The organism is Streptomyces sp. NPDC037273, from assembly GCF_055603625.1.
Map to the genome: position 1 here is coordinate 56,084 of NZ_JBVJVO010000019.1, position 57,671 is coordinate 113,754.

General features: G+C 69.4%; 42 protein-coding genes and 2 pseudogenes (2 of these 44 running past the window's edge). 25 read left to right on the forward strand and 19 right to left on the reverse strand.

Features of this window, described 5'->3' with window-relative positions; all coding sequences use genetic code 11:
• Window positions 1-85, reverse strand: partial view of a helix-turn-helix domain-containing protein gene (locus tag ACZ7G1_RS34435; RefSeq protein WP_471204372.1) — the 5' portion only. 470 nt of this gene lie to the left of the window's left edge; 85 of the gene's 555 nt are visible here — the first part of the coding sequence; its start codon is at window positions 83-85; the stop codon falls past the left edge of the window.
• A 264-nt stretch (window positions 86-349) separates the two neighbouring features.
• On the opposite strand from ACZ7G1_RS34435, the gene ACZ7G1_RS34440 reads away from it, so the two are divergent.
• Both ACZ7G1_RS34440 and ACZ7G1_RS34445 read left to right on the forward strand, forming a co-directional pair.
• A complete protein-coding gene (locus ACZ7G1_RS34440; protein WP_470875034.1) occupies window positions 350-1,927 on the forward strand; it encodes an amino acid permease in 1,578 nt (525 codons plus the stop codon).
• Between the two features lie 166 nt (window positions 1,928-2,093).
• A complete protein-coding gene (locus ACZ7G1_RS34445) occupies window positions 2,094-2,522 on the forward strand; it encodes an ester cyclase (RefSeq protein WP_470875032.1) in 429 nt (142 codons plus the stop codon).
• A gap of 18 nt (window positions 2,523-2,540) precedes the next feature.
• Here ACZ7G1_RS34445 and ACZ7G1_RS34450 read toward each other — a convergent pair whose 3' ends face one another.
• Window positions 2,541-3,230, reverse strand: coding sequence for a TetR/AcrR family transcriptional regulator (locus ACZ7G1_RS34450; RefSeq protein WP_470875030.1), 690 nt, complete (start codon window positions 3,228-3,230; stop codon window positions 2,541-2,543).
• A gap of 184 nt (window positions 3,231-3,414) precedes the next feature.
• On the opposite strand from ACZ7G1_RS34450, the gene ACZ7G1_RS34455 reads away from it, so the two are divergent.
• From ACZ7G1_RS34455 to ACZ7G1_RS34485, 7 genes are all read left to right on the forward strand, one after another.
• A complete protein-coding gene (locus tag ACZ7G1_RS34455; protein ID WP_470875027.1) occupies window positions 3,415-4,254 on the forward strand; it encodes an urea amidolyase associated protein UAAP1 in 840 nt (279 codons plus the stop codon).
• Window positions 4,251-4,970 carry an urea amidolyase associated protein UAAP2 gene (locus ACZ7G1_RS34460; RefSeq protein ID WP_470875025.1) on the forward strand — a complete coding sequence of 240 codons (720 nt, stop codon included), beginning with the start codon at window positions 4,251-4,253 and terminating at the stop codon, window positions 4,968-4,970. The genes ACZ7G1_RS34455 and ACZ7G1_RS34460 overlap by 4 nt, the downstream gene beginning before the upstream one ends.
• On the forward strand, window positions 4,967-8,554 hold the full coding sequence (uca, locus tag ACZ7G1_RS34465; RefSeq protein WP_470875023.1) for an urea carboxylase: 3,588 nt from the start codon (window positions 4,967-4,969) through the stop codon (window positions 8,552-8,554). Before ACZ7G1_RS34460 ends, uca begins: the two co-directional genes overlap by 4 nt.
• Entirely contained in the window at window positions 8,551-10,245 is a 1,695-nt protein-coding gene (gene atzF / locus ACZ7G1_RS34470; RefSeq protein ID WP_470875020.1) for an allophanate hydrolase, read from the forward strand. The genes uca and atzF overlap by 4 nt, the downstream gene beginning before the upstream one ends.
• Window positions 10,246-11,217: 972 nt before the next feature.
• Window positions 11,218-11,826 carry a hypothetical protein gene (locus ACZ7G1_RS34475; RefSeq protein WP_470875018.1) on the forward strand — a complete coding sequence of 203 codons (609 nt, stop codon included), beginning with the start codon at window positions 11,218-11,220 and terminating at the stop codon, window positions 11,824-11,826.
• A 1,837-nt stretch (window positions 11,827-13,663) separates the two neighbouring features.
• Complete coding sequence (locus ACZ7G1_RS34480) at window positions 13,664-14,719, forward strand: helix-turn-helix domain-containing protein (RefSeq protein WP_470875016.1); 1,056 nt, start codon at window positions 13,664-13,666, stop codon at window positions 14,717-14,719.
• A gap of 30 nt (window positions 14,720-14,749) precedes the next feature.
• Complete coding sequence (locus ACZ7G1_RS34485) at window positions 14,750-15,190, forward strand: hypothetical protein (protein WP_470875014.1); 441 nt, start codon at window positions 14,750-14,752, stop codon at window positions 15,188-15,190.
• A gap of 367 nt (window positions 15,191-15,557) precedes the next feature.
• On the opposite strand, the gene ACZ7G1_RS34490 is transcribed toward ACZ7G1_RS34485, so the two are convergent.
• From ACZ7G1_RS34490 to ACZ7G1_RS34500, 3 genes are read right to left on the reverse strand one after another with little or no spacing between them, the layout of a single operon-like run.
• Window positions 15,558-15,878 carry a hypothetical protein gene (locus tag ACZ7G1_RS34490; RefSeq protein ID WP_470875013.1) on the reverse strand — a complete coding sequence of 107 codons (321 nt, stop codon included), beginning with the start codon at window positions 15,876-15,878 and terminating at the stop codon, window positions 15,558-15,560.
• Window positions 15,879-15,904: 26 nt separating this feature from the next.
• Window positions 15,905-16,765 carry a DUF3592 domain-containing protein gene (locus tag ACZ7G1_RS34495; RefSeq protein ID WP_470875405.1) on the reverse strand — a complete coding sequence of 287 codons (861 nt, stop codon included), beginning with the start codon at window positions 16,763-16,765 and terminating at the stop codon, window positions 15,905-15,907.
• Between the two features lie 9 nt (window positions 16,766-16,774).
• Entirely contained in the window at window positions 16,775-17,887 is a 1,113-nt protein-coding gene (locus tag ACZ7G1_RS34500) for a hypothetical protein (RefSeq protein WP_470875012.1), read from the reverse strand.
• Window positions 17,888-17,949: 62 nt separating this feature from the next.
• Here ACZ7G1_RS34500 and ACZ7G1_RS34505 point away from each other — a divergent pair, with 62 nt between their 5' ends.
• Window positions 17,950-18,261: a hypothetical protein gene (locus ACZ7G1_RS34505; protein WP_470875010.1), complete on the forward strand. Its 312-nt coding sequence runs from the start codon at window positions 17,950-17,952 to the stop codon at window positions 18,259-18,261.
• 105 nt (window positions 18,262-18,366) lie between these two features.
• Here ACZ7G1_RS34505 and ACZ7G1_RS34510 read toward each other — a convergent pair.
• Window positions 18,367-18,609 (reverse strand): annotated as a pseudogene (locus tag ACZ7G1_RS34510) (DUF6228 family protein); the annotation flags it as partial.
• Between the two features lie 639 nt (window positions 18,610-19,248).
• Window positions 19,249-20,100, reverse strand: coding sequence for a transposase family protein (locus ACZ7G1_RS34515; protein ID WP_470875009.1), 852 nt, complete (start codon window positions 20,098-20,100; stop codon window positions 19,249-19,251).
• A 208-nt stretch (window positions 20,101-20,308) separates the two neighbouring features.
• Between ACZ7G1_RS34515 and ACZ7G1_RS34520 the strand changes: the two genes are divergently transcribed.
• Together ACZ7G1_RS34520 and ACZ7G1_RS34525 are read left to right on the forward strand one after the other, a co-directional pair.
• A complete protein-coding gene (locus tag ACZ7G1_RS34520) occupies window positions 20,309-20,728 on the forward strand; it encodes an MmcQ/YjbR family DNA-binding protein (protein WP_470875008.1) in 420 nt (139 codons plus the stop codon).
• 216 nt (window positions 20,729-20,944) lie between these two features.
• A pseudogene (locus tag ACZ7G1_RS34525) lies at window positions 20,945-21,130 on the forward strand (aminoglycoside phosphotransferase family protein); the annotation flags it as partial.
• A 136-nt stretch (window positions 21,131-21,266) separates the two neighbouring features.
• On the opposite strand, the gene ACZ7G1_RS34530 reads toward ACZ7G1_RS34525, so the two are convergent.
• A complete protein-coding gene (locus ACZ7G1_RS34530; RefSeq protein ID WP_470875007.1) occupies window positions 21,267-22,628 on the reverse strand; it encodes a helix-turn-helix domain-containing protein in 1,362 nt (453 codons plus the stop codon).
• A 152-nt stretch (window positions 22,629-22,780) separates the two neighbouring features.
• Here ACZ7G1_RS34530 and ACZ7G1_RS34535 point away from each other — a divergent pair, with 152 nt between their 5' ends.
• Window positions 22,781-24,124, forward strand: coding sequence for a M64 family metallopeptidase (locus ACZ7G1_RS34535; RefSeq protein ID WP_470875006.1), 1,344 nt, complete (start codon window positions 22,781-22,783; stop codon window positions 24,122-24,124).
• Window positions 24,125-24,452: 328 nt separating this feature from the next.
• Here ACZ7G1_RS34535 and ACZ7G1_RS34540 read toward each other — a convergent pair whose 3' ends face one another.
• Window positions 24,453-25,187: a dienelactone hydrolase family protein gene (locus tag ACZ7G1_RS34540; protein WP_470875005.1), complete on the reverse strand. Its 735-nt coding sequence runs from the start codon at window positions 25,185-25,187 to the stop codon at window positions 24,453-24,455.
• Window positions 25,188-25,989: 802 nt separating this feature from the next.
• Here ACZ7G1_RS34540 and ACZ7G1_RS34545 point away from each other — a divergent pair.
• Window positions 25,990-27,189 (forward strand): NAD(P)/FAD-dependent oxidoreductase, encoded by a 1,200-nt coding sequence (locus ACZ7G1_RS34545; protein WP_470875004.1) that lies wholly within the window; start codon window positions 25,990-25,992, stop codon window positions 27,187-27,189.
• Between the two features lie 371 nt (window positions 27,190-27,560).
• On the forward strand, window positions 27,561-28,604 hold the full coding sequence (locus tag ACZ7G1_RS34550) for a hypothetical protein (RefSeq protein ID WP_470875003.1): 1,044 nt from the start codon (window positions 27,561-27,563) through the stop codon (window positions 28,602-28,604).
• Between the two features lie 39 nt (window positions 28,605-28,643).
• Here the strand turns inward: ACZ7G1_RS34550 and ACZ7G1_RS34555 are convergent, their stop codons facing one another.
• The gene (locus tag ACZ7G1_RS34555; protein ID WP_470875002.1) at window positions 28,644-29,120 is read right to left on the reverse strand and encodes a hypothetical protein; all 477 of its coding nucleotides are present in this window, start codon (window positions 29,118-29,120) and stop codon (window positions 28,644-28,646) included.
• A 101-nt stretch (window positions 29,121-29,221) separates the two neighbouring features.
• Here ACZ7G1_RS34555 and ACZ7G1_RS34560 point away from each other — a divergent pair, with 101 nt between their 5' ends.
• Both ACZ7G1_RS34560 and ACZ7G1_RS34565 read left to right on the forward strand, forming a co-directional pair.
• On the forward strand, window positions 29,222-30,175 hold the full coding sequence (locus ACZ7G1_RS34560; RefSeq protein WP_470875001.1) for a sigma-70 family RNA polymerase sigma factor: 954 nt from the start codon (window positions 29,222-29,224) through the stop codon (window positions 30,173-30,175).
• Window positions 30,176-30,275: 100 nt separating this feature from the next.
• Window positions 30,276-30,434, forward strand: a complete 159-nt coding sequence (locus ACZ7G1_RS34565; RefSeq protein WP_470875000.1) for a hypothetical protein — start codon at window positions 30,276-30,278, stop codon at window positions 30,432-30,434.
• 364 nt (window positions 30,435-30,798) lie between these two features.
• Here the strand turns inward: ACZ7G1_RS34565 and ACZ7G1_RS34570 are convergent, their stop codons facing one another.
• Together ACZ7G1_RS34570 and ACZ7G1_RS34575 are read right to left on the reverse strand one after the other, a co-directional pair.
• On the reverse strand, window positions 30,799-31,317 hold the full coding sequence (locus ACZ7G1_RS34570) for a S1 RNA-binding domain-containing protein (protein WP_470874999.1): 519 nt from the start codon (window positions 31,315-31,317) through the stop codon (window positions 30,799-30,801).
• The gene (locus ACZ7G1_RS34575) at window positions 31,284-37,721 is read right to left on the reverse strand and encodes an RHS repeat domain-containing protein (protein ID WP_471204374.1); all 6,438 of its coding nucleotides are present in this window, start codon (window positions 37,719-37,721) and stop codon (window positions 31,284-31,286) included. The genes ACZ7G1_RS34570 and ACZ7G1_RS34575 overlap by 34 nt, the downstream gene beginning before the upstream one ends.
• A gap of 488 nt (window positions 37,722-38,209) precedes the next feature.
• Here ACZ7G1_RS34575 and ACZ7G1_RS34580 point away from each other — a divergent pair, with 488 nt between their 5' ends.
• Window positions 38,210-39,274: a phage baseplate protein gene (locus ACZ7G1_RS34580; RefSeq protein ID WP_470874997.1), complete on the forward strand. Its 1,065-nt coding sequence runs from the start codon at window positions 38,210-38,212 to the stop codon at window positions 39,272-39,274.
• A gap of 180 nt (window positions 39,275-39,454) precedes the next feature.
• On the opposite strand, the gene ACZ7G1_RS34585 is transcribed toward ACZ7G1_RS34580, so the two are convergent.
• Genes ACZ7G1_RS34585 through ACZ7G1_RS34605 form a run of 5 tightly spaced genes read right to left on the reverse strand, consistent with a single transcriptional unit; the run spans window position 39,455 to window position 45,479 of the window.
• Entirely contained in the window at window positions 39,455-40,435 is a 981-nt protein-coding gene (locus tag ACZ7G1_RS34585; RefSeq protein WP_470874996.1) for a succinylglutamate desuccinylase/aspartoacylase family protein, read from the reverse strand.
• Window positions 40,432-41,232 (reverse strand): ATP-binding cassette domain-containing protein, encoded by an 801-nt coding sequence (locus tag ACZ7G1_RS34590; RefSeq protein WP_470874995.1) that lies wholly within the window; start codon window positions 41,230-41,232, stop codon window positions 40,432-40,434. The genes ACZ7G1_RS34585 and ACZ7G1_RS34590 overlap by 4 nt, the downstream gene beginning before the upstream one ends.
• On the reverse strand, window positions 41,229-42,254 hold the full coding sequence (locus ACZ7G1_RS34595; RefSeq protein ID WP_470874994.1) for an ABC transporter ATP-binding protein: 1,026 nt from the start codon (window positions 42,252-42,254) through the stop codon (window positions 41,229-41,231). Before ACZ7G1_RS34595 ends, ACZ7G1_RS34590 begins: the two co-directional genes overlap by 4 nt.
• Window positions 42,220-43,980: an ABC transporter permease subunit gene (locus ACZ7G1_RS34600; protein ID WP_470874993.1), complete on the reverse strand. Its 1,761-nt coding sequence runs from the start codon at window positions 43,978-43,980 to the stop codon at window positions 42,220-42,222. Before ACZ7G1_RS34600 ends, ACZ7G1_RS34595 begins: the two co-directional genes overlap by 35 nt.
• Before the next feature lie 11 nt (window positions 43,981-43,991).
• Window positions 43,992-45,479 carry an ABC transporter substrate-binding protein gene (locus ACZ7G1_RS34605; protein WP_470874992.1) on the reverse strand — a complete coding sequence of 496 codons (1,488 nt, stop codon included), beginning with the start codon at window positions 45,477-45,479 and terminating at the stop codon, window positions 43,992-43,994.
• A 610-nt stretch (window positions 45,480-46,089) separates the two neighbouring features.
• On the opposite strand from ACZ7G1_RS34605, the gene ACZ7G1_RS34610 reads away from it, so the two are divergent.
• The 3 genes from ACZ7G1_RS34610 (at window position 46,090) to ACZ7G1_RS34620 (ending at window position 49,435) form a co-directional block, all read left to right on the forward strand.
• Window positions 46,090-48,039 (forward strand): FG-GAP repeat domain-containing protein, encoded by a 1,950-nt coding sequence (locus ACZ7G1_RS34610; protein ID WP_470874991.1) that lies wholly within the window; start codon window positions 46,090-46,092, stop codon window positions 48,037-48,039.
• A gap of 686 nt (window positions 48,040-48,725) precedes the next feature.
• Window positions 48,726-49,178 (forward strand): hypothetical protein, encoded by a 453-nt coding sequence (locus ACZ7G1_RS34615; RefSeq protein ID WP_470874990.1) that lies wholly within the window; start codon window positions 48,726-48,728, stop codon window positions 49,176-49,178.
• 2 nt (window positions 49,179-49,180) lie between these two features.
• Window positions 49,181-49,435 (forward strand): hypothetical protein, encoded by a 255-nt coding sequence (locus ACZ7G1_RS34620; RefSeq protein WP_470874989.1) that lies wholly within the window; start codon window positions 49,181-49,183, stop codon window positions 49,433-49,435.
• Window positions 49,436-49,439: 4 nt separating this feature from the next.
• On the opposite strand, the gene ACZ7G1_RS34625 is transcribed toward ACZ7G1_RS34620, so the two are convergent.
• Window positions 49,440-50,248 (reverse strand): IS5 family transposase gene (locus ACZ7G1_RS34625; protein WP_470874988.1). Its coding sequence is split into 2 segments (ribosomal slippage): window positions 49,440-49,898 and window positions 49,901-50,248, totalling 807 coding nucleotides; the frame shifts between segments, so codons are not numbered across the junction.
• Window positions 50,249-50,371: 123 nt separating this feature from the next.
• On the opposite strand from ACZ7G1_RS34625, the gene ACZ7G1_RS34630 reads away from it, so the two are divergent.
• The 4 genes from ACZ7G1_RS34630 (at window position 50,372) to ACZ7G1_RS34645 (ending at window position 55,333) form a co-directional block, all read left to right on the forward strand.
• Complete coding sequence (locus ACZ7G1_RS34630; protein WP_470874987.1) at window positions 50,372-52,294, forward strand: DddA-like double-stranded DNA deaminase toxin; 1,923 nt, start codon at window positions 50,372-50,374, stop codon at window positions 52,292-52,294.
• Entirely contained in the window at window positions 52,295-52,726 is a 432-nt protein-coding gene (locus ACZ7G1_RS34635) for an Imm1 family immunity protein (protein ID WP_470874986.1), read from the forward strand.
• Window positions 52,727-52,943: 217 nt separating this feature from the next.
• Window positions 52,944-55,199: a helicase associated domain-containing protein gene (locus ACZ7G1_RS34640; RefSeq protein WP_471204376.1), complete on the forward strand. Its 2,256-nt coding sequence runs from the start codon at window positions 52,944-52,946 to the stop codon at window positions 55,197-55,199.
• Window positions 55,196-55,333: a hypothetical protein gene (locus ACZ7G1_RS34645; protein ID WP_470874982.1), complete on the forward strand. Its 138-nt coding sequence runs from the start codon at window positions 55,196-55,198 to the stop codon at window positions 55,331-55,333. The genes ACZ7G1_RS34640 and ACZ7G1_RS34645 overlap by 4 nt, the downstream gene beginning before the upstream one ends.
• Before the next feature lie 141 nt (window positions 55,334-55,474).
• Here the strand turns inward: ACZ7G1_RS34645 and ACZ7G1_RS34650 are convergent, their stop codons facing one another.
• Window positions 55,475-57,671, reverse strand: the 3' portion of a protein-coding gene (locus ACZ7G1_RS34650; protein WP_470874980.1) for a hypothetical protein. 950 nt of this gene lie beyond the right edge of the window; only the last 2,197 of its 3,147 coding nucleotides appear in the window; its start codon lies beyond the right edge, outside the window; its stop codon occupies window positions 55,475-55,477.

Genomic DNA, 57,671 nt, shown 5'->3' on the forward strand with positions numbered 1-57,671 from the left:
GAAGATCGCCGGGCCGGCGACCCGGCACCCGTGCGGCGGGCGCGGCTGCCTGGCCGGGGATCATCTTCTGATGCGCTGTTGTCATACCGGTGTGACAATCCGTGCGCACCGGTCGTGACGCGAAGCCGCAGCGGATCACCCGTACGCCGCAGCGGCACCGAGGGCGCGCATGAGGGACCGCGTACGGGAGGAGCCGTAACCGGACTGCGGGCGGCTGCACCCGGCGTCGCCGGGAGAGGACTCACTAACGGTCGGGACACGGCCGCGACATGAGGCGGAAACCGGCCCCCCTTAATTTCTGTCATTCGACAGGAATTAAGGGAACTCGCCTCCGCGACAGGGGACCTCCATGACCGTGACCGACCCAGCTCCCTCGGCGCCACCCCCGTCCAACACGCCCGCGTCCGACACAGCCCCGTTCGGCACAGCCCCGTCCGACACCGCCACGTCCGCCGCCGTCGACGCCTCGCTCGCGGGTTTCGGCTACCAGCAGGAGCTGCGGCGACGGATGGGGCGGTACGCGTCGTTCGCCGCCGGGTTCTCGTTCATCTCCGTGCTGACCACGGTGTTCCAGTTCTTCGCCCTCGGCTACTCCTTCGGCGGGCCGCGCTTCTTCTGGACCTGGCCCGTCGTGCTCGCCGGCCAGCTGCTGGTCGCGGCCTGTTTCGCCGAACTCGCGGCCCGGATGCCCATCGCGGGGGCGATCTATCAGTGGGCCAGCCGGCTCGGGACTCCCGCCTTCGGCTGGTACGCGGGCTGGATCATGGTGATCGGCCGGATCGTGGTCGTGGCAGCAGCCGCGCTCGCGCTCCAGGTCGTCCTGCCCGCAGTCTGGTCGGGCTTCCAGCTCGTCGGCGGCGATCCGTCGCCCACCTCGACAAGCGGCGCAGCCAACGCCGCCGTCCTCGGCCTGGTCCTCCTCGCGCTCACCACGCTGCTCAACGTCCTGGACAACCGCGTTCTTTCGGCCGTCAACACCATCGGGGTCACCGCCGAGATCGCCGGCGTCGCCCTCATCGTCATCCTCCTCGCCACCCACGCCGAGCGCGATCCCGGCATTACTTTGCACACCGGCGGGGAGGGCGGCCTCATTGCCGCCCTCCTGGTGGGCTCGTTCACCGCCGCGTACGTCCTCATCGGCTTCGAGAGCGCGAGCGAGATGAGCGAGGAGACCGTCAACCCACGGCGTACGGCCCCGCGCACGACGCTCACCGCCCTCACGACCTCGGGGATCTGCGGCGGAGTGCTGCTGCTCGGGGGGCTGATCGCCGCACCGAGCCTCACCGACGGGCGACTGGCCACGGAAGGCCTGAGCTACGTGCTCACCAGCACCCTCGGCGACGGCCTCGGCAAGGTCCTGCTCGCCGACGTGGCCCTGGCCATCTGCGCGGCGACCCTGGCCATCCAGACCTCGGCCACGCGCATGCTCTACTCCATGGCACGCGACGGGGTCCTGCCCCGCTCGCGGCAGCTGGCGCGGGTGCCGAAACGGACGGGGATGCCCGGGACTGCCGCGGTGGCGGTCGGCGTCTGCGCGGCCGTGCTCCTTCTGCTCAACCTCGCCTCACCCCAGGCCTTCCTGGCGATCGGCACGACCTGCATCGCGATGGTGTATCTGGCGTACGCGATGGTCACCGGACCGATGCTCGTGCGGCGGCTCCGGGGCGAGTGGCCGGCGACGGGTGACGACGAGCGGGACGAGCTCGGCAGGCCGCTGTTCTCCCTCGGCCGCTGGGGACTGCCCGTCAACGCGCTCGCCCTCGTCTACGGGCTGTTCATGACGGTCAACCTCGCCTGGCCCCGTGCCGCCGTGTACGACCCGGAGGGCGACCACTGGTACTTCCAGTGGTTCACCGTCCTGGTGCTTGCCGCCACGGTGGCCACGGGCGCGGTGTACCGCCTGCACCGGCAGCGGCACCAGGACTAGAACCGGCGCCGGGCCCGCGCCCACCGGGTCCGGTCCCGCGTCCGCCGGACTCCGGGGACGCCGGACTCCGGGGACGCCGGGCTCCGTGTCCGGCGGAATCCGGGGACGCCGGGGGAGGGACATCCCCGGATCCGCCCCCGCATGACGCGGATGCCAGACTTCGCCCATGATCGATGCCAAGGAAACCGTCCGCCAGTTCCTCCTGCAGGTCCGCTCGGGACAGCACCCGGACCGGGCCGGCCGCTTCATGGCCGACCGGGTCCGGGCGCACCAGGTCGTCTCCGAGGCGCCGATGGTCGTGGAGCGGACGCCGGGGCAGTACACCGAACACGTCCAGGAGATGCTCGACGCCTACGGTGCCTTCACTCTGACCGTGGACGAGCTCATCGCCGAAGGGGACAGGGTGTACGCCCGCTGGACCCAGAGCGGACGGCACGTCGGCGCTGTCGACGGTCACCCGCCGACCGGTGCGCGGGTCACGGCGATGACCAGCGCGGTCTACCGCGTCGAGGACGGACTCATCGCCGAGTACTGGATCCAGATCGACCGGCAGGGAGTCACCGCCCAGCTGCGGCAGCCCGCCGACGAGCGCTGACCCGGACCCCATCCACCATCAGTTGTCCGCCGCGAGGAGCGCCCGCCCCTCGCGGCGTAGCCGCGTCAGCGAGCGCTGCGGGACACCGGCCACCCGGAGGGCCGCGTCGGCCGTCGCCGTCGCCAGGGCGTCCGGCGCGTGGTCGGGGCCGGCGCGCCGGATGAGGATCACGCTCTCGGTGAGGCCGAAGACGAGGTCCGTACGCAGCTCCAGGTCCTCCGGGGAGAGGGCGGAGCCGGGCTCGGTGGCGGCGAGCAGAGCCCCGTAGCAGGACCGGAGTTCCGACCGTACCTGGTGGAAGACGGCGAACCGTTCCGCCTGGACCTCGGGCAGCAGGTAGAGCGCCCCGAGGTTGTGCGGGCCGCCGCAGAGGAGCACGGCGTCCGAGTGGCACAGCGCCCACAGCCGGGCTTCCGGAGGCGCCTCGGTGTGTGCCACGAGTCGGTGGGCCATGTCCAGCGAGGGGTGGACGGTGCTTTCGAGGAGCGCCGCGAGGATCGCTTCCTTGCCGTCGAAGTGGTGGTAGAGGGATGCCTGTCGCAGGCCGGCGCGTTCGGCGATCGTCCGGGTGGAGGTCGCGGTGTAGCCGTGGTGGGTGAACAGCTCCGCCGCCGCGGCGAGGACTTCCTCGCGCGGCGTGAGGCCGCCGTCCGAGGGACGCTCCTGGGCCCGTGGGCGGCCGACTTTTCTGCGGGTGGGCGTGGTCACTCCGCGATCCTCGCACAGGGGCGGCGGCTGCCCGCGGGGCGAGTCGTGCGCGTGAGTTTCCGGTAACCGGTCCGAAACGCCGGAGCAATGGCCGCGAAGTGCCCGGTCCCTAATTTCTGTCGAGCGACAGAAATTACTTCCGACCGGAGGTCGAGCCATGGCGATACCGTCAACGGCACCGTCAATGACACCGTCAACGACAGCGTCGGCGTACGGGGCGCGCGACCACGCCCGCGCCCAGGACGGCACACGGGTGGACGCCATGCCCCTGCTGCCCGCGAGCAGCTGGCCCACGCCTCCCGAGGGCGTCGCCGCCGCCGACGTCGTCTGGGCCGAGACCGTGGCGGGCGGCAACTACACCCACAAGGTCCTCGCCCGCGGCACCGAACTGAGGCTGACCGACCTCACCGGCGACGCCTGCGCGCACCTTCTGGTCCACAGCGCCACCCGCCCCTGGGAACGCCTGAACGTCGCCGACACCGTCAAAGTCCTCTGGAACGCCTACCTCGGCGAGGGACACCTGCTCCTGTCCGACCAGGGACGCGTGCTCGCCTCCCTCGTCGAGGACACCTCCGGACGCCACGACACCCTCACCGGCACCTCCACCCTCGCGCGCAACACCGCGCGATACGGGGATGGGACCCCGCAGTCCGCCTCCCCGGCAGGCCGCGAACTGTTCAAGCTCGCCGCGTCGAAGAACGGCCTCGCCCCGCGCGACCTCCCCCCGTCCGTCTCCTTCTTCCAGGGCGTACGGATCGCCGAGGACGGCAGCACCGAGTTCACCGGCTCCGCCGGACCCGGCCGGTCCGTCACCCTCCGCGCCGAGCAGGACGTCACCGTCCTCATCGCCAACACCGCGCACCCGCTGGACCCACGCGCCGCGTACACCTGCGGAAACCTTCAGGTCCTCGCGTACCGGGCCCGCCCGACCGCCCCCGGCGACCCGCTGTGGGAGAGCACCCCGGAAGGCCGCCGCGCCTTCCTCAACACCGCCGAGCACCTCACCGCCCAGGGGATCGCATGACCGCCACCTTCCCGGGACGCGTCGTCTCGGACGACACCGTTCCCGCACGAGCCGCCTGGTCCGCGATCGTCCGCGCCGGCCAGCTCCTCACCGTCACCGACCTGCACGGCAACCAGGCCGCGGACTTCCTCCTCTACGACGCGCACGACACCTCCGTGCGCTACAGCGCCCCCGACACCATCCAGGCCCAGGGCTCCCTCTTCCTCACCACCGGCTCCGTCCTGCTCTCCAACGAGCACACCCCGCTGATGACCGTCGTCGAGGACACCTGCGGCCGCCACGACACCATCGGCGGCGCCTGCTCCAAGGAGTCCAACACCCTCCGCTACGGCCACCACACCTGGTCGCAGCACGCCTGCGTGGAGAACTTCCTCGCCGAAGGCACCCGGCACGGCCTCGGCAAGCGCGACCTGGTCTCCAACATCAACTGGTTCATGAACGTGCCCGTCGAGAAGGACGGCACCCTCGGCATCGTCGACGGCATCTCCGCCCCCGGCCTGAGGGTCGTCCTGCGCGCCGAGACCGACGTCCTCGCCCTGCTCTCCAACTGCCCGCAGATCAACAACCCCTGCAACGGCTTCGACCCGACCGCCGTCCGGATGACGATCACCGACCCCGAGCCCGAGCCCGAGCCCGAGCCCGAGCCCGAGCCCGATCCCGACCCCGAGCCCGAATCCGAGCCCGAGCACGAGCCCGACGAGGACCGCACACGATGACCTTCGACACCCTGCTCGTCGCCAACCGCGGCGAGATCGCGGCCCGCGTCATCCGCACTGCCCGCCGCCTCGGCCTGCGTACCGTCGCCGTGTACTCCGACGCCGACCGCTGCGCCGCGCACGTCCGGCTCGCCGACGAGGCCGTCCGCCTCGGCCCCGCGCCGGCCAAGGAGTCCTACCTCGACGCCGAACTCGTCCTCAAGGCCGCCCAGGCGACCGGAGCCGGAGCCGTCCACCCCGGCTACGGATTCCTCTCCGAGGACGCCGACTTCGCCCGCCGCTGCGCCGCCGCCGGCATCGTCTTCGTCGGCCCCACGCCCGGCCAACTGGACCTGTTCGGCGCCAAGCACACCGCCCGCGCCGCCGCCGAAGCGGCCGGCGTACCGCTCGCCCCCGGCACCGGCCTCCTCCCCGACGTCACCGCGGCCCTCACCGCCGCCGAGGAGATCGGCTACCCGGTGATGCTCAAGGCCACCGGCGGCGGAGGTGGCATCGGCATGCGCGCCTGCCACGACCCCGCCGACCTCGCCGACGCCTGGGAACGGGTGCAGCGGGTGGCCGCCGCCTCCTTCTCCTCCGCCGGCGTCTTCCTGGAACGGCTGGTCGAGCGGGCCCGCCACGTCGAGGTCCAGGTCTTCGGCGACGGCGAGGGCCGGGTCGTCACCTTCGGCGACCGCGACTGCTCCCTCCAGCGCCGCAACCAGAAGGTCCTGGAGGAGGCCCCGGCCCCCGGTCTCCCGGACCGCGTCCGGCGCGGCCTCGCCGACGCCGCCCGGGACCTGTGCGCCTCGGTCGCCTACCGCTCGGCCGGGACCGTCGAGTTCGTGTACGACGCCGCCCGCGAGGAGGCGTACTTCCTGGAGGTCAACACACGCCTCCAGGTCGAGCACCCGGTCACCGAGGCGATCTACGGCGTCGACCTCGTCGAGTGGATGATCCGCCTCGCCCAGGGCGACACCGCCGTCGTCACCGAACCGCCCGCGCCCCGGGGACACGCCGTCGAAGCCCGGCTCTATGCCGAGGACCCTTCCCGCGACCACCGCCCCAGCGCCGGACTGCTGACCCGCGTCGCCTTCCCCGACGACGTCCGCGTCGACACCTGGGTGGAGACCGGCACCGAGGTCACCACCTCGTACGACCCCATGCTCGCCAAGCTCGTCGCCCACGGAGCCGACCGCGCCGAGGCGCTCGACCGGCTCGACGCGGCGCTCGCCGCGACCCGCGTCGACGGCATCGAGACCAACCTCGGCCTGGTACGGGCCGCGCTCCGGGCCCCCGATGTCCGCGCCGCCGGCCACTCGACGGCCACGCTCGCCGGAATCGCCGACCCCACACCCCGTATCGAGGTCGTCGTACCCGGCACCCTGACCACGGTCCAGGACTGGCCCGGGCGCACCGGCCACTGGCAGGTCGGCGTGCCCCCGAGCGGGCCGATGGACGACCTGTCGTTCCGCCTCGGCAACACCGCGCTGGGCAACGACGAGGGTGCCCCCGGCCTGGAATGCACCCTCCAGGGCCCGTCCCTCAGGTTCACCCACCCGACGACCGTCTGCGTGACCGGCGCCCCCGCGCACGTGACGGTCGACGGCACGACCGTGCCCCAGTGGGAGCCGGTCACCGTCGACGCCGGACAGACCCTCGCCGTCGGCGCGCCCGACGACCGGGGACTGCGCACCTACGTGCTGTTCGCGGGCGGCTTGGACGTGCCCGAGTTCCTGGGCAGCGCGGCCACCTTCACCTTGGGCCGGTTCGGCGGTCACGGCGGCCGCGCCCTGCGCGCCGGCGACGTCCTGCACGGCGGGGAACAGCGCATGGAGACCTCCGTGGTCCCCCTCGACGAGCGGCCAGTCTTCGGCACCACGTGGCAGATCGGCGCGGTCGAAGGACCGCACGCCGCTCCGGAGTTCTTCACCGAGGACGACATCCGTGACTTCTACGCGGCCGACTGGACCGTCCACTTCAACTCGGCGCGCACCGGTGTCCGCCTCGTCGGACCCAAGCCTCGCTGGGCACGCACGGACGGCGGCGAGGCGGGACTGCACCCCTCCAACATCCACGACACCCCGTACTCCGTCGGCGCCGTCGACTACACCGGCGACATGCCCGTCCTCCTCGGCCCCGACGGGCCCTCCCTCGGCGGCTTCGTCTGCCCGGCGACGGTCGTCACCGGGCAGCGGTGGAAACTCGGCCAGCTCCGGCCCGGCGACACCGTCCGCTTCGTCCCGGTCACCGCGCGGGCGGCCGCCGCACTGCGCCGCGACCCCGTCGCGCCCCCGCACGCCGACCGACCGGCCACGGTCGACGGCGGCGTCCTGGCCCGCCTGGCGGAGACCGGGACCCGCCCGGCGGTCACCTACCGGCGCAGCGGCGACGACAACCTCCTCATCGAGTACGGACCCATGCAGCTCGACCTCGCGCTGCGCATGCGCGTCCACGCACTCGCCGAGGCCCTGGCAGCGCTCGGGCACCCCGGCGTCACCGACCTCACCCCCGGCATCCGCTCGCTCCAGATCCAGACGAACCCCGACGTCCTGCCGCAGCACACGCTCCTCGACCTCGCCCTGCGCGTGGAAGAGGAACTGCCCGCCACCGACGACCTGGTCGTGCCCAGCAGGACCGTGCACCTGCCGCTCTCCTGGGACGACCCCGCCACCCGTGAAGCCATCGCCCGCTACGAGGCGGGCGTCCGCGACGACGCCCCCTGGTGCCCCTCCAACATCGAGTTCATCCGCCGCGTCAACGGCCTGGCCACGACCGACGACGTCCACCGCACCGTCTTCGACGCCGAGTACCTGGTCCTCGGCCTCGGCGACGTCTACCTTGGCGCGCCCGTCGCGACCCCCCTGGACCCACGGCACCGGCTGGTCACCACCAAGTACAACCCGGCCCGCACCTGGACCGCCGAGAACTCCGTCGGCATCGGCGGCGCCTACCTGTGCGTTTACGGCATGGAAGGCCCGGGCGGCTACCAGTTCGTCGGCCGCACCACACAGGTCTGGTCGGGCTGGCAGCAGCGTGGCGCCTTCGAGCCTGGCAAACCCTGGCTGATGCGCTTCTTCGACCGGATCAGGTGGTACCCGGTCGGTGCCGAGGAGCTCCTGGACCTGCGCGCCGACATCACCTCGGGCCGGTTCGTACCGAAGACCGAGGAAGGCACCTTCTCGCTCGCCGGGTACCAGGCCTTCCTCGACGAGAACGCCGACTCGATCGCCGCGTTCCGGTCCCGGCAGAGCGCCGCGTTCGCAGCCGAACGCCACGCCTGGGAGATCGCCGGAGAGTTCGCCCGCGCCGAGGCGGCCGCCGAGACCGCGCCTCAGGTCACCGACGTCGAAGTCCCCGAGGGCGGCCGCCTGGTCGAGGCAGAACTCACCGCGGGCGTCTGGCAGGTCAACGTCGAGATCGGCGACCGCGTGTCGGCGGGCCAACAGCTCATGGCCCTGGAAGCGATGAAAATGGAGTCCCCGGTGTGGGCCCCCGCCGACGGCGTCGTCACGGAGATCCTGGTCAAACCGGGCAGCCAGGTCGAGGCGGGCGCCGCGCTCGTCGTCCTCGGCCCCGTCGAGAACGCGGAGGTGACCGCGTGAGCAGCGCGGTAGAACGCGTACGGGCCGCATACGCCCGCATCGCCCAGGTCGACAGGCCCGAGGTGTGGATCGACCTGCGCCCGCAGGAGGACGCGGCGGCGGACGCCGCCGAGGTCGACGCGAAGACGACCTCCGGTACCCGCCTGCCCCTGGCCGGCACGGTGTTCGCGGTGAAGGGCAACATCGACGTCGCCGGCCTCCCGACGACCGCGGGCTGCCCCTCGTACGCCTACGAGCCCACCACCGACGCCCCCGTGGTGGCGCGCCTGAAGGCGGCGGGCGCCGTGGTCCTCGGCACCACGAACCTCGACCAGTTCGCGACCGGCCTCGTCGGCACCCGCAGCCCCTACGGCGCGGTCCGCAACGCCCTCGACCCGGCCTACATCTCCGGCGGCTCCTCCTCCGGCTCGGCCGTCGCGGTCGCCCTAGGCATCGCGGACTTCGCCCTCGGCACCGACACGGCCGGCTCGGGCAGAGTCCCCGCCGCCTTCAACGCCATCGTCGGCCTCAAGCCCACCTACGGCCTCGTCCCCACCGAGGGCGTCGTCCCCGCCTGCGCCTCGCTCGACTGCGTCACGGTCTTCGCCCGCACACTCCCCGAAGCCGAGCGGGCCCTGTCCCACATGACGGCGCCCCCGACCCGCGACCTCCCACCCCTAGCGCAACGCCCCCCGGGCCCCTGGCGGATCGCCGTACCCGAACCCGACACACTGGGCGACCTCGACGAAGGCTGGGCCGAGGCCTTCGGGACGACCACCGCCCGACTCGCCGCAGCAGGCGCCGAGCTCGTACGCATCGACCTGACGCCCTTCACCGAAGCCGCCTCCATGCTCTACGAGGGCGCCTTCGTCGCCGAGCGCTACACCGCCGTCGGCGCCTTCCTCGACGACCACACCGGCGCCCCCGACCTCGACCCCACGGTGACCGGCATCATCACCCAGGCCCGCGACATCCCCGCCCACCGGCTCTACGCGGACCGGAAGAAACTCTCCACCCTCCGCACCCAGGCCCTGACCTCCCTCGGCGACGCCGACGCACTGCTGCTCCCGACAACCCCCGGACACCCCACCATCGCCCAGGTAGCGGCCGACCCCCTCGGCACCAACGCCCGCCTCGGCCGGTACACCAACTCGACCAACCTCTTCGACCTGGCCGCCGTCGCCGTCCCAGCAGGCCTGGCCGCCGGCCGCCCCTTCGGCGTCCAGCTGATCGGCCCGGCCTTCACCGACGACCGCCTCGCCCGCATCGCCACCCTGCTGACCACCCCACCGGCGCTCCTCGCGGTGGTCGGCGCCCACCTGTCAGACCAGCCCCTGAACGGACAACTCCTCTCCCTGGGCGCCCACTACGTCCGTACGACCACGACGTCCTCCGCCTACCGCCTGTACGCCCTGAACACGCACCCACCCAAGCCCGGCCTGGTACGAGCAGACCAGGACGGCGCCCCCATCGAGACCGAGATCTGGCAACTTCCCGCAGAAGGCCTCGGTGCCCTCCTCGCGAACCTTCCCCGCCCCATGACCCTGGGCAGCGTCGAACTGGCCGACGGCACCTTCGTCCCCGGCTTCCTCTGCGAACCCCAGGCCCTCGACGACGCCCGCGAGATCACCACCTACGGCGGCTGGCGAGCGGCCCTCGCCGCACAGGAACGCGAGGCCCTGCAGCCCCGCCTCCCCCTACGGGACCGGTGACCGCCGGACTGATCCCTACCGGTGCGAAGCCCGCTCGGATGGAAGGACGCCCGGGCGGACGGAGGTGACGACGGCGGTCGGCGGGACGGCGGTCGACGGGACGGCGAGGAGCACACCGAGGAGCACGCCGAGGATGCCCGCCAGGGTAGCGCCGGCCGGTTGCGCCGGCCGGTTGCGCCGGCCGGTTGCGTCGGGGGCCCGGAGGGGCTGACGGAGGTGCAGCTGGCGCTCGCAGACGCGAGAGAGTCCGGTAGCAGGGTTGAGGTGCTGGGGGAATGTACAAGAAGGGGTCCGACCTCGTTATTTGTATGGACCAATACGGGATTCGATCATGCATCGTAGTTCGGCCAGGATCAGGGGGCGGGGCCGAAGAGTCCACTTTTCCTTTCCCGGCGCATAGCCGGCAGGCCCGCAGAAGCGTGAGGCAAGCATGGCGGCCATGGTCGAGGTCATGTGGCGATGGCGGCCGGGATGCCACCGGACCCGGTGGCATCCCGGACCGCGCCCGCCTTGGGGAACGGGAAGCGTTCTTTGCGTGCCCACCGCAGTCGGCGACACGAATGACCTGGTCAAGTGTGGTGCCAGTGGGGCCGTCGGCGACGAGTGAGCACCCAGAGGTCATTTCGCTACGGGGTGCGGGACGGCAGGCCACCGCCCTTCCGGCGACGCGGAGGATCCATGGCTTTGCGCATTGCCCCGCATGGTCTTGCGCTGCCTTCCCTGACCCGTCCGCCCCTCACTCAAGCCCGGCCCGCCGGGCTTTCCGGGCGTAGCGGATCGGGGCGACGCGCCGTATGTCAGCGTTGGCGAGATCGCGACCCCGGCGATCTTAATCTCCTTGCACCGTTGAGGCGCCCCTGACAAGATCCAGTCGCTCGGATCATGAGAGCTGCAATCCATCAGGACCCGGATTCGGATGGCGAAATTCCATTTCAGGATGCCCGCCAATTGAAAGAGTTTGAGGAGTAGTTGATGTCTTTACGTTCCACCCTCGGTGTCGCCCTGGCCGCCAGCGCTGTGGTCGCAGGCCTCGCCGTCAGCCCCGCACAGGCGGCCAGCGACGACATGCGTGACCAGGCCGGCATCGGCGCACCCGGGAGTCGTACCTACAACCCGAACGCGCCGCTGGGCAGCGTGAACAACCCGCTGATCATCGGCGGGCAGGACCAGGCGCTGCTCAGTTCGAAGCAGGTCAAGGGGCTGGTGGAGAGCAAGAGAAACCGTTCGGCGCAGGCGGCGAACGGCAGCACCGCCCAGCTTGCCTCCGGCTGCATCATCGGGGCGTACTGGTCGAGCTGTAACTCCGTCCCGAACTTCGGCACGATCAACCTCGCGACGTCCCTCGGGTCCGACCACCACGAGTACGCCACCCAGCAGGGATGGCTCTACGACTCGTCGCAGACCTACAAGACCTACATGGACCGCTCGTCGAACGGCGGGGCCTCGTGGCAAGGGCAGCTGGGTCTTGTCCTCAACAACAGGGGATGGGGGGACTCGATATACGACGGCCCTCCGTACGTCTCCCGCGGATGCCTGTACAGCTACACCACGAGCCTCGTCTGGTGCACCGCCTGGCACTGATGAAAGCACCGAATTCCCACGCCGCATGAATGGTTGACGTCGATCCATAAGCATCGTCGACCGGTCATGTGAATCGTCCGCCCCCGCCTCGTTCCGAGGGCACGGGCGGGGCGATCCGAGTCATGCCGAGCGGGAACGGCCGCGGCCGTTCCCGCCGGTACGGCGAATCGCCCGAGGCATCCGCGTCGGCGGCGCGACCCGATGCTGGCGTACGGGCGCGAGAGCCCTCCTCATCCGCCCCGCCGACTGGGCGACTCGGCGTCGCGGGCCGGCCGACACGGGCTTCCGGTGCCGTCGGCGGCACGGCCCAGGTGTCGGCACCACTTCCCCGTGCGTGAGGCACGGGTGCCGTCCGGAGACAGCGAAGGGCATTCGACGTTGCCCTTGAGTGGTTGCAGGTCGCGTCAGGCGAAGCCCCCGCGCATAAGTGAGTGGTTGGCACCGGAGGACATCGTCGTCGCCCTTGGTCCCTGAGGCGCCGCGGACCCCCAGAGTGCGCCGACTGCGACTGCGACTGCGACTGTGACCCCGACTGTGACCCCTACGGCGACCTGGTGGCCGTCCAGACGAGCGCGTCCAGGCCCCGGTGCGAGGTATCGACAGCGAAGCCGGCGCCCCGCCGGTGCTGGGCGCCCTAAGCGCGGCACGCCACGCGGGCGCGGCCGGGAGGGCCGCGTATACGGAGAGGACTCCGAAGGCGCGGTCGGACGCGCACGCGCCGGAATCGTCGAGGGCGTACTGGGCAGCTTCGGCGAGGAGCAGCGGAAAGCGCACTGTTCTGAAGGTGGAAGCCGAACCCGCGGCGGAGCGCCCGCTGCTGTTGTCCCGGTTCACGTCTTCTGGGTGCGGTGAACATGGGTCCGTTATTGCTGGGGTGCGGCGCCGGTGACTCGACCGCGCCTGATGACGGATGCTCACCCCCTGGTGGGGCGCGTGTTCCGGTGTGTGCGCTGTAGCGGAGGGGTGGCGAATGTTGGCGTGGGGCACGTTCGTGGTGGGGGATTCGGGGTTGCGCGGGCAGCTTTCAGGGAAGGTCATCACCCTTTGCCGCCCTGGCGTGTTCGTACCCCACTAACTTTGACTTCCTTTAGGCGTGGCGAGATCGAAGTTGATCGCATCTAGCGATGGGCGCCCGGATTGGCGTGTCAATAGCTATCTGGGGTGAGAGCGAGGATTTGTGTGCGCCGACCGGGCGCATGCGGCCATAACCCTGTGTGCGCGTGGCGCTGCGTAGCAGTCGGAGGTTAGGGTCCCGCTCACCGGTATACGCCGGTACGACAAGGACCCTGGCGGGCCGTCAAACCAGAGCCAGGGTCCTTGCTCAACCACTTCGATCACGGCCGTGCAGTGCCGAACTGCACCCAAGGAGGGGTAATTCATGCCTTGCGACCGCAATCGTCACCCGCGCCCGTTATGGGTGCCGGAGTCAGGTGCCGACGCTATCATGACCCCGCTTTATGCAGGGGAAACGCGTCGCTGGGATGACTTGACGGTCACGGCACGTGGGAGCGCTTTTCTCGCCCTTCCCGTTCTTCCGATCGTCTTGATCGTGGGCGGCCAGGACCCGGCGATCATCGGAGCTTTGGCCATAGCTATTTCTGTGGTGAGCGCGGGGACCAGGGTGGTCTACAAGCGCGTTCGCAGATCCTGAAGATCGCTCGGCGGACGAAAAATTCGCCACCCCCCACGTCGGGCGTTGCGCAACCGGCTCTGTGAGCCCGGCGCCTGACAGCCGAGCTGATCGAGGGCCCGCCGCCGGACTTTTCCGCGCGGCGGGCCATCCGCGACCGGCCCACCCGCCTTAATTCCCCGCACGCACCCCGAAAGAGACAGCTACATGTCGCCCGGATCCCCCCGGCAGCAGACGCGGCAGTGCTCCCGCTGTGGCAAAGACTTCCAGTACACCGTCAGACGAGGGCGCCCCAACACGTTCTGCTCCCAGGCATGCCGCACCGTCGCACGCAGCTCCTGTGCCGAACCGCCCGATCTCACCCGGTACGAAGAGGACCTCACGGCGACCGCCGAAGACGTCCAGCTCTCCGCGACGACCATGCTCGCCGCCGTACAGGGCAACGAGGACACCGGTGTCCTGATGCGACAGGTCACTGAGCAATACAGGTTCCTCATGGACTTCGAGGCCGCGATCGTCGCCAGGGGCCGCGCCCGCGGGGACTCGTGGATGATCATCGCGGAGGCGGCCGGAAGCGGAGCCGAGAGCTTCCGCAAGAAGTGGACCCAGGACAAGGTCACGCGCCGACTCGCCCTGGCCCGTGAAGCGCGGCAGAGCCGTCAGGCGGTGACCGGCTGGCCCGATGCGGCGGCTCGCACCGACGGGACTTCCCTCCCTCCCGCCCAGACTCCCGGCGAGCAGCTGGCCGCGGCGATGGCTTCGCTCCACCGGGCCACCGGTCACACCATCAAGGACACCGCGTCCAAGGTGGGCATCTCGCCGTCCTACGTCTCCCGCATCCTCGCCGGCGCACGCCGACCGACGTGGCCGATCGTCGAGCGATTCGCCGAGGCCTGCAACGGCAGCCCCCTCGAACTGCGAGCCCTGTGGGAAGCCGCCCAGCGCAACCCCGACCACGACCAGGAGCCTGTCCCCGACGATCCCGAGGTCGCCAAACTCAAGTTCCACACCTCCCTGCGCGCCCTCTACCTCGCCGCCGGCCGACCGACGCTCTGGGACATCCACCGCGCCATCAAGGCCGACACGAAGTCGACCTTCCCCGAGATCGCGCTCGCCCTCAACGGGACCCGCATACCCGACTGGGAGACCACCGCCAAGATCATCTTCTTCCTCAGGGGCAGCCCTGCCGATCTCCGCCCGCTCTGGCAGGCCGCGAAACAACCTCCGCCCACAACAGCCTTCCCCGCAGCGGCATTCGGCTGAACAGCACACAGCACACCCACGGGGCCAGAAATGATCTCTGCGTCGATCACGACCATCAACACCCTCCACGCGGCCACGCCGCTGTCCTTCGAAGCCTTCCGCACTCTGCACCACACCGACTACCTCACCTACGCCCGCGCATGCCTACCTCCACACCGAGCGGACGAAGCGGTCGAGAAGACGTTCACCACCCTGCTCGACCACTGGAGGGCCGTGCTGGGCTCCCCAAGCCCGACACACACCGCATGGGAACTCCTCAACGGTCACCTCCACGCGAACGACACCCCCTGCTGTCCCACCGGCGCTCTACGCGAAGAGCTGACCACACTCGCCACCCTCGGCTACAGCCCGGACCGCATCGCCGCCCTCACCGGCCACTCTCTCGGCAGAGTCCGCTCCGCCACCCGCAGACGAAGTCGGCCATCACGCTCGACCGGCGAAACCACCCGAACAGAGCCCACCGCGCATTGAGACCGCAACAAGCGCGTTGTCGGACCCTTGGCGTGCCTGCGGGTCGCTGACTGGCGGGAGGGCTCGGCAGCGGCGGCTGGCACGGAGACCTGTTCGCCGCTGTTACGCCAAGGCCGGCCTGTCTCTGCGTGCGGGCATGCGCAAGTTACGGCGTGGCCTACGAGACGATGCCGAGGGCACTGGTGTCGGCGCTGCCGGAACCGCGAAGGAAGGCGCAGCGCCGGCTCACTACGGCCCTGACCGCACCGCGGAAGCAGCGCCACACGACCAAGAGGATCTACGAACACCGCTGGACGAACGCAACGCCGCCGACATCTCGTACCAGATGGTCGCGGACCTGCCGCCCCCGCCGCGTGCCGCTTCCCTGTCAGACGGCTCTCCGGCCGGCGAGCACGGCCACCCCGGTGAAGTAGGCCCGGAACAGCGGTTCGTCGCCGGGCGGCACCAGGAACGCGGGGGAGGTGCTGTACCAGAAGGCGGCCGGGTCAGTGCCGTAGAGCGCGGCGTCGGGATCGCGTACGGTGCCGATGCGCAGTTGCCCCGGCTTGCCGGGCTTCTTGAAGTGCACCAGCGCACCGAGCGACCGCAGCGGCACCCGGAGTTCGGAACCATGCGGACCGAACTGTTCGAACACTCCCCGGTCCACGCGTAGGTGCAAGGTGTCGTAATCGAACGTCAGCGGCTCCATGGCGGGAAGATAACCCGCCTCCCCCTTCACAGCGCCACCGCCCCCACCACAGCCGCTGCCGCCACGACCAGCACTCCCACCACGTTGACGGCCTTGTCCCGCCGCCAGGAACGGCGTTCGGCCTCCACGTCCAGGACGAAGTCGGCCGGGTCGGCGGGGGAGTAATGGATCGTGAGGTCCAGGCCCCGTGATCCGGCGGGGTCAGGTATGCCGGACTCGCAGTAGGCGGTGACGTCCTTGCCGTCGAGGGTGGTGAAGGTGACGGCCGGCACCACATGGCTGGAGGTGTGGCCGTCGTCGTCCGTGCTGACGTTCTTGAGGACGGCAGTGACCCGGCCGGATACGGCAGCCATGGCGTCGAGCTCGTCGATTCGGCGGTCGCGGTCGCGGAGGTTTCCGGGCAGGTGGTACAGGCCCGAGAGAGCCCAGGGCACGCAGAAGCCGAGCAACGCCCACGGCCAGCCCCGGTCGATCACGGCGACGGCGACCAGACCCGCGTAGACCAGGAAGAGCGCGAAGTTCGCCCAGCCGAGGCCGCGCCCACCTTCGGAGAGGCGGTTGGCGAACCGGAAGGCGTGGGGTCTGCCGCGCGGATAGTGAACCCCGATCTCCCGACCTGCCCAGGCCACGCTGATCCTCTCACCGCACTCACCGTCGTTGGTGACGGTGAACTCCTGCCCGCTGGCCGGGTCCCGGAAGGAAACGACCACACCTATCCCGTCGCTCGGAGAGCTTCCATGCCGGGGCTCGTCCACCCGCTCGACCCGTCCCGTCGCCCGGACCATCCGCTGCGCCCGGGTCATCCCAGCCAGCGACCTCCCGTATCCGACCAGCGCCCACACGCCGAACACCCCGCACCACAGCGCCGGATACACATGCCAGTCCAGGTCCACGGATCAGCCTCCCGCCATGATGCGCCGTACGACCTTGCCCTGCCCGTCCGCCTCCAGATAGGCGGTGCCTTCGGAGCCCGTCACCGTGACCCTGAGGACCACCCGGCCGCTCTGGCGGTCGGCGATGAGCCGCCAGGTGTGCGGGGAGCCGACGCCGGCCGTAGTCGTGGCCTCCTTCACTAGGGTGGGGACACGCTCGTACGGCAGGGAACCCAGGTCGAATCGGGAGCCCGTCTGGCTGCCGGTGCCGGTGCCGGTGGGGGCGAAGGCGACCGTCAGCAGGCGTTCCTCTACGACGACGGAGAGCACCTGCTGCTTCTCCTCGCCTTCGACGAGCGCGGTGACGGAGCGGCGCAGCACGCCCCTGTCCAGAAAAGACTGATTGGGGCCGAGGGCCACCGTGCCCGACACCGACGACACGGTGACCGTGAACGACGAGGAGGTCCCCGAGGAGGAGACCGACGGCCGCGCCGTGTCCGCGCCGGTGTCGCCCCGCGCGAACAGGTCCGCGCGGAACAACAGGACGACCAGCGCAGCGCCCGCCAGCAGACCCAGATACCCGACCAGGCTGGTGCCGCAGCCTTCCACTGGGTCGCTCGCCCAAGCAGGTCCGGGCGCCGAGTCGAGGCGTGCCGAGGCGGCCCGTTCCTCCCAGTCCGGTGTCGGCCGTTTGACGATCCTCACGTTCAAAGGCCGGTCCGGCGGATACTGGACCACCAGGACGCCGCGCGGCCGGTAGTCGGGCAGGTAGGCGAGATTGATGTCCTGCGTGAACTCGACGCGGTACGCCGGCGAGTCGTCCGGGACGACGGTGAGGTCGAACGTCACCGGAATGTCACTCGCCTCCCCCCTGACCCCCTCCAGACTCTCGATCATCGCGAGGGCCAGCCGCGGCGGAACCGCCGCTTCCCGGGCGCGCCTCGGCATCCCGACGAGATAGCGAATCAGAACGTAGACCGCGAGCAGGCACGCTCCCCCGACGATCAGCGGCGCCTCCTCCAAGACGATCCCGACAACGACCGCCGCCAGGGCCACCCCGGTCACGCCACCCGTGACGAACCTCCGGACAAGCGCGACGGGCCTGTTCTGCGTGGGCGACTGCGCGGCGCTTGTCATACGGGCGATTGTGCTGGGCGCCGGTGACGTCCGGTAGCCCTCCGTGTGATCTTCCGGCAGGGTTGGCGCCGATCTGGTACGGCACGCTGCTGAGCTCGACCGCCGCCGACGGCCGCCGCCCGAGACCGCGCCGGCCGCCGCAGAGGCGGCCCGGGGTCGAGCCCGCGGAGGAGGAGAACTGGCTCATCCACCGCACAACACGGCCCGGCGGCCTGGCATACAGCGTCACCGGCGATCCCGTCTTCGCGGACCTCGGCCTGACGATCCGCACCCAGCGGGCCGGCGACATCGTCCGGACCCGCCCCCTCTTCCTGCTCCACGACTGGCCCGACCTGTGGCACGCCCTGCCCAGCGAGGAGTGGAACTGCTTCTGAAGCGTGGTTCATCAGTCGGCCTCGGCCTCACCTGAAGCGAGGGCGATCGGAGCGTGCCTGCGCGGTGTGTCTCGGCTTCACCACTGACCAGTCGGGGGATAGCCGTCAGGGCGTCCTCGGGGGCGCTGGCGATGTGCGAGGCTGTGACTTCGGCATCGGTTTGCCCGTCAGCGATACTGCAGTCCGCCCACCCGTGACCGTTGAGATTCCAGACGATCCGCAGATCAACCGCGGCCGGCCGTCCTGCTGTGTGAGGCAGCGTCGGGCATCGACCGCGAGGGAAGACATCTGCCCGCCTGCGTCGAGCGAGGTCGTGACGGATGCCTCCCAACCACCTGCCGGACTTCGCCATGGGTGAAGTCCGCGTGCGCAGGGATGGCCCCTCGGGGGTCGAGCCTCCGCGACGCGGTCGACAGGCTGTTCCCTATCTGGCGGGAGATGGTCTCTCTACGGCCTGGGGCTGAAGGTACGGAACCATCCCCGCGACTGCGGGGATGGTTCCGTATTCAAGACGGCAGCCACAATGTCCTGGCCTGCTCTCTGCGCGTGTGGGGATGGGCCTGAGTTGGTCGCGTTCGCCGGCGACCCGGATGGCTTGCTGTTCGCGGCTGGTTAGACGCTAGGGGAGGGGTGTCTGGTTTGCAGGCTTCCGTGGAAGTGGTTCAGGAGTAGCTGGATGTGCGGTAGAACTGCAGGTCATTGAGTTTGCTCCCCGCACTCGCGGGGATGGCCCCCTGCGGGAAAACGTCCAGATGTCCGTTTCTTTTTGCTCCCCGCACTCGCGGGGATGGCCCCCAGTCGCTGTGCCAGCCGGCCTGGTTCCAGAACTGCTCCCCGCACGCGCGGGGATGACTTTGTACCCGAAAACGGGTTTCTGGCACAGATTTTGGGGAGCGGTCGCGGGGAGTCATCGTGCTGTTCGAGGATGGGGGGTGTCTCGGCTCATCCAGCAGCGAATTGAGTTGCTTGGCTGGCGCGGCTCGCCATTCAGCTGTTCGAATGGTCGCGGCGCAGGTGCTCTGAGCGGGACTGGAGGATTTCCAGGGCTTCGTGGATCGAGCAGCTGAAGTGGTCTCGGAACAGCCTGGTGGCCTTGATGGTCGTGCCGCTGAGGATCTCTTTGTCCGCAAAGGAGAGCGGGCCGACCGTCCAGGGGCGGAGGCGGGATCTCCGCCTGGCCAGTCGACGTCGGTCAGGGTGGTGAGCAGGCGGCCGTCCGAGCCCTCCCGCCACGTCCATGCCGCGGGCTGCCTTCTCCGTGAAGGCAGCGGGTGCAGTGGTCCAGGAGGAAGACGAAGTGCTGGGCTTAGCGCTGCCGCCACTCATCGACCTCGCCGCCGCTGTCCAGGCGCAGGTCGGATCGGGCAGAGCCACGACTCTGCGTAGCAAAGTCATGTGGCCGGCTCCGAATCCCAGCTGGGCGGCCAGCCCGGCGCCTGCTCGCTCGGCCAGCGCGAGCTCCCCCCTCAAGGCGTGGTTTAGCCGAGTGGTGAACCGTGCGTGCGAGGCGGCCATCCGCGAGAACGGCTCGGCGAACGTCCGGCGCGGGCAGTCCGCCGACCCGCAGATGAAGCGCCGGACCATGAGCCGGATCACAAAGCACTGCTCAGCAGGCGGGAGGTCCTTCAGCCTGCGCCGGTAGCGGTCGTGGACCCGGTCCGAGAAACGGCCGCAGTCCGGACATGCAGAGCCGGCTGCGCGGCCTCTCGCCGCGATGCTTCCGCGTCCCCAGGCTGTCTTCTTCTCACGCGCCGCAGCGCTGCCGCGCAGGGCAGCCGGCCGTCCCTGAGCGACCCCGTTGCCCGTGCCGGAAGGCTGCGCGCAGCCGCTTGCGCACATACGCCACGGGCGAGTGACGGGCTGCCTAGGAGCTGAGGGACAGCTGGAACACCGGCAGGGACCGGCCAGACACCGGCCGTACCGCCCGTTGACGCGATCGACGTTCGGTGCGGGGTCGTGGGTCGTGGGTCGTGTGTCGTGTGTCGCGGGGCCGAGGGGCCGAGGGGTCGAGGGGTCGAAGGGGCGCGGGGCTCGGTAGGGTCGATGTATGTCCAGTCCTGGAGATGTGCCGCCGGAGATCCTGAACAGGGTCCGGTCGATCTGTCGGCAGCTGCCTGAGTCCTACGAGGAACCAGCCTGGGTCGGTGTGCGCTGGCGGATCCGTACGCGAACGTTCGCTCACGTCTACACGCCCAACGTGGAGCGCTCCCCGCTCTACGCTCCGTACGCGACCGCGGGGCAGGATCCGGTCGTGATGACGTTCCGGGTGCCCGCCGACGACCTGCTCGGCCTGACCGCCCCGGGGTTCCCGTTCTTCCGTGCCGGCTGGGGCCACAACGTCGTCGTCGCTGTCCTCGGTGACCACACCGACTGGACCGAGCTTGACGAACTGATCACCGACAGCTACCGCGGTATGGCTCCGAAGTTCCTCGCCGCCCGGCTCCCCCTCCTGCCGCCGCTCGGCTGACCGGCGTCATCGTCTGCGGGCGGGGGAGGGGGAGTGCCTGCGAGCCCCTGAGTCGGCAGTCAGCGGTTCAGCCCCGGCCCTGCACGCCTACCGGCGCTGGCGCAGCGCCAACGCCCGCTGGGCCAAGGCCCGAAGAGGTGCATCAACGCCGCCGTTGCCGATCTTCGATGACGGGCCAGGAAAGACCTGCCGTGGCCTGACGCTGCACACGGGTGCCTGTGCGTGCTCTTGGAGCAGTACGTCACCGCCGGCGGGCCCTCGCACCGCGCGGCGGGTTCGACGCCGTGGACTGGGCCCTGGGACCGGCACCGCGTGGGGGCAGTCGAGTGGTTCATGGAGCAGAGCGTCGGCTGCATCGACGACCCGGCCGCCGACCCCGCCCACATCGAGGCGGTCCGCCAGAGTGCGATCTCGAGCGTTCCTGTGACCTGGGGTCCTGCTGGAAGCCGATGCTATCGGGCTGGGTGGGCGGGTGCTCCTGTTTGCGTGTCGAAACGCTGTTCTTCGACGTGGACAGGTCCATCACCGGGAACCGGCGTCACCACACGCCCCGGATGGGCGGCGCTGCGGGCGCCGGGCCGAGCGTGGTCGTGCCGGGCACGGCCCGATGGCCGAGGCCGGTGCGGTATGCGTCGAGTGCGGCTTCCGTTCGGCCTGTACGTCGCAGCAGATCGCCCAGCAGTCGGCAGGTATCTGCCAGATCGCCCGCCGCGCCGCTGCGTTCCAGGAGGGCCAGGGCCCGTACGTAGTGTTCCTCGGCGCGTTCGTCCGCGCCTTCCTCCTCGGCGATCAGGCCCAGCAGCCGGTGGGCGCCTGCGGCGTGGACGGCGCCGCGTCCGTCGCCGAGGCCCGCACCGAGCTGCAGCAGCCGGGACAGCAGGGCCACCGCCTCCTCGTGTTTTCCCCGTCGACGCAGGACGTCGGCCAGTTCGACCTCGACCTGTGCGGCGTACAGGGCGGCACGGCGGGCGGTGAGCATCTCGCGGGCGGTGCGAAGTTCGCGCTCGGCGCCCTCCAGGTCGCCGTTCTGGGCGTGCACGTAGCCGCGCATCCAGTGGCAGTGGGCCAGCTCGGTGCGGGTCTGCAGCTGCTGGTAGAGGTCCTGTGCCTTGGCGAGTGAGGCGTCGGCCTCGGCGACCCGTCCCTCGGCGAGCAGGGTGCGCGCGACGCTGCGGTGCATGCCGGCGACCAGGCCTGGGTCGGAGACCTGCGGGGTCAGGGCCAGGGCGAGTTCGGCGGCCTGGGCGGCCCGGGCGTGCGCGCCCATGTCCATGTAGGGGCCGATGGAGGACGCGTACAGCAGCATCAGGGCATCGGGGTCGTGCAGGCCTTGGGCGTTCAGTTCGTCGAGCGCGGTCTCCAGGAGGTAGCAGGCGTAGCGCAGTTCACCGGCGAGCAGGTGCGCGACGGCCCGACCGCGCAGGGCGCGGACTCGGCGGGGGAGCGGCGCGCCGGCCGACGTGAGGAGTCGCTCCGCCGACTCGAAGTGCTCTCGGGCCGAGTTCAGTTCGCCGCTCTCCAGGGCGCATTCGCCGAGCCCGGTGAGCGCGTCGGCCCGCTCGGGTTCCAGGGCGAGTTCCTCGGCCGTGGCGAGCAGTTCTTGGTAGCGGGCGGCTGCTTCGCCGAGGGTGCCGGTGGCGAGCAGGCGGCGGGCGTCGGTGAGGGCGAGGCGCAGTTCGGTGGCGAGCTGGGCGGGGCGGCCGGTGGTCAGTTCCTCAAAGGTGGTGCCGAGGCGCTCGGCCAGGAAGCGCAGAGCGGTCTCGGAGGGGCGTACCTTGCCGGACTCCAGCGTGGAGATGTACGCGGCCGTGTAGGCGGGCTCGGCCAGTTGCCGCTGTGTCAGGCCTCGTTCGGCACGCAGGCGCTGTACGCGCTGTCCGATGACTGCCGGTTCGTCCATGGTCCGTTCCTCTTCCGCGGTTTCACATCCGCAAGGGCATTGTGCGGCACGGGCAGGGAGCCCTAGGTTAAGCGGCCTATTAACCGCATTGATACGTGTACTTAAGTGCTCGTTCTGGGGAGAGATCGTTGCGCCCGTCCATACGCAGATCAATGGCGGCGGCCACGATGGCCGCCGCCGTCATGACCGCCCTCGCCGTCACCCCCGGCTCCGCTTCCGCGGGCGCCGGCCCGGAGACGACCGGGCAGGTCAAGGTCGAGATACCCGGCCACGAGCACGTCGAAAGCGGTCAGCACGGGCACCACGAGGCCGGCTCCGGCTACACCTGGGTGCCGTCCGTCCGCAAGGCCCTCACCACCGCCCCGCTCTCGGCGGCCGAGACCCGGGCCGACGGCGAGGTCACCAAGGTCGTCGACAACGGCCCCACCACCGACCGCCTCGACGTGGTCGTCATCGGCGACGGCTACACCGCCGCCGAACTGGGCCAGTTCCACGTCGATGCCAAGCAGAAGTGGGCCGAGGTGACGGCCGTCGAGCCGTACACCACCTACCAGAACCTCTTCAACGTCTGGACCGTCGACGCCGTCTCGAACGACTCCGGAGTCTCCGGCGACCCGGGTAGGGACGTCGTCAAGGACACCGCCCTCGGCTCGTACTTCTGGTGCGACGGCATCGAGCGGCTGCTCTGCGTCGACGAGCAGAAAGTCGACTCGTACGTCGCCAAGGCCCCCGAGGCCGACCTCGTCATCGTCCTGTCCAACAGCACCAAGTACGGCGGCGCCGGCTACAACACGCCCAGCGAGAAACTCGGTTACGAGGGCATCTCCACCGCCTCCGCCCGCAACGACCGGTCCGGCCAGGTCGCCATCCACGAGACCGGCCACTCGCTCGGCAAGCTCGCCGACGAGTACTTCTACCCCGGCTACCCCGGATACGAGCAGTACACCGGCGCGGAACCTGCGGACTCCAACATCTCCACCCTGAGCGCGGACGCCATCCGCGTCCAGCGCACCAAGTGGTACCGCTGGCTCGGCGAGACCTCTCCCGACGGCGGCACCGTCGGCGCTCACCAGGGCGGCGGCTACTACGTCGCCGGCCTCAACCGACCCACCGACGCCTCGATCATGCGCGTACTCGGCAAGCCCTTCAACCTCCCCGGCCGCGAAGCCATGATCGCCGGCTTCTACCGCCACGCCTCCGTCGCGACCCCCCTCACCCCCACCAACCGCACCCTGCGCCACCGCGACACCGCACGCGTCGACGTGCCGCGGCTGGCGGGCGAGCAGCAGCTCGACATCCAGTGGTACCTCGACGGCAAGCCGCTCACCGCTCAAGCGGGCCGGACCGCCGTGCCCGTCGCCGCGCTCCACCTGGACTCGCGCCACCTCCGCAGCCACAGCCTCACCGTCATCGTCACCGACCACACCGACGCCGTCCGCGACCCGGCCATCGCCGCGACCCTCCAGGACCAGCAGACCTGGACAGTCCGACACTGACCCCAGGACCACCAGCATGTGGAGGCCGCCTCGCGGGCGGCCTCCACATCCACCGCCAGCCCGTCACCAGCGTGCGGGCGCCGGAACTCATCGAGCTCTACCGTTTCCAGCTGCCAGAAGGACGCCGATCGCGCGGATCAGGTCGCCGCTGAACAGTCGCGACGCCAGGTCGCTTGCGACCACGGAGGCTCTGGGTTCTCAAACGACCTGGCTATTACGGAAGTCTCGTTCGCGATAGAGACAGGCCACGGCCATGAAGACATCGGTGTGGCCCGCCATGGCGCCTGCTGGTCTCGACCGCTTCAGCCTTGGTTTCCGGGCTGGAGACTCAGCTGTTGGCCAGGGTGCGATCCAGGAGGGGGAGCAGGTGATCCCAGTGGCGCTTCAGCCCGGAGGCGCTAAAGGCATCGGTGTCGGACATGGTGAAGCCGTGGATGGTGCTGGGGTAGATCTCGGAGGTGTAGCAGACACCTGCCGCATCCAGGGCCTGGTTGAGCTCGCCGAGGGCCTCAGGTGTCACGTCGCCTTCGGCATGGCCGAGGTGGACCTGGGCGGTGAGCTTGGAGAAGAGGTCGGCCCCATCGACACCCACGGGGCCGTGGAACGCGGCGACGGCCGCCACACGCCCGGGGTGGGCAGCGGCGGTGCGCATCGCGTAGAGGCCTCCGATGCAGTAGCCGGTCACCGCGACCGGTCCAGCGCCGACCTCCGGCTGGGTGGTGAGGAACCCGAGGTAGGCCTCGGCGTCACTCAGGACACGTTCGGCGGTGTGCGCCTCGATCAGGGGCATCAACTGGGCGAAGAGCGCGGGCCGGACCTCCTCTCCGATGTACTGGGGAAGCTCGACCAACGGTGCCGGGCCGTGCCGGTAGAAGGAGTTGGGGACGAGCACGTAATAGCCGTACCCGGCCAGTTCGCGGGCCATCTCCCGCAACACGGGCCGGATGCCGAAGCCGTCCGGGTACATCAGCACCCCTGGGTGCCGCTCGCTGTTGTCGGGAAAGGCGGCGAAGGCGTCGGCCTGGCCGTCCGTGGTGGGAATCCGCAGCGTCTTGGTGCGCATGAATGCTCCTGTCGTGGTTGATGTGCCAAGCCTGTGATCAACACGACGGAGGCGGAGCCCGCGCAGCAGCGCAAGAGCCTCGATCAAACAGCGGGCCCGAACCAGCCCGTACGGCGCTCAGAAGAGCCCCGGGTCACCGATCCGTGTGTGGCGCAAGGCCGTCCCGGTATTCATAACCGCACAGCCTAGCCCACCGGATACGAGCCGACGCCGGCACTCCAACCCGGGCGGACGGCTCGATTGGATGAAAACCGACACGCACCGCATCCGACGCAGTGAGAATCCGAGAGCCTCAGTGGGACAGGACTGATTTTGTCCGGTCGTTTGGGAGCCACTGCACGGCCGGGCGGCGCTCGACCTCGACGCGGAGGCGTACGCAGGGCGGGTGTCGAAGAAGGCCGTGAGGCCGACGCCCGCCTTGACATCGCGCTTTCCGTCGGGGCGGGAGCCGTCCGTGGAGGAGTCGATCCATGACGGCCTGGATGCGGTTCCAGTCGAGCCAGGGGTCCCGCTCCGCAGACATAGTCCTGAGCTGTGGCGATGCTCCAACACCCGCACCAGCAGCTCCGGCCCCAACTCCACCACGGCCTCCTCCCCGCGCCCCGCGGGGGCGGCTCGGCGGCGCTGAGTGCCGGCCCCGGTCCCCGTACGACAGGAGTCGCCGGGGGAGGGCACGGCAGTGATCCACAGTGCAAAGTGACTCATACCGCCTTGTGACCCACATCACATTTGCTTCCTGTCAGCAATCGGGGCGCTGTTCCGCTCAAGTCACCGGAAGCAAGCGAACTGACGGGAGCAACTCATGAAGCACCGCATCGTCGTCCTCGGCGCCGGGTATGCAGGGGCCTACGTGGCCGGGACTCTGGCGCGCCGGCTGGCTCCGGCGGACACAGAGATCACCGTGGTCAACGCGGAGCCGGACTTCGTCCAGCGGATGCGGCTGCACCAGCTGGCGGCGGGGCAGGAGGTCGAGGCTCCGCGGCTCGCCGACGTCTTCGCGGGCACGGGGATACGGCTGCGTCTGGCCCGTGTCACCGCCGTCGACCCCGAGCGCAGGGTCGTCGCCGTGGCCGACGCCGACGGCGGCGGTGAGCTCGGCTACGACACGCTGCTGTACGCGCTGGGCAGCCGCGGCGCCACCCACGGCGTTCCCGGTGTGGCCGAGCGCGCCTTCGACATCGCCGCCCGGCCTTCGGCGCTGCGCCTGCGGGAGCGTCTGGACAGCCTGGAGGGGCGTGGTGAGGGCGGCAATGTGCTGGTCGTCGGGGACGGGCTGACAGGCATCGAGACGGCCACCGAGATCGCCGAGTCCCGACCGGGCCTGTCGGTGACGCTGGTCGCCCGCGGTGAGCTGGGCGCGGCGCTCTCCGCCGGGGCTCGCGGCCATCTGCGCGAGGTGTGCGCCCGGCTGGGTATCACGGTCGTGCAGCACACGAGTGTCGAAGTCGTGGAAGCGATACGGGTGTTGTGTGCCGACGGCACTGTTCTGGCGTCCGACGCGACTGTGTGGACGGCCGGGTTCGTGGTCGGCCCGCTCGCCGCGGCGAGCGGTCTCGAGGTCACCGACGATGGTCGGATCGTTGTCGACCGCACCATGCGGTCGCTCTCTCACCCGGACGTCTACGCCGTCGGCGACAGCGTCTACACCGTCGGCGACAACGGCCGGCCGCTGCCGATGTCCTGCGCTTCGGCCGGCTACACAGGCCGGCAGGCCGTGGACGCGGTCGTGGGGCGTCTGACCGGCCGTGAGATCCCGAACACCAAGCTGGAGTACGTGGGCAACCACATCAGCCTCGGGCGGCTGGACGGGATCCTGCAAATGGTCGACGAGGAAGGACGGGCGAAGCCGAAGTTCATAGGCGGCCGGAAGGCTGCGCGGATCAAGAACGGCATCGTCAGGATGGCGCTGTGGGGCACCTCGCACCCCACCTTCGGCCTGCCCAAGCGCAAGCACCGCCTGACGGCCACGCAGAATGCGCCCACCGAAAAGGCGGTCGCGTAGCGCCCGGTCCGCGCTTCAAGACCTCGAACCACTCGGCGCCGTCGCCAACGGCGATCCCACCGGCCACCGGGCTACCCGGCCACCGGGCCGCCGTGACACCCGGTCACCGTGCCTCCCGGCCACCCGGCCACCGGGCCGCTGTGGCACCCGGTCACCGTGCCTCCCGGCCACCGGCCACCGGCCACCGTGGTACCGGGCCACCCGGCATTCCCGCCCTACCGGCCGGCGATCTCGACAGCGTCCCTATCGGGCCCTGTCGAGAAGCCCCCCTTTGGGCCGCAACCGCCATCCGCGATCCGGATGAACTGACCGGCGTCGAGTCCGACCCCACGCCCACCCGGCGATGAACTCCCTCCTTCGAAGGAGAAGCCATGTCCCCTCAGGCCGCGCCCGCAGCCGTCACGTCGCCTTCGCCCTGGCCGACCGTGGCCAGGGCGGTCGCCTTGCTCACGGTGAGCATCAGCCTGCTGCTCACCGCCTTCGCCTGGCCGTCGGTGCGCTCATCGGTGCACGACGTGCCGATCGCCGTCGCCGGTTCCGGCCCCGCCGTCGAGCGGATCACATCCGTACTCGACCAACGGCTTCCCGGCGGCTTCAAGGTCACAGAGGTCACCGACACCGCCGCCGCCGAGCGGCTGATACGCGACCGCCAGGTGTACGGGGCGATCGACCTCAGCTCCGGTACCCCGCAGGTCATCACGGCGTCCGCCGGCAGCACGGCCGTGGCGCAGACCCTGAACAGCGTCGCGACCGGCCTCGGCCAGGCACGGCAAACCGGCACCGCGGCCGCCGCCCGTGACCTCGTCCCGCTGCCGGCCGAGGACCCACGCGGCACCGGACTGGCCGCCGCAGCCCTGCCGTTGGTCATGGGCGGGCTGCTCGCCGCCCTGCTGTTGACCAGGCTCGTCAGCGGCCGCGTCCCCCGCGTCACTGGAGCGCTCGCCTTCGCCGTCACTGGCGGATTCGCCGTGGCGGCGATCCTGCAGTTCTGGTTCGGCTCGCTCGACGGCTCCTATTGGGCCAACTGCGGCGCCATCGCCCTGACCATAGCGGCCACTTCATTGACCATCTTCGGTCTCGAGTCCCTGCTCGGATACGTTGGCTTCGGCCTCGGCGCCGCCACCATGATGCTCATCGGTAACCCCCTGTCGGGCACCGCGACCGCACCCGAGATGCTCCCCGGCTGGTCCGGCACCCTCGGCCAACTGATACCGCCAGGGGCCGGCGGGCAGCTGCTGCGCTCCACCGCCTTCTTCGACGGCCACGGCGCCATCCACTCCGCCACCGTCCTCGCGACCTGGCTCACGCTCGGCATGGTGCTGTGCCTCGCCGGCAACCCGCGCCGCCGGCCTACGACGATCACCGTCGAGTACGCGGCCGCACCTCCGGCTCCCTTCCCTCCAGGCCGGCGATGACAAGCCGATAGCCGATAGCCGATGTCGAGTGTCTCGCGGTCAATCAGGTCTGCATGCCGCGTGTCCCACAGGCCGGAGGACAGGTCGTCGGACAGCCAGGCCAGGCCAGGCCCGGACGGAGGACCTCCTCGCCAGCCTGGGCGAGCAGGACATACCGGCACGCACCTGCGGATCAAGGTAGGCCTCGGGCCGGCGCCAGAAGGCGGCGCCGAACCCATCGGCGCAGCCATGCGGGATCGGGACCGTCTCGACGAGGGCACCTCCCAGCAGTGCGGTCAGCCCGTCGATCGCGACGGCCCGAGTGGTGTCGAACGCCGCGACCTCCGGCAGGTACTCGTCCACCAGCCAGAACTTACGGAGGATGGTCTGATCCCAGGTGAAGATGACGTCGCGCCGCCGGGCGATCCGACGCAACTCCGCGATACCGGCTTCGAGGTCGGTGCAGTGGTGTGCAGTCAGGAGGGCCATCGCCGCGTCGGCGGAGTCGTCGGCATGCCGGAAAGTATGCCGATCCACCCCTGGCCACCCGCGCACACCGATCCCTTCCGCAACCCCCCACTCATGTAAGCCAGATGGGCCGATCAGAGCCTTCTACGACACCGTCTAGGGTGGTCCGCATGGACAGCACCGCCACTGATCGATTCGACACCAGCCGGTTCGAGGCCGGCCGGAGCCGGCTTGCTTCGCTGGCGTACCGGCTGCTCGGCTCCGCCACCGACGCCGAAGACGTGGTGCAAGACGCGTTCCTGCACTGGCAGGCCGCGGACCGGCAGCGGATCAAGGTGCCGGAGGCATGGCTGACCAAAGTCGTGACCAACCTGTGCCTGGACCGGCTCCGCTCAGCACAGGCCCGCCGCGAACGCGCCGCCGGCGCCTGGTTGCCCGAACCGCTCCTCGACGGCGACCAGATGCTCGGCCCGGCCGACACCTTCGAGCAGCGCGAATCGGTCTCGCTGGCCGTACTGACGCTCATGGAGCGCCTGTCCCCCCACGAGCGGGCCGTCTACGTCCTGCGCGAAGCGTTCTCCTACAGCCACGCCGAGATCGCGGAGATCCTCGACATCACCGAGTCCGCGAGCCAGCAGCACCTCCACCGGTCCCGGCATCGCATCACCACCGCACGCCGCCGCGGCGGCGAACTCGACCCGGCAGTCGCCCGCAGGATCGTCGAGGAATTCCTCGCCGCCGCCTCCTCGGGCCGCACCGAACAACTGGTGGCGCTGCTCACTGACGACGCGACCGCGATCTCCGACGGCGCCGGCCTGACCGAGAAGCTGCTGCGGTACGACACTCCCCAGCGCATCGCCGCCATCGCACGGGCCGGCTTCACATCCACACCCGCGAAGCAGCGACTCGCAGGCGGAGTCTCCGCCGTCCACTTCGCGCTCGTCAACGGCGCCCCCGCCATCCTCTTCGTGCCCGACGGCAAGGTCATCGGCGCCGTGACGTTCGACCTCACAGGCGGCAAGATCGCCACGGTCCGCGGCATCGCCGCCCCCGCCCGCCTCCTCCGCCTGGCGGCAGCCTGGCGGCAGCACGAACCGGACGCTCCACTGATCACCGAGTGGTGACCGGCTCCGACCTCGGCCAAGCGCGGAACCCGCGGGCAAAGACAGTCTCGGGTTCCCCGGTGAAGGCTCGCTCGTCGTGCATGCGGGGATGGTCCCAGGCGTGAATCAAGCCCCCTGCTGGAACATCCAGCTCCAGGCTTTGCGGATGCCGTCGATCAGCGAGTGGGCACTGCAAGGAGACGGAGCGCTCCTGACACGCTTCGGCCAGCCGTCCGTGTTCGCCGCCCTCTGCGTTATCCGCCGCTCGCCGGGTGGCTGATTCCCGTCCCCGATCCCTCGGGACTAGACACACCGGCATGACCGCGCGGAAGGAGCAGCGCTCGGGGTGATGAGGAAGACCTGAAGGAAGCCGCACCCGATCCTGTCCGAGGAGGCCCGCGAACAGACGGGCCGGCGGTCACGCCGGCTCGCAGGGCCCTGTGCCGGACGGAAATGGATGGGGCGGTGCCGACCTGGGGAACTTCCTGGGCGGGCACGCATCCTGGGTTCCCGTGCCCTGAGGCCGTGCCGTGATACGGGACGTCTGAATGACCACGTCGGCTGTCAGGACGGCTGCGCCGCGCGCTGAACGGTCACGTGAAGTGGAAGGCCGGGCAGCGTGATCGCTGCCCGGCCTGACTCGTCTACGGGATGTCCGGTTCCACCAGCAGGATGTGTCTGCGGAACAGGTTCACCGACGAGACTTTCACGCGGACCTTGCTTCCGTCCGCGAGTCCCGCCGTGTCCGGGAGCAGGCCTCGGAGTCCGTTGCCGAGGTCGATGGCTGTTCCGACTTTCATGGTTGAGATCACGACCCCGGATACGACCTGCCCCAGGGATTCGCGTGTGAATTCCAGCAGCGGGTCGGGGTCCAGGTCCCTGAGGGAGAGCCGTAGCTCTCCGGCCGGTTCGTCCACTCTGAGGATCACGGCGTGCACGGTCTGTCCGATGTGCACAACCTCGTCGGCGGATCCCTTGGTCCAGGACGCGTGGGAGTTCTCGATCAGCCCTTGGACGGGGCCGATGTCGACGATGGCGCCGTAGTCCTCGAGCCGGGAGACAGTGCCGGTGACGACTTGTCCCCGGGTGAGGTCGGTGTGCGGATTCATGGGGTGTGCTCCTGCGTTCGTCACTTCCAGTAGTGGCCTTGGTAGGAGTTCCACCAGTGGGCGTCCTTGATCATGGAGTTGAACAGGGGGATCTTGTTCTGCGGGATGACCCACTCGTATCCCTTGTCGCCGGCCTTGTTCTCGTACGGCTGCCGGTATCTGTCGAACTCCTTCTCCCAGCCGCGCTTCATCTCGTACTCCCAGAAGCCGTCAGCGTATCCGGACTCACCGGCGTACTGGGCGGCGATCTCCTTGGTGCTGCCGACGTAGGCGCTGCCCGCGTGCCTGCCGTTGACGCCGTGGGATCCCAGGACGAAGCCGTCCTTCGCCTCGTCCTTTTCCCCGGCGTAGGGCGCGCGGTAAACGGAGTCGAACGTCGGGACCTCGTCGTCGTCGCCGTCGTTCTTCTTGTTCTTGTTTTTGTTCTTGTTCTTGTTCTTGTTGGAGGGGGTATCGGTGTCCCCGTACTCGCCGTCCTTGATGTTCGCGGCGATGGTGAGCCCGACGGTGACGCATGCCAGGAACGCGGAACCGTTGTCGCAGTTCTCCCACTCGTCGGCCACCTCGAGCTTCTCGGCGAGCCAGTCGAAGGCGTCCGGGATGGGCTCGAACGGAGGCAGGTTCTCGTTCAGGTAGTCGTCGACGTTGGAGCCGTACTCGGTGAAGCCCTGTGAGGAGCATCCCGGGAACCCGCAGCGGTAGTCGGCCGCGGGCGTGTTGTCGGCGGTGGGGGTCTGCGGGGTGGGTGTGAGCTCGCCCGGTCCGCACTCGTCCCAGCCGTCACTGCATTGCGAGCCGTCGGAGTTGACCCGGATGAGGCCGCTGGGGTCGCTGTAGACGACCGGGTTGTTGGCCGCGTACGAGTAGGCGTTGAGGTTCTGCGGCGCGTACGGAGTGCTGATCGGGTCGGGGCTGAGGAACCGGCCGAGGGTGGCGTCGTACATGCGGGCGCCGAGGACGGAGAGCCCGGAGGCGTCGTCCTCCGGCCGGCCGAGGAAGCCGCGGTCGGTACCGGTGGGCAGTGCGGTGCTGCCGCGCTGGGCTCCGAAGGGCAGGTAGCGGCGGCGTGCGGGGGTGCCGGTGCCGGTGTCGACGGTCAGCTGGGTCGAAGCCTGGTCGTCGGACATGACCCAGTCGAGCTTGCTGGTGCTCGCGTCGATCGCCGTACGGGTGGCCACGACCGAGGTGCCGACGCTGTAGAAGCGGGTGGCCTTCGGGGTGGCACCGGAGCCGGTGCTCTTGTGGACCTCGTGGCCGCCGACGTACAGGACGTTCTCGGCGGCCGACTTGCGGATCAGCAGGCTGCCGGAGGCGTCGTAGACGTAGCTGGTGCTGCCCGTGGGGAGGCCGGTGATCGAAGTGACCTGGTGCAGGGGGTTCCACACGAGGCCGGTGGCCGTCGTCGCACCTGCGGGGGTACGGGTCTGGAGCTGACCGGCGTCGTCGTAGAGGTAGCTGTCCGTACCGGCAGGCGTCTTCACGCTCGCGACCGAGTGCGGCCTGGCCGCCCCGGCGGTGTAGGTGGACTGGTCGGCGGAGTAGCCGGGGTAGACGTAGTCGCGGACGCTGCTGCCGGTCGCCGTGGTCTCGGTGACCTTCTGCAGGTTGCCGATGCCGTCGTAGGTGTAGTCGAGCTGGTAGGGGTCCTTGCCGGTGGCCAGGTCGGGGGCGAAGGGGCCGGCGCAGCCGGTCGTCGCCGCCGAGGTCCAGGCGCGGGTGAGGCGGCTCAGCTCGTCGAAGGTGGCGCACTGGTGCTGGCCGGTGAGGCGGTCGGCCAGGTCGGTGGTCCGGCCGCCGTTGTCGCGGAGGTAGTCGTCGTTCTGGACGGTGCCCTTCGTGCTGGTGGTCGTGGAGACGTTCTTCAGCCAGCCGGTGCCGGTCGCGTCGTCGTAGGCGTAGCTGCGACGGGCGGTGGTGGTGGTCGTGGCGGCGGTGCCGTAGGTCCGTCCGGTCAGCCGGCCCAGGCTGTCGAAGTCGGTGGAGTCGACATAGACGGTGTTGTTGAGATTGCTGGTGAGCTTCTCCACGTTGCCGAGGCTGTCGAACGTCGTGGTGACGGTCTCCTGCGGCAGGGACCCGACGGCCGGGTAGGTGACGCTGGTCTGCTGACCGGCCGCGTTGAAGGTGTGGTTCGTCTTGTAGGTGCCCTCGAGACCGCTGCCGTCGGCCGGGACGACGGTCTGTGACTCGGTCGCGTTCCCGTCGGCGTCGTAGGCGTTGACGGAGGCGGTGTACGCATGACCGTTCGCGTACGAGGTGGAGGAGGCCGGCTTCCCGATGCCGCCCGGCGCCGTGTCGTAGCTGTTGCGGATCAAGACGGCCGAACCGTTCTGCACGGTCAGCGTCCGGTTCATCGCGTCGTAGGTGTACGACAGGACGGTGCCGGTGCCGTCCTTGGTTGTGTCGATGTTGCCGTTGGCGTCGTAGGTGACGGCGCCGACTCCGTTCGGGTCCCGGTCGGGGTCCTTGCCGCCGGTGCGCTCACCGAGCCAGTTGTAGGTGTAGCTGGTGACGTTGCCCTTCGAGTCGGTGATCTTCGACAGTTCGCCCTTGCGGGTGTAGTCGTACGAGGTCGTGTACGTGGACGGGCCGAATTCGACGACCTTGGATATCTGGCCGAAGACGTCGTAGTAGGTGTTCGTGCGCTCCCCGACGGCCGGCACCGTGGTGACGTAGTCGCCGTTGAAGTTCGTACGCGTCTGGCCCTGCGTCTGCGCCTCTCCCTTGACCAGGAGCCGCGACTCGGTGGTGCGGCCGGCGAAGTCGATCACCAGGTCGGTGTACGAGGGCAGGTCGGCGACGGCCGGCAGGACCATGCCCGAGCCCGCGGCGCTCGTGTTGTGGAACACGGCGCTGGTACCCGTCACGTTGCCGGAGGTGTCGTACCGGGTGGAGACGACGGTGCGCCCGGTGCCGGTCGGTGACGGGCTCTGCGCCTCGCGGATGCGGCCGAGGCCGTCGAAGTACTCGTATGAGGTCGCGATCTTCCCGCCGGAATCCAGCAGGGTCCTGGTGGTGGTCCTCGGTGCGACGGACGTCACGAGGTCGGGGACGCCCGCGCTGTTGTCCGCCATGGTGACCGTGTAGTCATAGGCGAGGGACGGCGTGCCGTCGGGGTAGGCGGCGATCTGCGAGGGCTTGAAGACCTTCGAGACACGGCCGACCGAGTCGTGCACGATCCGGGTCGTGTGGCCGTTGGCGTCCTGGATCCGGTTCGGGCCGCCCCACAGGCGGGAGTACCAGGTGGTGCTGGACTGCGGGCCGGGGCCGGCGGTGGTGCCGTCGGGGTCGGGGCCGGTGATCTTGACGCCGTTGACCGGCCAGGACGTCGCCGGCTGGTAGGCGGTGGTGGTCGTCTTCTGCTTCCCGTCGGTGACCGAGATCCGGCGTCCCGCGCCGTCGAACGACGCCTTGGTGGAACGGAAGTTGGCCGCGTCGGTGTACTGGCGTACCTCTGTCGCGTTGCCCTCGACCGGCTTGTTCGTCGCGACCGAGGTGGCGTTGTCGTACAGGGTCACCGTGTAGGCGTCCTGGTTCGCCGCCGTCCGGGCGGCACAGTCCGCCGCGTAGTGGCGGGTCTCGTCGGGCAGGACCATCCAGCGCTGGACCTGGGAGTTGGGGAAGTAGTCCGTGTTGTAGGCGCGGCCATAGGTGGTGCAGCGGTTGTCGTCCGTGGCGGACAGGCCCCAGTCGTTGGTCCGCATGGGCAGGCCGTACTTGGTGCTGGCGGGCTCGGCGTCGTCGTACTCGTCCTTCACGACGTGCTCGCGCCAGCCGCCGGAGACCAGCTCCTGCGTCGTCGTCTTCGAACCGCGCACGAACCGGGCGTCGGGCAGGCCCTCGTACTGGGCGGTGTTGTGCACCCAGTACTCGTGGAAGACCCGCTTGTGGGACTGGCCGGAGCCGTCACGGCTGCTGGTCTCCAGGGTCTTGCCCGCGAGCCAGGCGGAGTCCGTGACCGCCGGCCGGCCGCTGTCGCCGTCGTCGACGGTGACACTGCGCTTGGCGCTGGGGTCGGTCTTGGAGGTGCGGTCACCGTCCATGCCGCGGTAGAGCCAGTGGTAGGTGGAGGCCGCGTTGGACTTGGAGCCGGTGTGGACCTCGACCTGCTGGTATCCGCGCCACTCGGTCCAGGACTCGTCCTCGTCCTTGGTGAGCGGATCGTTGGGGAAGGCCCAGGCCGGCTTGCCCACGTAGTCGTACGTCGTGGTCATCACCGGATCGCCGTCGTTGCCGGGGCCCGCGCCGGGACCCGGGTCGACGCTGACCTTGGCGACGACGTACTTCTTGAACCAGCCGGTCTTCTCGGCGGTGGAGCCTTCAGGGACCCAGCGCTGCTTGAAGCAGGCCAGTGTGTTGTTCGACTCCGAGGGCGGGTTGTCGATGTCGCAGGCGTCCTTGGCGTCGTAGTCACGGTAGGTGACGTTGACGAATGAGCCGAGGTCGCCGTGGATCTGGGTGACCCGGCGGAAGTTGAGGACGCCGCCGCCGAGCTGGTTGTCGCGCCACTCGCCGTTGATGTTGATGGTCGGCAGGGTGATGTCGGGGCCGTCGCCGTAGCCCTTGCGCTGGACGTAGTCGAGCCAGAGGTTGGAGTCGACGACACCGTCCGGGTTCGGCATCCCGTACTTCATCTGGTACTGCATCGCCGGGTCCCACGGGGAGGCGTCGTTGTCCCGGACGTAGGTCTTGATGTCCCACAGCATCTGCTTGGCGAAGAACGTGGGGGAGTACGTCTCACCCGTGATCGTGCGGCAGCCGTTGTCGGCGTTCGTCCCGTCGCAGATCAGGTCGGTGGGGACGTCGGGGTACGAGCCGGGATTGCCGGAGATGGAAGGGCACGCCTCCGGTTCCTTCGACAGCGGGTCCAGATCCTTCATGCGCTCGACACAGCGGCCCACATAGCGCAGGTCGACCTTGGCGGGCAGCTGGGCGCCGGAGACCTGAGAAGCCCAGCCGTACTCGATGCGCACCGGATAGGCGGCCGAGTCGTAGGACCGGGCCTGGTCGGCCAGCAGCACCGAGCGGTAGTGGTTCTGCTCCTTCTCGTAGAAGTAGGCGTTCTCCACCTCGTTGGCGTCGACCACACGGTCGAGCTGCCACCGGTAGGCCTGCTGGGAGACGCCGACACCGCCGTTGTAGCCGGGCTCACCCGGGTTGTTGCCGAAGACCGGGACGGTCAGCACGGAGCCGGTCGCACCGCCGGTGCGCTCGGAGCGGCCCCAGCCGAAGTAGTAGCGCATCCCTTCCTGGGTCGAGATCACCCAGTACTCGTTGTCGTCGCCGTGGCCGCCCGTCAGGTGCTGGACGCGCCAGCCCGGGTCGTCCTGAACGTGGTACGAGCCGGTCCCGTTGCCGTCCTGGACCAGTGTGGACGTCACCCCGTTGAAGTTGATGACGTACATCGCGCCGTCGGGCTCCAGCGTGGAGTTCGGCGAGTCCCAGCACAGGTCGCCGACCCAGCCGGTCCCCGTACCGTCGTCCTGGCAGCCTCGGTAGCGGCGCTCGATGAAACCGATGCCCCCCAGCTCCCAGCCGAGCCCGGCCCAGTTGGCCTGGGTGTTCTGGGACGAGGTCATGGCGTCCACGGCCTGCGAGTTGTACGCCAGCGACAGCGCCGGAGCCCTGCCCATGGGCGGCGTCGGCACCTGGACCGGCAGGTCGTAGGTGAACGCGCCCGAGCCGACCGAGACGTTCCACGACCCGGACGGCTTCAAGGACGAGGCGCGGTAGTCACCGGCGTCCGACGAAGCGCCCGACGCCACCGCGTACACCGTCCCGGAGGAAGCGGCGGCGAAGGAACCCGCCGACGCGGACGCCGACAGCGACGAGCCCTCCGCCTCGGCCAGGGACACCCCGGCATCGGGGTCGCCGTCCGCCTGCACCGTGGCCGTGATCGTCTTCGTCGCCGGGTCGTTGGCGACCGGCACCGCCTTCGGACGGTCCGGCGAGCAGCCCTCGGCCGCCGGCGTGGTCAGCGCGCACGCGGGCAGCGCCACGAGCCGCAGCCGTGCGGCGAAGTCGCCGCCGTAGGCGTGCTCGAAGCCGGAGTAGTCGATCGAGACGCGTACCGGACCGGGCGTCCCCGCGCCGTCCCGGCGGGTGACCCGGACACCGACGCCCACGCCGCCCGCCTTCGCCAGCTGCGCCCGGTCGAGGACCTTGACGTCGACGTCCTTGGGCGCGCGGAGCGAGGCCGACCGGGAGAGCCCCACGGCCGACGCGGGCGCCGGGCCCACCCGTACGACCGCCTCGTCCGCCCCGGCTCCCGCAGCCGACACGGGGGTCACAGGGGCCGACGCGCCTGGCGCCAGCCCGGCGAGGGACACCCGGGCCTGCGCCGCCTTCGGCCACTTCGGAGCGACCGCCTTGGTTCGCGTCGGCTCGGCGACGGCGTCCTTCGGCACGTCACCCGCCGGCCGAGCGGGCACGTCCACCGGTGGCTTCGGCTTCGCCACGGGGACCGACGACGCGGTGGCCGACGCAACGGTTCCCGCCGCCTCGGCCACCGGGGCCGCTATCAGTGAGGACGCCATGGCCATGGCCAGCGCCCAAGGCGCGGCCCTTCCGAATCTGCGCTTTCGTTGCACAGAGAACCCCAAACAGAAGAGGCCGGAACTCCGTCCCGGCGTGACAGCAGAGCGAGCCGGCCGTGACTATCCGCACGGCACGACGAACTGACGGCCGCTCATGAGTCAGACCAGAGGCGCACAGTAAGCGACGTGATCGATCATCGAACAGCCCTGAAAAAAGGGGCGATCAAACGGAATCACCGCTTCAGGGGCACATCGCAGCCGTGATCCCCGTCACGGTTTGGCGGTCCCGTGAACAATCGCTGACCTGCGCATTCGCGCGCTGGTGCAAGAGGCCAGGGGAATGATTCAATCCCCCGTCACCCAAGCGGACTTGTCGCGCCGCGCACACCGAGGGAAAGGTCCCCAGTCACATGAAGGGCGAGACGTCCGGCCCCAGCCGACGCCAGATACTCCGACGGGCCGCAGGGTTCACCACAGCCGCCCTCACGGGCTCTCTCCTCCTCACCCAGGCGGGCACCGCCTCCGCCGCCGTCCCCACCTCCAAGCGCTTCGACCTCACCGACGGCTCGGACGAGTGGTTCCGCGAGATCCCGCTCAGCGAGATCCGGATCCTCCAGTCCTTCGCCTTCGACAACACCAACAAGCACCTCTACACCGCCCAGTTGGTGCAGGCCGACCGCATCCTCCCGGGCGAGACCCGCGCCTACACCGGCACCGAACGCTCCACCAACGGCGACCTGTGCGTCACCCGCCTGGACTGGGGCGGCAACATCATCGGCCGCATGTACCTCAAGGGCTTCGGCCACGGCGTCTCCATCGGCGTCGAACCCTCCGGCAACTCCGCCTACCTCTGGACCGAGACCGACTCCGTCCCCGACAGCACCAGCACCGGCTACGGCACGAAGATCGCCCGCTTCAAGTTCGCCAACGGAGCCGTTCTCCTGCCCGACTCCCTCCAGGTCACCCGCTTCGACCCGGCCCCCGGCTCGACCAACAACACGGTCGCCATCGACCCGGTCAACAACCGCCTCGTCCACCGCTACCGCACGAGCGCCGGTTTCAAGTACAGCCTGTACGACCTCACCACCGCCAAGACCGGCACCTTCACCCCCTTGGCCACCATCGACCAGCCCGCCACCCTCACCGGCCCCACCTTCCAGGGCTACACCACCCTCGGCCAGTACCTCTACACACTCGACGGCACCGCCTACACCTACGACGCCAACGGCAACCGCACCAGCGAAGCCAACAGCTACGTCACCTCCGTCGACTGGAACACCGGCCTCGTCGTGGAACGCCGCCTCACCAAGGCCGGCGAAAGCCTCTTCTACCGCGAACCCGAAGGCCTCGCCATCCAGATCCCCGACCCCGCCACCCCCACCGTCGCCCGCCTCCACATCGGCCTCGGCTCCGAGGAATCCCTCACCCAGACCGACAAGAAGGCCAGCTTCTACTACAAGGACCTCCTGGTCTGAACCGGCTCCCGGCCACCCTGACTGACGAGGCAGGGAAACACCGTCCCGTCGTTTGCGCAGGGTGAGCGGGGCGGAGGTGACGCGCGGGGTGTTCTTGCACGTACGAGTGACCGGGTGTTCGGCGGCCAGCGAAATGGCCGCGGACGCGCCGGCCGTGGTGGCCGGGGGATCCGCCCACCCTCACACTCGACCCACGCCCCCTTCGTCGCCTGCTGCTATGGGTCGTGCGATCGCCGCGAGTTCCGCCCCGCGCGTCACTGTCAGGGCGTGCATGGCGTAGAAGATCCGTCCGGTGGCGGGGGAGGGGACTGTGGTGCGGGTGCCGTCGGCGGGGTCGAGTAGGTGGCCGAGGGGCTGGCCGGTCGTCACGTCGTCGCCGGCCGTGGCGGTGGGGTACCAGAGTCCGGTGTTCGGGGCGGGGACGGAGGCCGACCAGAGCCATTCCCGGATCCGCGTCGGAGTGTTGTCGGCGGGACGGTGAGTGATCCCGGCATCGCCCAGGAGGCGCACAAGACTGTCGACGAGGCGGGCTGCGGCGGCGGGGTCGCGGTCGCCGCGCTGGCCGGTTTCGACGATCAGGGCGGGGATGCCGCGGCGGGCGGCGGTGGCGTGTCTGTTGCCGCCTGCCGGTGTGGGCCCGAAGATCACGTCCTCGATGCCGATGGTGCGGGCCAGGGCTCGGGTGCGTGCGTCGAGGCCGGGGGCGCCGGTGAGGCGGTAGCCGGTGAAGTCGCGCAGGCTCTCGTCGATGCCGCCGGAGTGGAGGTCGACGTAGAGGTCGGCGGGGGTGATGAGGTGGGTGGTGTGCCAGGCGGCGAGCCGCTGGGTGGGGGAGCCGTGGGGGTTGCCGGGGAAGACGCGGTTGATGTTCACGCCGTCGAGCGGGGAGACGCCCAGGCGCCCGTCGTACACGGCGGGTGGGTTGGCCACCGGGCAGATGATCACTTCCCCGTTGATGTCGTCGGGGTGGAGGAGCGCCGCGAGGCGGACCGCTGCCTCGATGCCGGTGAACTCGCCGCCGTGCATCCCCGCGGTGACGACGGCTCGAGGCCCGGGTCGGGTGCCCCGCAGCCGGGTGAGGGGGAGGTCGACCGTGACTGTGCCGAGGTCGGCGCGTACCTGTGTCGTGGTCTTGGTGCCGGGTTGGGTGGGCGGGATCACCGGGCGGCTCCCGCGGCTGAGGTTCTGGGGAACGCGGCTGCCAGCAGTTCCCGCGTACGTGGATGGACCTCACCCTGCCCGTACAGGGCGGCGGCCGGCAGTGACTCCACGATCCGCCCGGCGTCCATGACCGCGACCCGGTGGGCGATGTGCCGCACGACGGCCAGGTCGTGGCAGATGAACAGGTACGACAGCCCCAGCCGTTCCTGGAGGTCGGTGAGCAGGTTCAAGACACCGGCCCGCACGGACGGGTCGAGCGCGGAGACCGGCTCGTCCAGGACGAGCAGGCGCGGCTCGCTCGCCAACGCCCGTGCGATGCCGACGCGTTGGCATTGGCCACCGGACAGCTCGTGCGGTCGTCGGTCACGGAGCAGCGGATCGAGCCCGACGGTCTCCAAGAGCTCGGCCACCCGGTCCGGTCCGGCCGACGGGTTCCACCGGCCCTGGACGCGCAGGGGCTCCGCGACTGCCTCGCCGATCGGCAGGCGGGGGCTGAGTGAACCGTAGGGGTCCTGAAACACCGGCTGGAACCTGGGGCGAAGCGGCCGCAGCTGGGTCTCGTCGAGTGCGGTCAGCTCGCACTTCTCGAACCAGACCTCTCCGCCGTCGGGACGGCGCAGCATCAGCACGGCCGCGGCCGTGCTGGACTTCCCGCACCCCGAGGCGCCGATCAGCGCCAGCGTCTCGCCTGCGGCGACGTCGAAGGAGACGCGGTCGACCGCGGTCACGGGTGCCGAGCGCCGGGTGCGGCCGGGGTAGCGGACCAGGAGGTCGCGGACTCTCAGCACGGAGGTCATGCAGGTCCCCTTCGGGTGAGCGGTTCCCGAGGCAAGGCAGGCAGGTCCCGCCGGTGGTGGCAGGACACCAGGTGTCCGCTGCCGACGCTCACCGGCTCGGGTTCGGGCAGGAGCGTCCGGCAGATCCGGGTGGCCTCGGGGCAGCGCGGGGCGAACGCGCAGCCCGTCAGGCCGGCGATCTCGTGCGGCGCCGGTGGAGCCCCGGCGATCGACGGCAGCCGGCGGTCGGCACTCGGAGTGTCGGGTGGCAGGGAGGCGAGCAGGCCCGCCGTGTACGGGGCCTGTGGCCGGGCGAGTACGTCGTTCACCGGGCCGGATTCCATCACCTGCCCGGCGTACAGGACGACGATCCCATCGGCGTGCCCGGCGACCACGCCGAGGTCGTGGGTCACCAGCAACATCGCCGCGCCGGCCGTCTCCCGCAGGGAGGCGAGCAGGTCGAGGAGCTGTTCCTGGTGGGCGGGGTCGAGTGCGGTGGTGGGCTCGTCGGCGACCACCAGCTCCGGCTCGTTGATCATCGCCATCGCGATGACGGCACGCTGGCGCATGCCGCCGGAGAACTCGTGCGGGTACGCCCGGGCCCACCGTGCCGCATCCGCGATCCCCACCGAGTCCAGCGCCGCCACCGCCGCCTCGCGTGCCTGACGCCGCTTGAGGCCGCTTACTGAGCGTATGGCTGCCGAGAGTTGGTCGCCGACGGCGTGTACCGGGCTGAGGACGCTCAGTGCGTCCTGCGGCACGAGCGCGACACGCCGGCCCCAGAGTGCGGCGTGCTCCGCGCGCGGTGCGCCGACCACCTCCTGGCCCCGCAGCCGAACGCTGCCGCTGATCCGTGCCGTGTGCGGCGCCATGCCCAGGACGGTGCGGGCGGTCAGGGACTTGCCCGCGCCGCTCTCACCGACGAGAGCGAGAACCTGACCCCGATGGAGGTCGAAGGAGACCCCGCGGACCGGGGCGAGTCGTTCGTCGCGGAACTCGATGCGCAGATCACGGACGCGGAGCAGCGGGGGATCGGCGCTCATGTGGGCTTCCCGTTCGGTCGGTGGCGGTCAGGGACGAGAGGGATACGGCGAAGCCGGCCAGCAGGGCGAGCGCGAGTGCCGGGGAGAGCGCGGCCCAGGGGGCCCGTTCCACATACGCGCGTGACTCCTCCAGCAGCAGCCCCCACTCCGGGGCGGGCGGCTGCGCGCCGAGCCCGAGGAAGCCGAGCGAGGCGAGGGCGAGCGCGATGCCGGGAAGCCGTAGCATCGCGTGCCGGGCGACGGGCCCGGCCACGGCCGGAAGGACATGCCGGGTCAACACCCAGCGGGGGGTGGCCCCGATCGCCCGCTGGGCGGTGAGGAATCCCGCCGCTTTCGTCTCCTGCACCAGCGCGGCGGCGTGCGAGGCCAGTGGCGGCCAGGAGATCAGCGCGACGGCCGCGCACGCACCAACCGTGCCTGGGCCGAGAGCCGCGGCGATGAGGATGCCGACGACGACCGGCGGCAGCGCGTTGGCCACGTCCGAGATCCCGGACGACACGGCCGGCCAGAAGCCGATCGCCACCGCCACGACGTAACCGACCGCACAGACCACGAGCGCCACGCCCACAGTCGCGACGGCGCCGTGGCCCAGGCGCGCCAGCACATCACGCCCGAGCCCGTCGGTACCCAGCGGATGCCCCCACGAGGGACTGGAGAGCCGGGCGGTGACGTCGACCGTGTACGGGTCGCGCCCCAGCCCCCACACGACGCCGGTGAGCAAGATCCCCGCGAGCACCACCGGCACCGCCCGCCGGCCCCGGCCCGCCGGGCGCCGGGGCACGGCCGGCAGCGCGAGCGCGGCCGCCCGCAGACCAGGACCCAGCAGCCGCACCCGCGCCACGTGCCCGACAACGCCCACCGCGATCCCCAGCACCAGCAGCGCGAGCAACGCGCCCTGAAGCAACGGCAGATCCTGGGCCTTGGCAGCACCCAGCGCGGTACGCCCGATGCCCGGGATCGCGAACACGCTCTCCACCGCGACCGCGCCGCCGGTCAGACCGACCGCGACCAGACCGAACTGGGGCACGAGCGCTGGCATCGCCCGACGCAGCCCGCCCAGCGCGATCCTGGGCGCCGAAACTCCCGACGCCCGCCACAGACCACTCCAGCCCTCCGCGAACGCGCCCGGCAGCGCGTCACCGGCCAGCCGCCCCAGCAGCCCCCCGGCCGGCACACCCATCGCGAGCGCCGGCAACACCACCGAACCCGGCCCCTGCCACCCGGAGGTCGGCAGCCAGCCCAGCCACACACCGACCGTGATCAGCAGCACGGTCGCCAGCAGGAACTCCGGGACGGACGCGAGCATCGCCGCTCCCGCACCCGGCGAGCCGGCAGCACGCAACGTGCCGCGGGCACCCCGTACCACCGTCCCGACGCACGACACCACCGCGACCAGCAGTGCCACGACCAGCGAAGCCCCCATCAGACCCAGCGACACCCCCACCCCGGACAGCACCGAAGGCAGGACATCAGCCCCCGAAACCCAGGACCGGCCGAAATCACCGTGAGCCAGCCCGCCCGCCCACCGCCCGAGCAACGCCAAAGGCCCGGACCCGAGCCCGAGATCCTCCCGGATCGCCGCCAACGCCTCGCCGGTCGCCTCCTGTTCGGCCGACCGGGCCCGCAGCACACTGAGCGCCGCGTCCCGGCCGGAGAGCCACGGCAACAACCCGATCAGCGCCAGGACGCCGGCGAGCCCTCCCACACGGGCGAGCACCGCCCCCACAACGGACGTCCTCACTTCACGTACGTATCAGGCGTGACCAGCAGACGCTCCCGCGGATCCTTGGCCGATCCGACCACCCGGGGTGAGTCACCCTGGATCACCCGCTCGTGCAGCATCGGAACAGCCGCATCCGCATTCAGCACCGCGGTCTCGGCGGCCAGGATCGCGGCACGACGCGCCGGCCCGGCCACGGCCGCGGCAGCCTTCTCCAGAGCCTTGTCGACGACAGGGTCGGCCAGCTGGGAGAGATTGAAGGAGCCCTCACTCGCGAAGTCGCTGTAGAGATAGGCGGCAGGATCACCCGAATCGAGGACGGTCGCCCGCGACAAGACGAACGCGTCGAACTTCCCCGCAAGCGCGTCAGCCTCGATCGCCGCGTACTCACGGACCACCAACTTCACCGTGAACCCGGCCCTCTGCAGCTGCTGCTGCAGCGCCGCGGCCACCTCGGGCAACTCCGCCCGATCGGAGAACGTACCGATCGTGATCGCCCTCCCACCCGGCTTCCCCGGCGCCACAGGCGCGGTACGGCCCACACGCTGCTCCGCCCACGGGATGGCCGGCCCCAGCAACCCCTCCGCGACGTCCGCACGCCCCTCGTACACACCCCTCACCAAAGCCCCGGCATCCACGGCACTGCGCGCAGCGGCCCGCAGCGAGGGATCGGCGAACACACCCCGCCCGGTATTGAGATACAAGGTGTTGGTGCGCGGCATCGGCACCTCCGTGATCTCCTCCGTGTCGAGAAGCGCCGCCTGCGACACCGGCACGGCCTCCACGATGTCGGCCTCCCCGCTCCGCAGCGCGGCGGCACGCGCGGTCCCATCCGGCACGAACCGCACATCGATCCCCGGTGCTTTCGGCCGCCCGCCCCAATAGCGCTCGTTCCGGTCGAGCACAGCGGAACTGGTGCCATCGACCCGCTTCAGTACGAACGCGCCCGTACCCGCTCCCACCGGGTCCACCACCTTGCCCCGATACGCCTTGGTCGCCAGCACAGCAAGCTGCGGCGACGACAGACGCTGCGGAACAAGCGGGTCCTCAACAGCCGTGGTCACCGTCACCAGCCCTCCGCGGGCCGTCACGGTGAGCTCCACCCCGTCCAGGATCCGCGGCTTCGGCGCAGCCTGCGCGGCCCGGGTGAGCGAACGGACCACATCCGCAGCCGTCAGCGGCGTCCCATCGTGGAACGTGACGTTCTCTCGGAGCGTGAAGCTCCACTCCTTGGGGCCAACCCGCCGCCACGACGTGGCGAGCGCCGGCCGCGGATCCCCATTGCCATCGAGCACGACCAGAGTCTCCGCCGTGCTCCAGCGCGACAGCTTGAACGCGTCATCACTCAACGGCGAAAGCCCCGAACGCGGCGGCTGCATCATCACCACCCGCAAACGCCCCGATGCTCCGCCCGCCCCCTCGGAGGCGGGCGCGAAACAGCCCGTCAACAGCACAGCGGAGACGACCGACAGCGAGACGGCGGTCAGGGATTTGGGTATGCGCACTGAACTTCCAGGTCCATCGAGCGGGCAGCCTACGTACGCACGAGACAATAGCTGATGATAATCATATTCAATAACGCCGCTCCCTCGCCGCCCCGACCCCGGCGCCAACGCCCTCCACCGCGAGCCGGACGGAGACGGTCTCCGAACCAGGTAGGGAGCGTGAGCTCGGATTCCGGCCGGGTCCACAGTGTGGTGGTCACCGGCCCAGGTGCTGGCCGGTGACCAGACCGGGGCCTGGGGCCGGGGCGCTGGGCCCAAGCGTGACATGACGGACTTGGCCGAGATTTCCGAACGGCGGTACAACCCTGAACCCCCGTCGTGAGTCGCTGTGGGGGTGGCATCTGAAGGTGCCGTGATCACTGTGCCCGGGAGGACTTCCCTTGACCCAGCCCAGCTCCGCAGGTCGGCGACTGGCCGTTGCCGCCGGTGTCGCCCTCACCGTGACGGCGGGCGTTCTGACCGTCCCTGCTCTCGCTGTCGTCCCGGCGGTATCGGCACCCGCGACGATCCAGCAGGAGGCGTTCTCCGTCCCACCTGACACGGTCGTCCTGTCCGGCGGGCCTACGGGTTTCCTGTCGCGTCACAAGGAAGCCGAGAGCGATGTCTACACATGGACGCGGTACGACGGCACCCGGACCGTCTGCCCGGCGGTCCGTACGCGGCGAACCCCGGCACGGACATAGCGGTTCGGATCGACGGCACCACCCGCACCTTCCTCGACATGGCCACAGGTGCGGAACTCGTCTCCTACGACGTCGCCGGTTTCTATGGTGCCCTCGGCTACCAGGGGACCACGCTCGTCGCCTCGAAGCGCGTGGGAGATCAGTGGGAACTGCACCTGCTCGACAAGGGCGACGAGGGCCGGGTGGTGACCGGCCTGCCGCAGGGCATGACGTGGCGCATCGCGCAGAACGCGGATCAGCACGCACTGCTGCTGCGCGCCGTCAAGGTCACGGACGGGATCTGGGAGCAGCGGCTGGTTGTCGTGGACCTTGCCACCGCCTCGGCGACGGAAACGCACGACGTCCTGAACAACAAGAACGTCGTGCGTCCCATCAGCGGGTCGCGGACGCACGTGGTCTGGCAGGAACGGGATGCAGTCGGGAAGGCGGTCCTGGCCGTGGCCAGGCGCGGCTCCCCGGAGGTGAGCCGCAGCAGCTGGCTGCAAAGGGCGAACGAGACCACGCTGGCGTTCGGCCTTGCGGGTGACTGGGCTGTCTACAGCGACCCTGGCGCTTTCACCGCGCTGCGCCCGCTCGCCTTGGCCGCAGTGACAGCCCAATCCTTGGTGACGGGCGAGACCATTCAGCTCCTCGCGCACGCCACCGCCATGGTCCCGACTGGCGACGGCGGTCTGATCGTGACCGGCGGAACGATCGAGCATGGCGAAGGGCTGTACCGCGTCACACTCGACGCCAACACCGGCACGCCCACCGTGGCCGTCCTGGCGACTACCGGAGTCCCCACCGCCCTTACCGCCAAGGCCGAGCCACTGGCGCCGTCCGGCGTCATCGACCTGGACCAGGCCGGCACGAGGGTACCGGTCGCATGGACGCTCAGCCGCGCCAACGCGCGCGTCAACCTGAAGCTGGTCCATACCGCCACGGGCGTCTCGGGTACGGTCACGGCCTGGGCCCCCACCACCGGTACCACTGACTTCCGCCTGGACTGGGACGGCCTCCTCGACAAGTTCCCCGCCTACCGGGGCGCATACACGTGGACGCTGAAGGCCGAACCCCTCAACGGCATAGGCCCCGCCCTCGAACGCACCGGCTCCTTCACCGTCACCCGAGCGCCCCGTCCCCACGACTTCGACGGCAACGCTTCGCCGGACGTCTTCAGCCGCTCCTCGACCGGCACCCTGTCCTTGTACGACGTCGGCCAGCTCCGGCACCTGACGTACGACACGACACCGCGCCGCACCGGGATCGGCGTCGGGTGGAACGTGTACGACCGGATCGTTCCCACCGGCACTGGGCTCGTCGCACGGGACAAGACCGGTGTCTTGTGGTGGAACGAACGAAAGGACGACGCCACCCTCAGCCCCCGCGTGCGTCTTGGCGGCGGATGGAATATCTACGACAAACTCACCAGCGGCTCCGACCTGACCGGCGACGGCCGAAACGACCTCCTGGCCACGGACAAGACCGGTGTGCTGTGGCTCTACCCCGGCAAGGGCGACGGCGCCTACGCACCCAGACGCAAGGCCGGCGTCGGCTGGGGCATCTACAACCAGCTCGCCGCCACCGGCAACCTGGCCGGCGCCCCAGCCGGTGACCTCGTCGCCCGCGACCGCTCCGGTGTGCTGTGGCTCTACCTCGGCAAGGGCGACGGCACCTTCGCGCCTCGCACGCACATCAGCGACGGCTGGGGCCCGTACCGCATCATCGCCCCCGGAGACGTAGACGGCGACGGCCGAAACGACCTCGTCACCATCCCCGACTACGACTCCCCCAACACGTACATGAGGTTCTACTACGGCACAGGCCAGTGGAGGACCCCGTTCCCCAGCACCGAGCCCCCCGGCTCACACCTGACAGGACTGGACCCGCTCCTGTGACCGTCTGACACCCCGCCCGACGCCACCGCACGGCACAACAACAACCAAGCCCCAGGTCGCTGGCCTGGGGCTTGGCCGTAGGTGCTAACAGACGATCGCCTCTCAGCCAGGATGAACGCACACGCGGAGGCACAACCGCTACGACGCGGCGGTGGCAGCCCGGACTCAGCATCGCCCCGTCGTGCCCCGCCGCCCTGCACGATCGTCCGCTGCAACCTGGCCAGAGTCATTCGCCGGCGCTTCGCTCCCGGCCGTGGCTGGCGCCCGCATCACCGCTCGCACCGTCGAACTGCTCCTCCCCACGCCCGAGACCCACCAGGCACCCGCCGACGAAGCTGACGACGAAGCCGACGACGACACGAGTGCGCCGCCCCCCGCCCCGTTCACCGAGGCCGGACCATGCCGTTGGGCCCTGGACCGTACCCAGCCCCGACACCGCTGCCCACGTCCTCGCCCCTTAGACGTCGTTTCACTTGGTGAGTCGTCGGTAGATGAGGGAGTGTTCCGGCTTGCGTTCGTAGCGGCAGTGGAGCTGATGGCAGCCAGCAGTGCCGTACCTCAACGGTGAACCTCGACATCTGTCTTCAGCGAAGTCGCCGCTCGCACTGCCACCATCGACGAAGGCAATCTATGGCCGGGTTGAAACTCCCTGGCCGCAGCCCTGCGTCGCCATTTACGCTCCGCCCATGCGCAGCGTCTACGTGTTCCCCGCTGGAGAGTCGACCGCGACAGCCGCACGGCTTGACCGGCTGATGCCCGGCAAGAACGGATACTGGACGGACGGGAAGCTCTACATCGACCTCGAGGACGAGCAGGACGGTCACCTGTTCGCCGGCTGGGATCCCGAGGACGTACGCCTGCTGGACTCCGCGCTCGACCATCGCCCGACCTGGGACCTGTTGGTCAGCATCTCCAGCCACATCGACGGTACTGCCGAGATCCGCGCCCTCTTGTCACACGTCCTCGAAGCCGGCGGCGTCGCCATCGACGACTACTCCGACCACTGCTGGACGCTCGAAGAGATTGATACCAAGTGCAAGGTCGATGGTCTGGGCTTCTTCGACTTCCGCACCCACGCCGCACGGCACGGCCACCCGCCCTGGACCATCGCTCGCGCAAGTTCAGGGAGGCAGGACTAGCCATGTTCGACCACGTCGTCGGGCTGCGGCCCGAGGAAGCGGCGCGATGGACCGCACTCGTCGAGCAATGCCGGCCCGTCCTCGCGGGGGAAGGGATGGAAGCCGTTCAGGACCTGCTGGCTGAACGCGGCATGAGCATCATCCAGTCGATCGCGATCACTCGAGCATTGCTCGGCCGGCAAGAGACGTCTCGGCGTATCGCCACCGACATCGTGACCACGAGCTCCTCTCGGACAACCGTCAGTGACGCCGACTAGAAAGTCACTTGGTGAGTCGTCGGTAGTTGATGAGGCTGGTCGCGATGGCGGTGAAGGCGAGGAAGTGTTCCGGCTTGCGTTCGTAGCGGCGGTGGAGCCGACGGCAACCGGCGAGCCACGACATGGTCCGCTCGATGACCCATCGGTGGCGTCCGAGCCGCTGTGAGGACTCAATGCCCCGGCGGGCAATCCGTGGCGTGATGCCGCGAGAGCGGAGCCATCGCCGCAGGTGAGGGTAGTCATAGCCCTTGTCGCCGTGAAGCTTGTCGGGCCGTCTGCGGCGGGGACCGCGGCGACTGCGGATCGGCGGTATCGACGCGACGAGCGGCTTCAGCGCAAGACTGTCGTGGGTGTTGGCCGCGGAGATGGCGACCGCGACCGGCAGGCCGGACCGGTCGGTGACGAGATGGATCTTCGATCCGTTCTTGCCACGATCGGTCGGATTCGGTCCGGTCAACAGCCCCCTTTGAGAGCGCGGACACTCACCGAGTCGACGGCGAAGCGCGACCAGTCCAGGTCCCCCCGGGCCCCGAGTTCGTCCAGGATGACCCGGTGAAGGCGGGCCCAAACCCGCTCCTTGCTCCAGCGGGCGAAACGTCGGTAGACCGTCGGCCAGGCCGGCCCGAACAATGGCGGCACCTGCCGCCATGTGCAGCCCGACGTGGCCACGAACACGATCGCGGCCAGGCACTCACGATCCCCCGACCGCCGACGGCCACCTCCCTGCGGCCGCACCACCACCGCCTCGGGCACCACCCTGCGGAACAACTCCCACAACTCATCCGACACCAACCGCTCGGCAAGACTCGTCATGCCCAGCACAACGAACTGAACCGCCAAAGGAAACGACGTCTGAATACCAATGCAGCGACACTGGCCGCTGATGCCAGCAAGCCCGACATCGACGTCACCGCGCTGGCTGTCAAGGGCCGGCAGTTGGCATTCCAGGTGATGAAGATCGGCACGCCGATCAGTCAGGACGCTGCCGCACGTGCCCTGGCGGGCACCGACCAGGACGTCATCGAGTACCTGAAGTCCGGATGGGGGGAGACCGAGAAGCGGGAGATCCGCGAACGTGTCGTCCAGCTGGCCAACCTGAGTCCCTACCCGTCGGTCCGCAGCGCCGCGACGGAAGCGCTCAAGGGCACCCTGGACCAGGTCGAAACGTTCTATACAACCGGCCAGTACAACGTCGGTGTTGCCGACATGTCTGTGGCTGCCTCCGCCATCCACAGCAGGGGCGGGCCCGGCTTGCAGGAAGCCGCACGTGCCGCTCTCTCTGACGGCAGCGGCAAGGAACTGGCCCACTTCCTACAATCCACGCAATACTCAGCACGGTTCGCCGACGAATCAGTCACCGCCAGCCAGCTCTACAGCAGTGCCACAACGGGCGCCGAGGTTAAGGCGGCCGCCAGAATTGCACTGGCCGGCACTGCGGACCAGATGCACGAGTTCATCACGGTCGGCCGCTACACCGCCGACCGCAAGGACAAGCTCACCAAGCAGCACGAGGCGCAGGTCCAGCGCCTTGTCGCCGAAGCCGCCCTCATCGCGGCAACCGCCAACAAGAACCGTTGGCTCGCGGCCGGCGCCGCCGCTACTGCCAACAACGCCAAGGACGACGCCGCCTCTGCTACTGCAGAGGCTAAGAAGTCGTCCGATCTGGCGGCACAGCACGCTGCTGATGCCGACGCAGCCGCGGATGCAGCGGAAGCCAGCGCCACCGAGGCTAAGCAGGCAGCTACCACCGCTCGCAATGCTGCGAACCAAGCCGACCAGGAAGCAGACACCGCTGAGGCAGCTGCCGCCCGCGCCGAAGCCTCCGCGTCGTACGCGCAGTACTCAGCAGCCGCAGCTGGCGACGCCGCAGACAATGCCCGCGATTCCGCGACCCAGGCGGGGCAAAACTCGGACGCCGCAAACGACATGGCATCCAATGCGTGGGGGGAGGTCAAGTACAAACTCGAGAAGGAAATCGAAGCAGAGCTAAAGAAGGCGGAGGAGCAAAGAAAGAAGCAGGAGCAGGCAGGAGTCAAGAACCACAGGCAGAACGGCGAGTACTGCGTCCAGCTTGTCCCACGTACGTACAAGTGGGAAGACTGTGACAAGGTCGAGGCGCAATACCAGGGCGCGAAACAGTTCTACGCAACTGTGGGCCCACTCCTGTGGACGGTCAGTGGCGGCGAAGACGTACTTAAGTGCATCGAGAACCCTGCTTTCACTGACTGCGCATTGGCCATCGGTGGACTGCTCCCTGTCGGAAAAATCAAGCTCGCCGGGAAATCTCTCGATGAGATCGAAGACATTGTCAAGCAGCTCAGGAAGAAGAAGGACGGAAAGCCTGGCGTTCCCAACTGTCCAACGCTTTCTCGCCAGTCTTCCTACACGTCGGCAAGCTACACCGTCCAGGCGACTTACTCTGTAGCAAGTCTGTCCTCGAGCATCTTCTGTGACCTTGACGCAGAATTCGATGCAATGCGACCGTACGACGGTCAGACACTGGGGAGAGCCAGGTCGAAAGACAATTCATGGGATGAGAATGACCTGGCCAGCGGACGCATGAAGCAGGACGCAGCCCTCATCGCATGGGTTAAGCAGAAACTGATCGACGAAGGTGTAAGCACCGGCTTCGCCACCGGCAACCGCTTTCACGTCGAACCAAAGTTCGTGGCCATCATGTTCAAAAAAAAGGTGAAGGACGCGGACCTCGTCATCAACAATCCCAGTGGGCCGTGCCCAGAAGACCTCGGCTGCGACCTCACCCTCAGCGCCCTACTGAGGGGCGTCGGGACGCTCCGGGTACACTGGAAAGACAAGGCTGGCAATTGGCATTCCCAGCAATACCCGAAGGGGTCGTAAGTGGCAACCAGGGCCGAGGCTCGCTATAAGGCAGAGCACAGGCGTGATCCGCAGAAGCTCGAAACACCCGAGGATGTAGATCAGATGATCGACTTCCTCCTCGCCGGGGAGGAATTCCATACAGCTGCGAGTGTAGTGTCAACGGATCGCGAGAACCTTCCGTCTGGATTCCCGGACCATGAGTTCACGGTCGGAGTTAACCCAGCCCTCCAGACAGGCGCCATTACTTTCGGCTACGGGGAATCCACTCTTGCGACAGTAAGTGGCTCAGGAAGCGACCATGAGCCTGTCTATCATGTTGCGGGAAGTGAGTTCTATTTTCCAGCGGATTGTGAAATCCCGCTCGATCTCATTCGGGAAGCAGTGAAGGAGTTCGTATTCTCGGGTGGTCAGCGACCCACATGCGTCGAATGGCAGTCCGACGAACTGTGATCCGCACTCTGCGGATCGTCAGGATTTCGTTCGCGATTAGCGAGTGACGTCTGAAGGCCCGGACCTTGAACAAGGTCCGGGCCTTCAGCGCTGTCTACAGCTGATGATTCAGGCGACGGCCGACCGCGCACGACTTTGGGCCCAGGCCGTCCGCTGGGCGGGGAACCTCCGGATCACCCATAGGTCCGCCCCGAGTCGATACGGGATGATGTGGGTCATGGTCACTCCGGTCGCGTCCGCTGTCCCTCGCCCTGCCGGTCGTCCTGTGCTGCGTTCGGACCAGGAGCGGGGTCTTGCTGCTGCGGTCCGGCATCTGCGTCGCCCGCGTACCCGGGCTTTGTATGTGGCGGCGACGGGGACGGGTAAGACTCTGGTGTCGATCCGGGTCGCGGACGAGCTCGCAGCGCGCCTGGTCCTGGTCGTCGTGCCCACGTTGGACCTGGCGGTTCAGACGGCGCTCGCGTGGCGCCGGGATGGTCATCTGGAGCACATGGTGATCGTGTCCTCGATGGACACCGCCGCGCACGATGCGCTTGCCGCCCGCAGGGTCGGTTCCACCAGCAGCCCGCAGGCGCTGGCCGCGCTCATGTCGGTCGTGGGGGAGAGGGATGATCAGCTCCCCGCCCTGACGGTGATCTCCACCTACGACTCACTCGACAAGATCGAGGCGACACAGCACACCCGCTACACCGTGCCCACTTTCGATCTAGCGATCATGGACGAGGCGCACCGCATCGCCGGCCGGGCGGACAAGAAGTGGGCAATGGTCAACGACGCGGCACGGATCCATGCCGAGCGCCGTCTCTACATGACGGCCACCCCGCGCAGCTTTGCCGCACCCGACCTGGCGGACTCCGCCTCGACTGCCCGCCGCCACCCCCGAACCCCTTCCGCACCGGCGGTGGATGCGGTGGCGAACAGCATGGACAACGAGGCCGTGTACGGGAAGAAGGTCTTCGAGTACCCGCTGGCGCAGGCCATTGCTGACGGCGTGGCCGCGGACTACCGCATCGTGGTTCCCACCGTCACCGACACCGAGCTCCGCGCTCGCCTCAACCTTCTCGCCGTCGGCACACCCTCGGGTTCGGACTCGCCAGAGGGGGCGCTGCGCACCACCGCCCTCCACCTCGCTGTCCTGAACGCCATGGCCAAGCACTCCATGCGCCGAGTCCTGGTCTTCTTCCACCTGGTCGAGGACTCCGTTCGCTTCACCCGCGAACTGCCTCACACCCTGCGCCGCCTCCGCACCGCCGACCCCGACTGCTTCCCCGGCCTCGACCCCGACGTCTTCCACGTCCACGGCGACCACACCGCCGACCAGCGCACCGACATCTTCGCCCGCTTCGCCGCCTCACCCCGCGCGATCCTCACCAACGCGAAAGTGATCGCCGAAGGCATCGACATCCCCAGCGTCGACGCCGTCATCTTCGCCGACCCCACCAGCAGCATCACCCGCTGCGTCCAAGGCCTCGGCCGCGCGCTTCGCCTGGACGTCTCCGGCAAGACCGCCAGCCTCATCGTCCCTGTTTACATCCCGCCCAGCGAGGACCCCGAGAACGTCCTCGGCACCCCCTACGAACCGGTCTGGGCCATCACCACCGCCCTGGCCAGCCACGACCATCGCATCCTCGAACGCCTCCCCGACAAGACCAACCGCCTCACCACCGAGACCAGCCGTCTCATCCAGCACCGCTGGCACTTCGACTACACGATCCACCCCGAACGCATCGCCCGCGGCATGGACCTCATCGCGTTCAACCCCCACGGCACCCTGACCCGCACCCGCCGCGAAGGCCTCGCTTCCGCCCAGGCCTTCCATGACACCTACGGTCACCTCGATGTGCCCGCCGAACACACCGACCCGGCAGGCTTCGAACTCGGCCGCTTCATCACCACGATGCGCGACGCCGCGACCGCCGGCCGCCTCGAACCCGACTGGATCGCCGAGCTCGACGCGCTCGGCATGATCTGGGACAAACACCAGGCCGCCTGGCGCGCCCGCCTTACCGCTGTCGCTGATTACCACCAGGCGCACGGCCACCTCGCCGCCCCCGCCACCACCCCCCTCGGGGCCTGGCTCGCCGAACAACGCTCCCTCGCCACACACGGCCACCTAGACACCGCCCGTGCCGCCGACCTCACCGCCATCGACCCCGACTGGCAACTGCCCCACGGCCCCGACTGGCACCGTAAGTACCACTTGCTGCGCCGCCACCTCCAGACCGGCCAGCCCCTCACCCCCGACACCACCACCGGCAACATCAACCTCGGCAGCTGGGCCACCCGCCAGCTCACCACGTGGAACACTCTCGACCCGGGCCAGCACCGCCTCCTGGCAGCCATCGATCTCACCCCCGCCCCACGACCCGGCGCACCTTCGCCCAGACCGTCCAGATCCTTGAACTCTTCCTCCACCGTGAACGCCGTGCCCCCGCAGCCCGCGAGACGATCACCGTTGACGGCGACACCGTGAAGATCGGCCCCTGGTTTGCCAAGACCCGCACCAAGATGCGCGCCGGCCAGCTCGACGCCGAACACGCACGCCTCATCGCCGCCCTCTTCGAAGGCGAGTGGACCAGCGAGAATCCTGCTCCAGCCTTCACCTGAGCAGTCCCACGAAGAAGCGGTGTCGCGCCACCGCTCAGGCTGGCCTTAGCTCCGAGCTCGCGATGCCACCTGACTGTGCAGTCCAACTACGCAGCGCCGCGACCGGCATCGCCGGCATTTCCGCTGCGCGCCAGCAAGCGGTTAGGAGCGACTGCTGACGAGTTCTTCCAGAGTGAGCTGAACACGCTGGCGGTTGATATCGCGTCCGAACATGAGGGTTGGCCGGTTGAGGGCGTCGGACTTGGAGTAGTAGCGGAACTGCAGGATCTGACCGCAGACGGATCGCACATCCGTCATCAGCCCGTCCTGGCAGGTGGCCAACACTGTGATGCCGTGATCCTGTGCAGCATCACGTAGAGCCGTAATGACTTCGCGTCGATGTTCGGCTCCCAGAGAGTCGCCGAGTTCGTCGAGGATCAGTACGCGGCCGCGGGCGTGCGGGGCTGCCAGCAGAGCGGCCAGGACGAGATGGATGGAGAACAGCTTCTCCTGGGCGGTATTGGTGGGTACGTCGTAGGGCAGCAACGGCCCGTTGGGATTGCGCTGCCATCGCGGGACGACATGGCATACCCACTGGTCCTGGGCGGTCTGCGGCTCTGTGACGGTGAATTCCAGATCGGCCCGGTACCCCTCACGGCTGTGGAGCTCGTTGAGTCGGCTGCTGATCCGGTGCAGCGCGCCGTTCACCCGCTCCTTGATGGACTGCTGGGTCTGGGCCAGGGCCTCGCGGGTTTCCTCGACCACGTCCTGGAGATAGCGGTGCTCGGTCTCTCGTTCGGCGCGCTTGGCCTCCACCTGTTCCCGGGCGCCTTTGTCCTGCTCCTCGTTGGCGGCCAGCCAGCTCCGCAGGGCCGACAGCGAGGCACGAAAGATGATGCCGTGGGGATCCTCGGTATGGACCTCATGGTGGTGCAGAGCGTCACCCAGCTCAGGCGTGGCGACGCCGGTGCTGCGAGAGTCGGCTGCCAGACGCGTGAGTGCGGACGCCAGCCGGGTTCGGCTCTCGCTGAGAAGCTCTAGGCTGGTGCGCCGTTCCACCTCGCCGCTATGGGGAACGACGGCATGGACGCTGATGCCATCAGCAGGTTCGGCACCAGGGGCGTCCTTTGGCACCTCGTCCCAGTTCAATGCCGCAAGGGCGTCTTGCAGCGTGTCCGTCCACACGAGGACGGGGTGGGCCGGGCCTTTGCCGCGCAGTTCCAGCAGCCGGTCGCGCTTCTGCGTTGTCTGAGCGATGTTCTTGTTGATTTCCTGGACGGACTTCTCGAGGGCCTTGGCGTGCTTAGTCGCGTTGTCGAAGGAGTCTTTGGTGCGCAGGGCTTCCTCGGCTGTTGTCGCTGCAGTACGTCTCAGGCCGGGCAGCGTCTCGTCGTGTGCGACAAGCTTCTCCTCCAAGGCGCGTGCCTCATCGCCGAGCCGGGAAGCCTCCGCCTGGGCGTTCGCCCTGTCGATATCGCGGCCAAGCGAGGTGATCCGGCGGCCGCAGCGTTCGATCCCGGCCGCCAGGGCGTCCCGCTCGGCCTGTACCCGTCCCAGCTGATTTTCGAGGTGGGCGCAGATGTCTTCCTGCCCGACGATCGGCTGGTCGAAGCCACCGACGACGTGGACGCCCAGACTCGGAAGCGAGGCGTGCGGGGGCTGCTCCACGGTGGTCGCGTCGGCAAGGGCGTGCAAGAACGGTGCTGCCAGAGGTGCGGCATCGACGATTCCCTTGGGCCAGACCGGCGCCGGATCGGTGTGGGCCGTACCGGCCCATGCCGGGGGACCGGTGACGAGCAGGGTCCCCGGCAACTCGCTGACGGCCTCGATCGCGCGGTCGAGGAGGTCCGCGGGGACGCAGACCGCATCACTCCACGGTGCCAGCCGGGCCTCCCACAGGGGGCGGGCATCAGGGTGGAGGCGTGTGCTGGCCATGAGCCCTACGGCGTCAGGGCACGGACCGTCGTGCAGTGCCTGCAAAGCAGCGGCCGCCCGGCCAGTGCGTCCCTGGCGGGCATCAGCGAGTTCCTGGTCTGTTTCCTTGACCCGTTCCTCGGCCCTGATCAGTTCAGCCTTCGCCTGCACAAGGAGGGCCTGCTGGGAGTCGAGCAGCTCAGTCAGCTTGGCCGGCGGCGGCCCCTCGTAGCCCTCGGCCCGAGCCTGGGCCGTGCGGCGATCCCGCTGCGCGCGTTCCAGCGCAGATCTGAGCTCTCCCCGCTTCTCGTTGGCTTCCTCCAGGCTCTGCTGCGCCTGCTGCTTCAGCTGGGACGCCTCTTGGGCTGTGCGTTCCAGCAGGCGGGTATCGCGTGCCGCGGTCAGCAGTTCCCTGGCCGTGCTCTGCTGCCCCTTCAACTCTTCC

Bases quoted from the DNA above. Each gene is read 5' to 3' on its own strand.
- ACZ7G1_RS34610 (WP_470874991.1), top strand. From the start codon at position 46,090: ATGGACGCGGTACGACGGCACCCGGACCGTCTGCCCGGCGGTCCGTAC.
- ACZ7G1_RS34500 (WP_470875012.1), bottom strand. From the start codon at position 17,887: ATGACAAGCGCCGCGCAGTCGCCCACGCAGAACAGGCCCGTCGCGCTT.
- ACZ7G1_RS34520 (WP_470875008.1), top strand. From the start codon at position 20,309: ATGTCCAGTCCTGGAGATGTGCCGCCGGAGATCCTGAACAGGGTCCGG.
- ACZ7G1_RS34480 (WP_470875016.1), top strand. From the start codon at position 13,664: ATGTCGCCCGGATCCCCCCGGCAGCAGACGCGGCAGTGCTCCCGCTGT.
- ACZ7G1_RS34515 (WP_470875009.1), bottom strand. From the start codon at position 20,100: ATGTGCGCAAGCGGCTGCGCGCAGCCTTCCGGCACGGGCAACGGGGTC.
- ACZ7G1_RS34590 (WP_470874995.1), bottom strand. From the start codon at position 41,232: ATGACCTCCGTGCTGAGAGTCCGCGACCTCCTGGTCCGCTACCCCGGC.
- ACZ7G1_RS34580 (WP_470874997.1), top strand. From the start codon at position 38,210: ATGAAGGGCGAGACGTCCGGCCCCAGCCGACGCCAGATACTCCGACGG.
- ACZ7G1_RS34545 (WP_470875004.1), top strand. From the start codon at position 25,990: ATGAAGCACCGCATCGTCGTCCTCGGCGCCGGGTATGCAGGGGCCTAC.
- ACZ7G1_RS34620 (WP_470874989.1), top strand. From the start codon at position 49,181: ATGTTCGACCACGTCGTCGGGCTGCGGCCCGAGGAAGCGGCGCGATGG.
- ACZ7G1_RS34485 (WP_470875014.1), top strand. From the start codon at position 14,750: ATGATCTCTGCGTCGATCACGACCATCAACACCCTCCACGCGGCCACG.
- ACZ7G1_RS34540 (WP_470875005.1), bottom strand. From the start codon at position 25,187: ATGCGCACCAAGACGCTGCGGATTCCCACCACGGACGGCCAGGCCGAC.
- ACZ7G1_RS34530 (WP_470875007.1), bottom strand. From the start codon at position 22,628: ATGGACGAACCGGCAGTCATCGGACAGCGCGTACAGCGCCTGCGTGCC.
- ACZ7G1_RS34440 (WP_470875034.1), top strand. From the start codon at position 350: ATGACCGTGACCGACCCAGCTCCCTCGGCGCCACCCCCGTCCAACACG.
- uca (WP_470875023.1), top strand. From the start codon at position 4,967: ATGACCTTCGACACCCTGCTCGTCGCCAACCGCGGCGAGATCGCGGCC.
- ACZ7G1_RS34475 (WP_470875018.1), top strand. From the start codon at position 11,218: ATGTCTTTACGTTCCACCCTCGGTGTCGCCCTGGCCGCCAGCGCTGTG.
- ACZ7G1_RS34460 (WP_470875025.1), top strand. From the start codon at position 4,251: ATGACCGCCACCTTCCCGGGACGCGTCGTCTCGGACGACACCGTTCCC.
- ACZ7G1_RS34535 (WP_470875006.1), top strand. From the start codon at position 22,781: ATGGCGGCGGCCACGATGGCCGCCGCCGTCATGACCGCCCTCGCCGTC.
- ACZ7G1_RS34595 (WP_470874994.1), bottom strand. From the start codon at position 42,254: ATGAGCGCCGATCCCCCGCTGCTCCGCGTCCGTGATCTGCGCATCGAG.
- ACZ7G1_RS34560 (WP_470875001.1), top strand. From the start codon at position 29,222: ATGGACAGCACCGCCACTGATCGATTCGACACCAGCCGGTTCGAGGCC.
- ACZ7G1_RS34445 (WP_470875032.1), top strand. From the start codon at position 2,094: ATGATCGATGCCAAGGAAACCGTCCGCCAGTTCCTCCTGCAGGTCCGC.
- ACZ7G1_RS34615 (WP_470874990.1), top strand. From the start codon at position 48,726: ATGCGCAGCGTCTACGTGTTCCCCGCTGGAGAGTCGACCGCGACAGCC.
- ACZ7G1_RS34550 (WP_470875003.1), top strand. From the start codon at position 27,561: ATGTCCCCTCAGGCCGCGCCCGCAGCCGTCACGTCGCCTTCGCCCTGG.
- ACZ7G1_RS34455 (WP_470875027.1), top strand. From the start codon at position 3,415: ATGACACCGTCAACGACAGCGTCGGCGTACGGGGCGCGCGACCACGCC.
- ACZ7G1_RS34490 (WP_470875013.1), bottom strand. From the start codon at position 15,878: ATGGAGCCGCTGACGTTCGATTACGACACCTTGCACCTACGCGTGGAC.
- ACZ7G1_RS34640 (WP_471204376.1), top strand. From the start codon at position 52,944: ATGGTCACTCCGGTCGCGTCCGCTGTCCCTCGCCCTGCCGGTCGTCCT.